A 57,176-nucleotide genomic window follows, 5' to 3' on the forward strand; every position below is an offset into this window, starting at 1 on the left:
CGCGCATCGACGCGGCCCAACCGGCTGGCGTCGACGACTTCATTGGCGAGCAGCAGGTCGTCGCCGAGTCCGGCGGCGGCCATGCCCTCGACCTCCCGCACCGTCGCGCAGGTGAAGGTGCGATGGCCGTGGGCGGCCTGGCGCTTCGCGAGCGATGTGCACTTGTGCGCCTTCACGTGGGGCCGCAGGCGCGCCCCGGGCAGCGCTTTGGCCATCGTCGCGAGGTTGTGCTCGAGCGTCTCGGCGTCGACGAGGAGTGCAGGGGTCGTCAGGTCGGCTACGCGCACGGCGGGTTCCTCCGTCGCGCAGCGTACCCCCACCGAAGGGGGTGCGTCAGCGCAGCGCGGCGACGCAGGTGGCGCAGAGCACGTCGGGCCCGAGCCCATTCCCGGTCACGGCGATGTGGGCCTCACCGCCGCGTTCGATCGACTGGCCGCAGTCCGCGCAGCGGGCTTCGCGGTTCAAGAGGAGGGGCTGCCAGCCCAGCACGTCCGGATGGTCCTCGGAAGGCGTCGCACCAGCGCCGTCAGCCGCGGGCTCGGGAGCCGGCTCCGGGCTCGGATCGCGCGCTTCCCAGCGGGCTCCGCGACGCCGTCCGCGCTGCCGCCGGCGAACCCGCTCGCGCGCCGCTTCGGCCTCGTCGACCACGTCCTCGAAGAGGTCGCCCATGTTCTCGGTGACGCTCTCGACGACGCTGAAGGTCTCTTCGAGCACGTTGCGCACCAGGTTCGAAACGGGGACCCGGAGCTCCTCGGCCGCTCTTCGGAGGTCATCGGCCAGGGCCTCGGAGACCCGGGTGTGGAGGACACGCTCGTGGCGGCGGCGACGGCCGCGCGACGAGCCGCAGGAGGATCGGTGTGTATCACGCATGGATCACAATGTATCACAATGTGATCCAAACACACCCTCAGGAGCCGCCTCTGCCTCCCGAGGCCTCGGGGCCGGCCAGATCGAGGACGACCGCGCCCGTCCGGCTCCCCCCGTCCACGTAGCAATGGGCCGCCGCCGCCTCTTCGAAGGGGAAGCGGCGATCGATCACCCCGCGGATGGCGCCGGACCCGGCCAGCTCGACGAGGGTCTCCAGGTCCGCGGGGCGCGAAGCGGCAAACCGGCTCCGCACCCGCTGGGTGCGCGTCGCGTTGGTCCAGTGACTCCGCAAGAGCGATGGCAACGAGGCATTGGCCAGGAGGTAGCGGCCGCGCGACGTCAGCGCGGAGAGGGCCCGCGCGTAAGAGCTTCCGAACACCAGATCGAAGATCACGTCGTAGCGGGGGCCCGCGGCGGCGAAGTCCTCGCTCGTGTAGTCGAGCGCGTGGTCCGCGCCGATCTTCCGCAGCCGCTCGAGCTTCGGTCCCGCATCCACCGCGGTCACCTCGGCGCCGAAGTGCTTCGCGAGCTGGACCGCGAGCACGCCGATGTTCCCGCCGGCACCGTTCACCAGGACGCGTTCACCGGGTTGCACGTCGGCCATTCGCAGGAAGTGGAGCGCGTTGTCGCCGCCGACGGGGAGCGTCGTCGCCTCGGCGAATTCGAGGTTCGGTGGGATGTGCGCAATCGCGCCGCGGCTCGACACGCAGGCGAACTCGGCGTGCCCTCCGAAGCCGAGCCCCAGCGACGCGCAGACCCGATCGCCGGCGGCGAAGTTCGTGACCTCGCTGCCGACGGCGTCGACCACGCCGGCCGCTTCCTGCCCGAGGATGGGCCAGCGTGGGGTTCGAAGGCCCATCGCCAACCGGAGGGGAATCCCGAACCAGAGCGGAAACGAAAACGCACGCGCTTCCGCGTCCCAGGTGCCGACCGTCGTCGCGCAGACGCGCATCCGCACCTCGTGCGGTTCCGGCGTCGGCGTCGGAACCTCCTCGATCCGCACGACCTCCGGCGGTCCGTAGCGGCGGTAGACGGCTGCCTTCATCCGAACCCCCGATTCGGCGCTAGCCCCTCGCGCGCGGCGCGTGGGCGCGGTGTTTCGCGTCCATCGCTCGCCTTCGCCAGTGCGCGAGGCCCACCACCGCGCAGGCGCCAAACCCCAGACCACCCGAGGGCTCGGGGAGGGGCACGAAGCCCTCGAGCTGGTGGACCGTCACGCGGTGGTCGGTACCTCCGCAGCACATCGCGTAGTTCCACGACATCTGTCCGAGTCCTCGAATGTCTCCGAGCGTGAGCGCTCCGATGTCGATCACGGGCGTCTGCAGCTCCATCCCGTCCGTACTGAGGGAAGCCGTGGCCTCAGCAGTGGACAAGTCGACCACAAGGTCGATCCAGAAGACGTCGCCGTCGAGGATCGCCTGGCTCATTGCGGGGGGGAGATCGACGCCTACTTCTCGAAACGACACGCGCGCGGGAATCACCTGCGAGATCGCGAGCACCGGTACCACCCCGTCTTCCATGAACACGGCGGCCGTCAAGCCGATACCGGGGCTGGGGTCCTGCGTCGTCTGGAAGATCACACCGGCTTGAGACTCGAGTTGCCCGAACTCGAATCCGCTGAAGACTCCGCGTACGCCGAACTGGCCGGGCAACGTGGGCACCACGTCGTCGCCTCGGGTGAGCCCCTCGAGTCCGAAGAGTCCGATCTTCAGATCGAACCAACCCGCTGGATTCAGCGTCAGCGTGGAGTTGGTGCCCGGCACGATGTCCAGCAACTCCAGACCACCCACCCCATACGCGTCGGTCTCGGGAGTGGTGGGAAACGTCGTCTCGCCAATGAAGTTCTCGCGGTAGATCGGCGCATACCCCGTATCGAGCAGCGCCGCGCTCGCGCCCTGCGCCACGAGGAGCAACACCAGGGTCTGTCGAACCGTCCAGCGGGCCATGCGGGCACCTCTCGGGGCCCAGCATACGCGAGCGACCTCGCGCGCGGTGAGGTCGCAGCAACGCCTAGAGGAACGTCAGCCAGTCCTGGTACTTCGCCTGGCTGCCCGCGACCACGTCGAAGAACGCCTTCTGTAGCGTCTCGGTGACGGGGCCGCGCCCGCCGGCGCCGATCGTGCGGCGGTCGATCTCGCGGATCGGGGTCACCTCGGCGGCGGTCCCGGTGAGGAACACCTCGTCGGCCGTGTAGAGCTCATCGCGGGTGATCTGGCGCTCTTCGATCGGAACGCCGTGGTCGCGCGCCAGGTCGAGCACCGTCGCCCGCGTGATCCCGCCGAGGACACTGTGGAGCGTCGGCGTCGCCATCACCCCGTCGCGCACCACGAAGATGTTCTCACCGCTGGCTTCCGAGACGAGACCCTGCGGGTCGAGCATGATCGCCTCGTCGTAGCCGTCGAGCAGGGCCTCGCGCTTCGCGAGGATCGAGTTGACGTAGTCGCCGCAGGTCTTGCCCTTGGTCATCTTCGAGTTCACGTGGTGGCGGCTGAAGGTGGACACCTTCGCGCGAATGCCGCGCTCGACGCCCTCGTCGCCGAGGTACTTCCCCCAGGCCCAGGCGATCACGGCGACGCGGATGTCGTTGTTGCCCGGGTTGAGACCCATCTCCCCGTCTCCCACGAACACGAGCGGTCGCAGGTAGCCCTCGGGCAAATCGTTCTGACGGAGCGTCTCGAGGCAGGCCGCCTCGACGGTCGCAGCGTCGAAGGGAACGTCCATCAGGTTGATGCGGGCCGAGTCGAACAGGCGCCGCACGTGCTCCTCGAGGCGGAACACCGCCGAGCGCCCGTCGGTCGTGCGGTAGCAGCGGATCCCCTCGAACACCCCGAGCCCGTAGTGGAGGGTGTGGGTGAGGATGTGGACGTTGGCGGCGTCCCAGTCGACGAACGCGCCGTCGAGCCAGATCTTCTTGCCGGATACCTTGCTCACGGAAAACCCTTGCTCACGGAATCACCTCGCTCACCCCGGGCTCTTTCGTGTCGTTCCAGGGCGCTCGGCGATCAGCGACGCAGCAGGCGTCCGATCAGTCCCTTGGACTTGTCTCGCCGCATCTGGATCAGCCGGAGCTCCCGGAGCGCCTCCAGGCACTCGGGCTCGATCTGCACGGCCCGGACGAACATCTTCTCGGCGTCGTCGGCGCGGCCGACCGCCTTGTGGAGGCGGCCGAGGAAGAGGTAGGGCTTCTCGCGGTGGCTTGCCAGCTTCACCCCCCGCTTCACGTGCTCCATGGCCTCGGCCACCATTCCCGCGTCACCCGGGTGACACAGATGCAGGGCGTAGCCGTAGTGGGCGTGGTAGTCGCCCTCCTCGGGGTAGAGCTCGAGCGCCTTGCCGAAGTGGACCAGACAGGTCTCGTAGTTCCGGGTCGCGAGGGCGTCCTCGCCCTTGCGGAACTCGATCTCGGCCTGGAAGGCCTTCTCGGCGGTCTGATGCTCGCGGGCCTCGCGGGCTTCGCGCTTCGCGGTGAGCTCCTGCGGCGACGGGCCAACCGACTGCGGCGGCTCGGTATCGGCGCTGCAGAGGGTTTCGTAGGCCTCGCGCACACGGCCAAAGACGTCTTCGGCGAGGCGCTGGAGCGGTTGGCTCCCGTCCTTGAAGCGGTCGGGGTGGGAGTGCGCGGCGAGTCGCTCGTAGGCGGTCGCCACGTCCTCGGGTGATGCGTCGGCGGCCACGCCGAGCACCTCGTGGGGCGCGCCCGCGCGAAGCTGGTCGGCCAGGGCCATCAACTCTGCATGACGCGGATCCTCGCGACGCGCGTCGCGGCGCGGCGGGTCGACCACCCGCTCTTCGACGGCGTCGATGCTCGGCGTCGTGGCCGCCGCCGGAGACCGGCGCTCGGGCACGACCGACGGCTTCGCCTGGAGTTCCAGCATGCCGGCCGCCAGCAGCCCATAGACCGTCCGGCGCAGGCGTTCGTCGCGGCCGGTGAAGCGCGACAGCTTCTGGGTGCCATCGATCTCCTGGAGGATGCCGTCGTGCTCCGGATCGATGTGCAGGTCCTGGAAGCGATAGAAGGGCGACTCGCCGTGTCGCACGAAGCGGCCCTTCTGTCGGTCGAGGTAGCGATCGATGCGGTCGAGGGGGAAGCGCGTACGCACGCCTTCGAGGATCAGGCTGGCGGGGCTGCGGCCGAGGCCCATCGCGTTGGCGCGCTGCAGCTGACTGCCGCGCTCGAAGCGGAAGGTGCCGCCCTTCCAGGAGAAGATCTCGAAGAACTTCTCGTCGGCCTGCTCCCGCAGCGCCTGGGTGACCTCTTCTTCCGAGAGGATCTGCATCGCGACGAGGATCTCGCCGTGGCGCACCGACTGCTTGTCGGCCTCGCGTCGCGCCGCTTCGATCACGCCGGCGTCGGTGCTACGGGTGCGCTCGAGGTAGCGGCCGAGGGTCTCGCGCACGAGGTTCGAGCGAATCGACACGGGGTAGCCATCGCGCAGCTGCACCCACTTCCGCTTCTTCTCGTGGGCCAGGTGCAGCGTGCCGGTGGCGCGTAGTCCATGGAGGTGGTGCAGGAGCGCCGGGAAGGGCACGCGGTCGAAGGTCCCCGAAGAGCGGCGCCGACGCGACGGCGCTTCGGACGGCTCTTCCTGGGCGGTCATCGGCCCCTTCGACGACCGGATCGCCTCTTGCACGACGGTGAGCAGCTTGTCGAGAGGAACCGGCTTCGACAGCAGATCGAAGGCCTTCAGAGCGTTCGCGCGCTGGGCGTAGGCCGGAGTCGGCGACGCGCCCGTGAGCACGATGACGGGCAGCTCACGCAGATGGTCCTGACCCTTCGCGTTGCGGATCGCGTCGAGGACCTCGAAGCCGTCGCGGCGCGGGAGCATCAGGTCGAGGAGCACCAGGTTCGGGGTGTGCTCCCGCAACACCTCCAACGCCTCGTCACCATCGTGACAGGTTCGGACCAGGTATCCCTCGCTCACCAGAGCCTTCGCGACGATCTGGCACAGGTTCCGATCGTCGTCCACGTACAGGACGCTCGCAGCCATCCATTCACCCCACTTCCAGGCCCTTTGCATCGCCCAATTGCCGGGTCGACTTGAGGTGGAGCGTTGCGCCCCGACTGGAAGTCGGAAGTGGGAACCGGTCCGTGAGCGCGGCCCGGCTCAGCGACCGCCGAGGATCCCCTCGAGCACCCGGTCGACGATCTCGCCGGTGCCCTCGCCGAGCTCCTTGTCGACCTTGCGGCGCAGCTCGCCGCGCTGGGCGTCGGTGGCGTAGGCGGCGGCCAGCTGGGTCGCGGAGTTGGTGGCCAGGCGCACCTTCGGTGACCCCATCTCCCCCTGGATCGAAGCAAGCTCGACCGAACGCTGGCGGGGCGTGTAGCCCTTGCGTGCGCCGAAGGCCTTCGCGAGCTCTGTATCGAGGGCTTCGTAGAACGTGAAGGAGCCGCGCAAATCGAGCGCGAGGTTTTCGAGGGCGATCGGGCCGGTCAGCTCGGCGCCGTACTCGCGATGGATCAGCTCGACGGGCTCGGTGATGATCTCGCCCTTGGCGATACGCAGGACGCCCGAGAGACGTTCGAACTCCTCTCCGTAGAAGCGCTGAAGGTCGCGACCCCCCTGCCCCCGTCCGAGCTCTGCGAGGCGGGAGCCCAGCGGTCCGAGTACCGCTTCGAGCAGCGAGCCCCCGACGATCTTGCCCTTCAGGATCTCGAAGTTCAGCCGCCCGTTCAGCGTATTGGTGAAGCTGCCTTCCCCCGACAGTCGGCCGCGCAGCGTCCCCTTCGAGTCGAGCGGCCCGTGCAACCGGTTGGGCTGGTCCGCCAGTGCGGTGAGGAGCTTGTCGCTGTCGGCCTTCTTGGTTTCGAAGCCGAGCTCGAGGTCACGCGCTCCGAACAGGTCCTTCACCGTGAGCGCCAACGGGATCGCCTGCTCGGCGATCGTCGCGACGAGCCCCTGGGTCGCGAGTGCGTCGCCCTGCAGGTCGATGTCGCCGTTCAGGCGAATCGAGGTGAAGTCGGGCACGGCGACGTCGAGGTCGGCGAGCGACAGCGCCCCTTCGACGCGCGTCGGTTCCGTCTGGAGGGTCAACGCCGGGATCGCGAGCTGCCCTTTGAGGGGGGCGACGCCGAGCGGCGGAACCAGGGATTCCCAGCCGTCCATGCGGAACGCCGGCGCCTGCAGGTTCAGCTGGGTCGAGGGGTGGGTGCGCACGCTTCCCGTCGCTTCGAGATTGCGCAGCACGAGCTTCAGGGCGTCGACGGCGAGATGTCCCGCGTCGTCGGACGCGAGGGTGCCCGACACCACCGCCGGCACTTCCGGGGCCTTGGTGAAGTCGACGCCGTAGCGGAGGTCGGCGTCGGTCAGGTCGACGCGGAAGGGCCCGGTCACGCTGCTCGAGAGGTTCGCGACCTCGAAATCCATCGCGACGGGACCCGCGAGCTGCAGCGGACCGTCCTCGATCGCGGCTTCTTCGATGCGCAGCGTGTCGCTCTTCGCGGACGGATCGCCGGTCTCGCCGGCGAGTGCGACGACACCCGAGAGGCGTCCCGCCCACTCGCCCGTCAATCCCGCGTAGGGAGCGAGGGCGTCGAGGGGCAGCGCATCGAGCTGGACGTCGAGGTCGAGGGGGCCCGACAGTGTCGCATTCCCGTCGATCGAGACGTGACCGCCCTGGACGTCGAAGCCACCCTCGACCGCGATCGGGTCGCCGAAGCCGCCGCCTTCGGCGGTGATGTCGAGGTTCTCGAAGCGGGTCACCGCGGGCGGCGAGAGGGTGCGGTCCTCGAGCTCGATCGTTCCATCGCGCAGCGCGATCCGGCCGATGCCCAGCATGATCCCCGCCTCGGGCGCGGGCGTGGAGTCGGGCGTCGCCTCCGCCTCGCTGGGTGCGTCGCTCGCCTCCTTCCCGGCCGGCGTAGGCGCGACCGGCGTCGGCAACACGAGCCCGTCCTCGGTGCGCACCAGGTGGACCGAGAGCGACTCCACCACGAACGAAGCGACCTCGAACTGACCGCGCAGGAGTGGCCAGAGTCCGACCCGCAGATCGATCAGATCGGCGCTCGCGAAATCCGGTTCGCCTTCCGCCTCCCCCAGCAGGCGCGGCGCCTCGACGTGGAGCGCGGGGGGCAGGAGCGCGAAGTCGATCGTCTCGTAGCGGAGCTCGAGACCCACCATCTGGCGGGCGGCGGCCTCGATCCGCGCGCGAACGGCGTCGTCGTTCGCGAAACGGGGCAGGACGATCGCGAGCCCGGCCACCAGCACGATCAGCAGCGCCAACAGCCCGAGTGCGGCGCGTGCGAGCCACTTCACGACTGGATCCGCGCCTGGAGTAGCTCGCGCACCACCTGCGGACTCGCCTTGCCCCCGGTTCGCTTCATGACCTGCCCCATCAGGAAGTTCAAGACCTTGGTCTCGCCGGCTCGGACGCGCTCGACGTCCTCGGCATTCTCGGCGATCACCGCGTCGACGGCCGCTTCCAGGACCCCGGTGTCGGAGACCGCTTCGAGGCCGCGCTCGCGGATCCACACCAGCGGATCGCCGCCCTCGGCCACCAGCTCGGGTACCAGGCCGCGTGCGCTCTTCGCCGTCGTCTTCCCCGACTCGACCGCATCCACCAGGTTCGCCAGGGCCTCAGGCGTGATCGCAGTGTCCTCGATCTCGGCGTCGCGATCGCGCAGCGCCCGGAGCACATCTCGCAGGATCCAATTGGCGACGGGCTTGGCCTGCCCGTGCACCTTCGCCGCCGTCTCGAAGAAGTCGGCGAGCGGACGCGAGACGGTCAGACCGCGCGCGTCGTACTCGGAGAGGTCGTACTCCCGCTGGAAGCGCTCGCAGCGGGCGTCGGCCAATTCGGGGAGCGCCGCGCGCACGGCTTCGATTTCGTCTGCCGAGATCTGTAGCGGCACGAGATCGGGGTCCGGGAAGTAGCGGTAGTCGTCCGCGTTCTCCTTCAGCCGCAGGACCCGCGTGCGTCCGCTGTTCGGGTCGTAGGCCATGGTCGCCTGGACGACGGGCTCGTCGTCGTCGAGCAGATCGGCCTGGCGTTCGATCTCGGCTTCGAGGGCCGCCTCGACGCTGCGGAAGGAGTTCAGGTTCTTCAGCTCGGTGCGGGTGCCGTACTCGCTGGCGCCGTGGGGGCGCAGGGAGAGGTTGGCGTCGCAGCGGAAGTGGCCGAGTTCCATGTCGGCGTCGGACACGTCGATGTAGCGGAGCACCGCGCGCAGGGTGCGCAGGTACGCCACGGCTTCGGCCGGCGAGCGCATGTCGGGTTCGGACACGATCTCGAGGAGCGGCACGCCCGCGCGGTTCAGGTCGACGTGGGTCGCGTCCCCGGCGATCGCCGCGTCGTGGATCGACTTGCCCGCGTCCTCTTCCATGTGGATGCGGGTCAGGTTCACGCGCTTCGTCGCGGCGTTCTTGCCCTCGCCCACCACGACGTCGAGCCAGCCGCCTTCGATCACCGGCTCTTCGAACTGGGAGATCTGGTAGCCCTTCGGCAGGTCGGGATAGAAGTAGTTCTTGCGGGCGAAGACGGAATGGCCACGCACCTCGCCGTGGGTTGCCAGGCCCGCGCGGATCGCCAGCTTCACGGCTTCGCGGTTCAGCACGGGGAGCACGCCGGGCAGCGCGAGACACACCGGGTGCACGCTGTGGTTCGGCTCCTCGCCGTAGCTGACCGGCGCCGGGCTGAAGAGCTTCGAGCGGGTGCGGAGCTGGGCGTGCACCTCGAGCCCGATCACCACTTCGTAGTCGGGATGGGAGGTGGGCGTGGTCACGGAAACTCCGGCGGCGTCGCCGTGTGGTGGTCGGTGCGGCGCTGGAAGGCGTCGGCCGCTCGCAAGAGCGTCGCCTCGTCGAGGGCCGGACCGAGCAGCTGGAGCCCGATCGGAAGCCCTTCGGCGAAGCCACAGGGAAGCGAGACACCGGGCACGCCCGCGAGGTTCGCGGACACGGTGTAGACGTCGGACAGGTACATCGTGAGCGGGTCGTCGGTCTTCGCCCCGATCGGGAAGGCCACCTCCGGGGTCGTCGGCGTCGCCAGGAGGTCGCAGCCCTCGAAGGCGGCTTCGAAGTCGCGGCGCAGGAGCGTCCGCACCTGCTGGGCCTTCTTGTAATAGGCCTCGTAGTAACCCGCCGACAACACGTAGGTGCCGAGCACGATGCGCCGTTTCACCTCGGCACCGAACCCTTCCGAGCGCGAGCGGAAGTAGAGATCGGTGAGGCTCTCCACCTGGTCGGCGCGGTAGCCGTACCGCACGCCGTCGTAGCGGGCGAGGTTGCTCGACGCCTCGGCGGTCGCGATCAGGTAGTAGGTCGCGACCGCATAGGAAGTATGGGGCAGCGAAACGGGGCGCACCTTGGCGCCCGCCGCCTCGAGCTCGCCCACCGCGGTACGAACGGCGTCGAGCACCGCCGGGTCCGCGCCCTCGGTAGCGAAGTACTCGTCGGGCAGGCCGATCACCAGCCCCGACACGTCCCCGTCGAGGCGGCCGGAGAGGTCCGGCGCCGGCTCGGGCAACGACGTCGAGTCGCGGGGATCGTGGCCGCAGAGGCACTCGAGGCCGAACGCCGCATCTTCTGCGCTGCGCGCGAACACGCCGATCTGATCGAGGGAAGAAGCGAAGGCGACCAGGCCCCAACGCGACACCCGCCCATAGGTGGGCTTGATCCCCACCACGCCGCAGAGTGCAGCCGGCTGCCGGATGGATCCGCCGGTGTCGCTGCCGAGAGCGAGCGGGACGATGCCCGCCGCCACCACGGCGGCCGAGCCGCCCGAGGAGCCGCCCGGCGCGCGCTCCAGGTCCCACGGGTTGCGGGTCGCGCCCTGACAGGACTGCTCGGTCGAGGAGCCCATCGCGAACTCGTCGAGATTCGTCGCGCCGATCACGACCGCCCCAGCCGCCTCGAGGCGCTCGACGGCGGTCGCGTCGTAGGGCGAGACGAAGCCCTCGAGGATCCGCGAGCAACAGGTGGTGCGCTCCCCGCGCTTCACCAGGTTGTCCTTCAGCGCGACGGGGATGCCATCGAGAGGGCCGCGCACCGCGCCCTGGGCCCGGCGGGCGTCCGACGCTGCCGCGTCGGCCAGCGCCCCCTCCTTGCGGAGCCACACGAAGGCGCGCAGCTGCGGTTCGAGGGTCTCTGCGCGCTCCAGGCTCGCCTGCACCAGTGCGACCGAGGTGGTGTCCCCCGACTCCAGTGCCGCCCGCAACGCGCGCAGCGAAGTGTACGCGGCCACTAGCCTTCTTCCTCGCCCGCGATGACCTTCGGAACGACGAAGGCGGAGCCGCTCGCCTCGGGAGCGTTGGCGACCGCGAGGGCCGGATCGAGCGGGGACGCCGGCTCGTCGTCGCGCAGCGGTGTGGGCATCGGCAACACGTGGGAGGTCGGCGGCACGCCTTCGGTGTCGAGGCCTTCGAGGGTCTCGACGTACTCGAGGATGGCGAGGAGGTCGCTCTGGGCGCGGGTCAGCTCGGCTTCGTCCATCGACAACCGAGCGAGGGCGACGACTCGCTCGACCTCGTCGCGCGAGATTCGGGCCATGCCCCGACGGTAGCACGGGCTTCTTGCGGGTAGAGGGCGCCGGGGTATGCTGCGCGCCACTCATGTCTGCCGAAACCGTCTTCTCGAGCCTTCCCGAGCCCGTCCAGCAGGGCATTCAATCGCTGGGCTGGTCCGAGCCGATGCCCGTGCAGGCAAAGGTGCTGCCCATCATGACGAAGGGCAGCGACATGATCGTGAAGGCGATGACCGGCAGCGGCAAGACCGGCGCCTTCGGCATCCCGATCGTGGCTTCGATCGACTCTGACACTCTTGGGTGTCAAGCGATCGTGCTGGCGCCCACCCGCGAGCTCGCGAAGCAGGTGGCCACCGAGATCGAGGCGCTCGGCGCACCGAAGGGCATCCGCTGCCTCCCGATCTACGGCGGCGTCGGTTACGCCCAGCAGATCGAAGGCATCGAGGCCGGCCACCACGTGATCGTGGGCACCCCAGGCCGCATCCTCGACCACCTCGGCTCGGGGCGCCTCGTCCTCGACAAGGTGCGCATGCTCGTCCTCGACGAAGCCGACGAGATGCTCTCGCTCGGGTTCTGGCCAGACATGCGCGAGATCGCCACCTACCTGCCGAAGGAACGGCAGTCGTGTCTGTTCTCCGCGACGATCCCCGAGAAGGTGAAGTCGCTCTCTCGCTTCTTCCTCAACGAGCCCGAATACGTCTCGCTCGCCGAGGATCAGAGCTCGCCCCAGGAAATCGAGCACTACTACATGATCACGACGGCGCAGGAGAAAGAGGCGAACCTGCTCCGGATCATCGAGTACGAAGATCCCGAGAGCGCGATCATCTTCTGCAATACGAAGGACGACGTCCGTTTCGTCACGGGCTACCTGCAGCGTCGGGGCATCGACGCCGACCAGATCTCGGGCGATCTCTCCCAGGCCGCGCGCGAAGCGGCGATGGCCCGGATCAAGGCCGGCAACCTGCGGATCCTGGTCGCGACCGACGTCGCGGCCCGCGGCATCGACATCAGCGACCTCACCCACGTCATCGGCTACGCCGCACCCGAGTCGCCCGAGGTGTATGTGCACCGTACGGGTCGCACCGGCCGCGCGGGGAAGAGGGGCACCGCCATCTCGCTCGTGTCGGGGCTGGACATCGGCAACTTCCGGATGATCCAGAACGTCAACAAGATCAAGATCACCGAGCGCAAGGTCCCGACCGACGCGGACATCGCCGAGCGAGTCCGCGAGCGGCTCGCGGTGAAGGCCGAACAGGAGCTGCGCCATTTCGACGATCGGGAGCAGAAGGCGCTGCTCGACCGCTTCCTGCCCGCCGTCAACCAGCTGGTGCGCAGCGACGAGGGTCTGGCCGAGCTGGCGACGATTTGTGCCTTGTTCCTGAAGGAGCACCGGCCCGAATCTCCCGATACGCCGGGCGCGGCCCCCGCGGCCGACCCCGAAGACCCGAGCCATCGCCCGCCCCCGCGCGGCGGCGGCGGCGGCGGTGGGCGAGGCGGTCGTGGTGGAGGCGGCGGGCGCGGTGGGCGTGGCGGCGGACGCGGTCGCTCTCGAGGCGGACGCGGCAAACGCTCCTGACGGTCCGCGTCCCATGCGCGTCACCGTCTACTGCGGTTCCAGCCGCCGGATCCCCGACGCGTACCACGACGCGGCGCGACGCGTCGGGACGGCGCTCGCGAAGCGCGGCTGCACGCTCGTCTACGGCGGAGGCCGGACGGGCCTGATGGGCACCGTGGCCGACGCGGTGCTCGCGGCCGGGGGCAGCGTGGAGGGCGTGATCCTCGATCGCTTCGTCGACATGGACGTGCAGCACGACGGTCTCGACCGCCTGCACCAGGTGTCGGACATGCGGGAGCGAAAGCGCGGCCTCGAGGAAGCGGCCGATGCTTTCCTCGCACTCCCCGGCGGACTCGGGACGCTCGAAGAACTCACCGAGGTGCTCTCGTTCCGAAAGCTCGGCTTCCACGCGCGGCCCCTGGTTCTGCTCGACACCCGGGGTTTCTTCCAACCCCTGGTCGCGCAGATCGAGCGCGGCATCGCCGACGGCTTCGACGACGCGAAGCTGCGCGAGGGTTTCACCGTGCTCGAAGATCCGGAAGCCGCCGTCGCCCACTGCGTCGAGGCGGCCGGGGCCGAGCCCGCGCGGCGCTAGGGCGACGTCCCGTCCCCAGGCTTCGAGAGACGTTCCAGTCCTCAGGCTTCGAGAGACGCTCCAGTCCTCAGGCTTCGAGAGAAGTCCAATCCGCGACGGCCGAGGGCCGCAGACGCCCGGCGGGATCCGCGAGCACAGGCGTGCCCGCGGCCGCGAGGGAACGTTCGACCGCCGCCAGGTCATGGCGTTGCTTGCGCAGCTCCGCCACCACGTCGTCGCCAAGGCCGAAGGCGAGGACGCCATCGTCCTCGGGAAGGGCTCGGCGCTCGGCACCGCTGAAGTCGACCCCGGCCGCGACACCCGCCGCGTCGGCGAGAAGCATGGCGCCGCCCGGGGCCGCCGGTCGAGAGAGACACCACTCGAGAGCCGGCCCGACGGCCTCGAAGCGCTCCAGACAGTCACGCGCAAGCATCGCCGCCGGCGCTGCGAAGCGTCCCTTGGGTCCGGGGCGCGCTGCGAACGCCACCACCAGACCCGAGGCGTTCACCCCGAGCCACGGCTGGCTGGCCGTGACCGCGGCGAGCTCCAGGGCACCGAAGCGGCCCTCGGGTGCCACGCGCCGCAGCGTGCTGTCGGGCACCGCGGTAGCCCCCACCCGCACGCCATCGTCGGTGACCACCACGGCGATCGCCGTTTCCGGCGTGTCCGCGAGACCGGCGATCAGCGCATGGGTCGGGACCCCCGCCGCGCGCGCCATCCCCTCTAGCCACTCGGCCTGGTGCGGGAAATAGCGCCGCACGTCGCGGGCCTGCCGTCGCGCTTCCGCGCCCGAGCGCCAGGCTCTCCAGAGGGTGGCAACGCCACCGCCGCCGCAAGCGGCGACGATCGCATCGCGCAGCGCACGCCCCTGATCGCCACCGCAGTCGCGCGGCGCGCCCTCGCATTCCACGACGCGCACGGCTAGCGCTCGCTGGGAGCGCTGCGGATCTGGAGCACTTCGTTGAGTGAACCCGTGCGATACCCGTCGAGATCGAGGGAGACCCAGCGGAAGCCGAGCGGGCGGATCGCCTCGCTCATGCGCACCGCCATGTCCGGGTCGAGGGCGCGCGACAGCTCGCTCGGCTCGACCTCGATGCGCGCGACGTCGCCGTGGTGCCGCAAGCGCACCTGGCGGAAACCGAGCTGGCGCAGCGCTTCTTCGCCGAGCTCCACCTGGCGCAACCGCTCGGGCGTCACCTCGGTGCCGTAGGGCAAGCGGGAAGACAGGCAGGCAGAGGCCGGGAGTTCCGCGGTGGGCAGACCCGCCGCGCGCGACAGATCGCGAATGTCCTGCTTCGAGAGCTCCGCGTCGAGGAAGGGCGACAACACGCCGCGTTCGTCGGCCGCACGGTGACCGGGACGAAAGTCGCCGGTGTCGTCGGTGTTCACCCCGTAGGCGACCGCTTCGAAGCCGAGGTCGCCGCGCAGGCGGCCGAGCACATCGAAGAGTTCGGTCTTGCAGTGGTAACAGCGGTCCGGGCGGTTCGCGCGGTACTCGGGGCTGGCCATCTCGTCGGTTTCGATCCAGCGATGGGCGAAGCCGAAATCGCGCGACACCTGTTCGGCCATGTCGCGGTGGGTATCGGGGTAGGAGGGCGACAGCGCCGTGACCGCCAGCGCGTCCTCGCCGAGGACCTGGTGGGCAGCGAACGCCAGGTAGCTCGAATCGACCCCACCCGAGTACGCGACCAGCAGGCGGCCGGCAGTCCGCAGACTGTCCTCGAGGAGAGATTGTTTTCTTTGGAGTTCCGGGGAGATGGCCGACACGTGAGGCAGGGTACGAAGGGCCTCAGAGACGGTCAACCGAGCGCCGGAGCCCTCCCCCTGGAAGGCTCGGCCCGGGGGTTCTGGGCGGGCGGCCCGGGATTCCATAGCTTCCGGGGCAAGGGGGAGGAGGGGTGATGACGAAGCTGCGCGTGGGCCTGTTGTTCGGGGGGCGCTCGGTCGAGCACGAGGTGTCGCTGGCATCGGCGGCTTCGATCTTTCGAGCGCTCGACCCGGCCCGCTACGACGTGCGCCTGATCGGCGTCGACCCCGGGGGCCGCTGGCACCTGGCGGCGCCGGCACTCCCGCCCCACGCGGCGCTCCAGGGCGACGAGGTCCTGCTCCCCGCCGCTCCCGGCGGCGGCGCCCTCGTGGCCACGGGCCAGGGCGGAGCCGTGGCCGAGCTCGACGTGGTGTTCCCGATCATCCACGGACGCGGCGGCGAGGACGGCTCGCTCCAGGGACTGCTCGAGATGGCCGAGGTCGCCTACGTCGGCTCGGGCGTGCTCGGCTCGGCCGTGCAGATGGACAAGGAGGTGAGCAAGCGCCTGCTCGCCGCGGCGAACCTGCCGGTGCTGCCCTACCGCTGCGTCCGCGAGACGGATGTCGCGGGAAACGCGGAAGCGGTGGTCACCGAGATCCTCGAAGCGCTCTCCCTGCCCGTCTTCGTGAAGCCCGCGAACCTCGGCAGCAGCGTCGGCATCCACCGCGTGACCGAAGCCGACGCGCTCCTGCCCGCGCTGCAGGACGCACTCCGCTACGACCCCAAGCTGCTGGTGGAGCAGGGCATCGCCGCGCGCGACGTCGAGGTGGCGCTGCTGGGAAACGACCCGATCGAAGCCTCGGTGCCCGGCGAGATCCGCACCGACCGCGCCTTCTACGACTACGAAGCGAAGTACATGGACGAGGCAACCGAGCTCCTGATCCCGGCGCCCGTTTCGGACAGCCTGGCTCAGGGACTGCGCGACACCGCCATCGGAGCGTTCCGCGTCCTGGAAGGCCGCAGCATGGGGCGCGTCGACTTCCTCGTCGATCGCGAGACGGACGCTTACTACGTGAACGAGGTCAACAGTCTGCCGGGCTTCACCGACGGATCCATGTACCCGAAGCTCTTCGAAGCGAGCGGAGTGAGCTACCCGGCTCTCCTCGACCGCCTGATCGAGCTCGCCCTCGAAGATCACCGGCGCAAGTCGCGGCTCGAGACCCAGTTCCGGATTGCTTGAGTTCCCGGAGCGCCTGAGCCGTTCGCACCGCGGCCCGGGCGCGCTCACTCAGGGCAGCACGTAGCCCAGGGCGCGCAGGTGGTTGAGGCGCATCTCGTCGAGCTCGATCGTCTCGGGCGAGGCTTCCCAGGGCGTGGCCGCGTCGCTCCGGTAGCGCTCGAGCTCGGCGCGCAAGGACGCCACGCCCTCCGGGTCAGCGTCGGACAGGTCGTTCTGTTCGCGCGGGTCGCGCGTGCGGTCGTAGAACTCAGCGGGCGCGCCTTCGACGAGCGGCGCGATGAGTCGGCGGCCGGCATGGGTCACCGAAACGAGCGACGCATCGCCGCCGCGCCGCGGCTTTCCCCAGCCGCGCAGCAGGTGGGCGAATACGGGCGGAGCGGCGTCTGCGTCGGGCCCGGCGTCGCCCCCGGCCAAGAGCAGCGGGACCAACGAGCGACCGTCGGCGGCGGGAAGCGGCGGCAACCCCAGCAGGTCGAGCAGCGTGGGCCAGATGTCCGCGTTGGAGACGGTCTGCCGAACGCGGACGCCAGGTTCGAGAAGGAAGGGGGGCAGCACGATCCAGGGCACCCGCGTGACTTCGTCGTAGAGGTTGCGGGCGTGCCCCTCCTCGCCGTGTTCGAGGAACGACTCTCCGTGGTCGGCGGCGATCACGACGAGCGTCCGGCGCAGCAGGTCGCGGTCTTCGAGACGCTGCAAGAGCACGCCGATCAAGCGGTCGGTCCAGTGGATCGCCTGGTCGTAGATGTCCGAGTAGCTGTTCCCGAAGACGGCCGCTGCTTCGTCGTACACGTACTGGTGCACGTCCATGTAGTGCAGGTAGAGGAAGAAGCGCTCGTCGCCGACCTGGTCGAGGAAGTCGAGGGCGGTGATCGTGAGATCCTCGTCACTGCCTGCCAACGGCTGGGGAATCCGCGTCTCGCGGTGCAGACGGCGCCGCTCTGCGCCGGGCACGGGCTTCAGGTAGGTGTCGAAGCCCTGGGCGAACCCGAAGTTCGGCTCGACCCAACCGTTCCGCCAGAGCCCGACCGTCCGGAAGCCCGCGTCGCGAAAGATCTCCGCCGGCAGCACGGCGCTGTCCGGCAACACGTGGTCGAAGCGGAGCACGCCGTTGTTGATCGGGTGGGTTCCCGTCCACAGCGACGCCATCGAGGTCTTCGTCCAGCTCGATTGGGCGACGACGTCCTCGAAAACGATGCCGTAGGAAGCCGCCTCATCGAGGATCGCAGAGGTCGGCCTCGCGTATCCGTAGGTGCCCAGGCGGTCGGCGCGCAGGGTGTCCACCAGCAGGAATACCACGTTGAGATCGTCGCGCTCCGCGAGTGTCCCCAGGGCCTCGACCGGCGCTACGGAACGGCTGGGCACGCGCACCTGGAACTGGCTGGCGACGGCGGCCGCGAGCAGCCCGAGCGCGAGGACGACGTAGAAGCGAGGCGAATCCAGCCAGCGGCGCGACATGGTGCGCGCCCGAGGCTACCCGCGTGCCGCTCGCCGCGCCGCGAACATCGGCCCCTCGCGCCGGAAACACCCGCTCCTCGACTCTGGAACACCGGGGCTCGGAGCGTGGGGGAGCACTCCCTGACGAGTCGGGCTCGCGGCGTCCTATACTCCCCGCGTGCGTTTCGCCGGAGGCGACCCATCGCCATGTCTCGGAACCCGGTCCGCAGCCTGAGCCTGCGGGACCTCCGCCACCGGCTCTCCGCGCGCGGGATCGCGCGGACCGCGCTCTGCGCCGTCCTCGTCTTCGCGGCCTGCGGCAGCGACGTCGAAGCGCGACTCGTCCAGGTGCGGGCGCTGCAGGATGTCGGCCAGTTCCAGGCCTCGGTGCCCGAGCTGCGACAGGTGTTGGCGCTCGACCCGGAGCAGCCCGAAGCCAACTACCGCCTCGGCGTCGCGCTGGTCCAGATCGGCGAGCCGTCGCGCGCGGTGTGGCCGCTCCAGAAAGCCGCTTCGGCATCGGACTACCAGATCCCTGCGGGCGTCCTGCTCGCATCCACCCTGTTCAAGACCGGCAACTACGACGACGCGATCCGCGCCGCCGATCAGGTGCTCGCTGCCGACCCGGAACGTCACGCCGCGATGCGCATTCGCGCCAACGCCCACCTCGCCGCGCGCCGCCTCGAGAACGCGCTCGCCGACACGAGCATCCTCGTAGAGCGCTTCCCGGAGGACTGGACGGTCCGCGGGCTCCACGCGACGGTGCTCGGCGAACTGGGCCGACTCGAAGCCGCGGAGCGCGAACACGCGCGGGTGAAGGAGATCGGGTCGAAGAGCGAAGATCCCTCCTTGCGCAGCCGCGCCTGCCTCGCGCCAGCGCTGTTCGCCGATGAGGTCCTGAAGGACCCGGTGCGCGCCCTCGCCCTCTACAGCGAATGCGCCGAGGGCCGCCCCACCGACATCAGCGTGCTCAACCACCTGGTGAGCTTCTTCGACCGTCAGGGTGACACCGAACCCGGCACGAACCTGTGGCGGCAGGCCGTCGAGGCGGCGCCCGAGAAGCTCGCGTTGCGCCAGGGCCTCGCGCTGCGCCTCCAGGCCGTCGGCGAACCGGCGCAGGCCGAAGACGTGCTGCGCGAAGCCGTCGCGAGCTTCGACTCCGCCGCCGCCTGGAATCTCCTCGCCGGCTTCTACCGTGCGCGCAACGAACCCGGGAAGGCTCTCGACGCAATCGAGAAGGTGATCGCCCGCGGCGGCGACGCCGACGAGCGCGTGCAGTTCATGCGGGTCGACGTGTTGATCGACCTCGGCGAGCTCGAACGGGCACGCGAGGCGACCGACGAGCTGAGCCAGGCCACCTACGCCCAGCTCTTGCGTGGCCGGATCCATCTGATGGAAGGCGAGCCGGCGGAAGCGCTCGCGAATTTCGAACAGGGTATTCGGGCCTGGCCCAACAACGCTGCCGCACGCTATCTGGCGGGCATTGCCGCGCGCGACCTCGGAGACTTCGAGCGCGCCTCCTCCGAGTTCCGCGAGGCCGTGCGTGCGAACAACGCCGAGACCGACGCGGCGCTGGAACTCGCGCGGCTCTTGTACCTCCAGGGCGAGTACGAGCAGGCGATCCAGTTCGCCAACCTGGCGCGTGGCGGACGCAGCGGACCGCGCCTACCCGAGCCCTACGCGATCGCCGCCCGCTCGATGGCAGCGCTCGGGCAGGCCGAACGGGCCCGTGCCACGCTGGCCGCACTCGAACGGCTCGGGCTCCCGGTCGATGCCCTGCGCGAGCGCGCGCTGCTCGCGCGCGAACTCGACGGCCCGGTGGCGAGCCAGCGCGCCCTCGAAGCCGGGGGGCTCGACGTGAGCCTCCCCGAGCACCGCGAGCTCTTGCACGTCTCGGTCGAGAACCAGGTGCTGAGCGGCGCGGCCGAAGCGGCGCTGGAAGACGTCGAGCGCGCGCTGGCGCAGTCGAAGGACGACCCGGAGCTGCTGGGCATGAAGGGCGCCACGCTCCAGGCGGCCGGCCGGGCCGAAGAAGCCGAGGCCAGCTTCGATCGGGCCCTCGCGCTGGCACCGGACAATGCACCGGCCCGCGCCGGACTCGCGAGTCTGCGCGCCGAGCAGGGACAGATCGACGCCGCCATCGAGCTCTACGACGCGGCCTACGCTGCGATCCCCGCCGAAGGTCGCTACGGCTACGCCGCCGCCCAGCTGGTCTTGCGTGCGGGTCCGCAAGAGGCGGCCGTGGAACGTCTGCGCGCGCTGACCGGACGCCACCCCGGTCTGGCCGAAGCCCGCAACGACCTCGCGTGGCTCCTCGCCTCGCGCAGGGAGTCCCTCGACGAGGCGCTCTCGTTGGCCCTCGAGGCGCGGCGACTCGGCGGTGGCAACGCCGTCCTCGACACCCTGGGGTGGGTCCATTTCCAGCGCGGCGAGTATCCCGACGCCGTCGCGGTCCTCGAGAAGGCGTCCGCCGCCGCGCCCAACGACGCCTCGGTGCGTTACCGGCTCGCGCGCGCGGTGGCAGAAACCGGCGACGCGGAACGCGCGCGAGCGCTCTTCGCCGAAGCGCTGCGTAGCGGACCCTTCCCCGAGTCCGAAGACGCCGAGCGCCGACTCGCAGCCGCCGCAAGCGGCAGCTGACGCGAACGCCGACTCACGGCGCTTCGCCGGTGTCCGGGCGCTGCGCTTCCTCGAGCGCGCGACGCACGCGCCTGGTCCACGGCCCGCCCAGGGCCAACGCCTGCTCGAGCGCGGCGCGCTCGCCTTCGCGCTCCCCGCGCTCGGCGTGTGCCCGCGCCACGAGCCACCAGGCGGGCTGACTCCGCGGGGGACGGGTGCGCGCTCGCGCAACCGCGCGTCCGGCCAGGGCGTCGACATGCGCTTCGAAGGCGGGCATCCCGCGCAGGGGAGCGAGTCCCAGATCTTCCGCGACCGTGTGAAACGCGAAGTGTTCGCCGCGCGTGGCGGCCTCGAGGGCATCCAGTGCGTCCTGCGGTTCGCCGCGCTGGGCGGCGGCGCGGGCCGCGAGCCAATGGGCACTGCTCCCGTCCGGGAAGGCGCGTGCGGCATCGACGAGCAGCCGCGTCTCGTTCGTCCACAGCGCGGCGCGTTCGTACGAACGGGCGGCGAAACCGAGCGCCAGCCCCGCCACCAGTATCCACGCGACGCTTCGCGCGGCGGAGGGGAGCACCGCGTCGCGGCACGCGAGGCAGAGGGCGCCGACGACCGACGGCACGATGAAGTAGAGGTAGCGATCGGCGACCGGATGCAGGAACGGAAACCACTGGGAGACCGGGGCGAAGGCCGCGATCGCCGCGAGCCAGGCGACGCCCTCGAGCCGCTTCGCCCGGAGCGTGACGACGCACCGCCACGTGACGCCGAGCGCGATGATCGCGCCGACGAGGCGCCAAGCGACGCTCGGACGCGGCTCCTGGAAAGCGGCCACACCCAGCGAGCTCGCACCGATCCACGCCGTGCGCCCCGTCGCCTCGAGCACCCCGCCCAGGCGCTCCCCGAGACTGTCCGCCACCTCGACCGCACCGAGCGCCTGGTGGGCCTGCCAAGCGGGAACCGCATAGGCGAGCGAGAGCCCGCACCAGAGTGCCCACCAGCGCCAGCCGTTCCCGTCGGCGCGCCGACATGCGAGCCAGGCGGCGATCGTCGGCAGCAGGAAGAGCGCCTGCGCCTTCGCCGCAAGCGCCGCCACGTAAAGGACGGTCGCCCAGCCCGGCCGGCACGCGAAGAGACACCCCGCCCCGGCAGCGAGCCCGAAGGCGAGTAGGGTCTTCGACTGGGAGATCCAGGCGACCGCTTCGACGTTGGCAGGATGCAACGCAAAGAGCAGTGCCGCCGCCAGGGAAACCGAGCGGGTCACGCCCGAGCGGTTCAGGATCGCCGCGACGGCGGTGGCATTGGCTGCGTGCAGCACCACGTTCGCGACGTGCAGCGGGACCACCGCGTCGCCGAAGAACGCGCGCTCGAGGGCGACGAAACCGAGGTGCAGCGGGGCGTAGTTCCCGGTGAAGAACTTCGCGGGCCCGGTCGGGTCGAAGATCGCCAGCCAATGCTCGACGCGGAGCGCGCCGGTGTAGGGGTGCGCCACGAAGTAGGCGAAGTCGTCCGAGACGAAGGGTCCCGATAGCGCCGGCGCATAGACCGCAAGGAGCAGCAGGGTGAAGGACCCGAGGCACCCGAAGAGATCGACGCTGCCGAGCCGTTCTTCCTCCCGACGCGCTTCGGTGTCGCTCACGCGCGGTCGAGGGTACGCAGTGCGACCACGTGGACCGTCGCCCCGCTGCGCCGAAATGCCGAACGCATCGAACGCCACAGCGCCCAGGGCGCGAGCAGAGCGCCGAGCAAGCGCAGCTGCCAGCGGGTGGTCGCGCGGAATGGCGACGGGACGCCTGGAGATCGGCGCTGCAGCAGGGTGTAGAGGCCGTTGCGAGGGAGCGACGCCAGCCGGTTCTGGGCGCTCTGGATCCAACCGAACGGGTTCTGGCGCAGCGAGAAGTGGTGATCGTGGATCGGTTCGAAACCCGTGTCCTCGAGGAGCCCCCGCAGCGCCTTCAGCGGGAACTGATAGAGGTGCCGGGGCAGATCGAGGTGGAACCACTCGGCGCCCGCCCAGCGGGCCTGCTCGCTCTCGAAGTTCGGCACCGCCACGACCAGCCGCCCGCCCGGACGCAGCACGCGCCGGATCTCCTCGAGCGTCCCGCGCGGATCCGTCAGGTGCTCAAGGACGTGCCAGATGAGCACCTGGTCGAAGTAGGCGTCGGGGTAGCCGGCGCTCGCGAGATCCGGGGCGATGCGCACCTCGGCGCGTGGATCCGCGCCGGTCGCCGCCGCCGGCGACTGCTCCATGCCGTGCACTTCGAAACCGCGATCGGCGAGCGCGCCCAGGACCACGCCGCGGCCACATCCCACGTCGAGAACGCGGGCGCCTTCGGGCATGCCCCAGGAGAGGAACGACGCGTGCCGCGCGCCCACCCAACGCACCAACCACTCGAAGCCGTCGCCGAACTTCGCGCCGGGCGAGCCGTAGTAGTCCGCTGGGTAGAAGGCGGCGACGGTCTCGACGTCGAGCATCGGCACGAATCGCGCCAGCCCGCATTCGGTGCAGATGCAGACGGGAGACGTCAGGCCCTCCACCGCGAAACGCGGCGCCGCCGTTTCGGCCCCGCAAGCGGGACAGGGATCGACGGGCTCCGGCGGACCCGACAGGGGCCGCACGGCCGCGCCGTAGAGCGCCTGCACGACAGAGGGCGATGCGGGTTCGGGGAGCGATTCGGACGCGGCGGACGGCGCTTCGGACACGGCGACTCGCAACGTGCGTCGGCCGGCACGGCGGGTCAAGCCGAACGGTTCGCTGGCGAGATCGACGCGCGTGATCGTCTAGGCTTCCGGCGCGCGCCCGGAGGAGCCCGCCATGTCCGCCATCGAGATCACCAAGCTCGACCATGTCGTGTTGCGGGTGCGCGACGTGGATGCGTCCCTGCGCTTCTACTGCGAGGTCCTCGGCTGCCGAGAGGAGCGACGCATCGAGGCCCTGGGCCTGGTCCAGCTGCGCGCCGGGGCTTCGCTCATCGACCTGGTCGACCTCGACGCGCCCCTCGGCCAGGCCGGCGGCGCGCCCCCAGGGGAAGAGGGGCGGAACGTCGACCATGTGGCCCTGCGCCTGGCCCACTTCGACGAGGCCGCGATCCGGGCCCAACTCGCCGCCGCCGGGATCGAGATGGGAGAGGTGGGCCAGCGCTACGGAGCCGATGGCACCAGCCCCTCCGTGTACTTGCGCGACCCCGACCTGAACGTCGTGGAGCTCTGCGGCCCGGCTACCGAGCCGCCCCTTTCCTGACCCCGTCGAGACGGGGGCGCCGGCCCGAGAAAAGTGCCGGATCTCGGGAACCCGACCGCGGAAGCCGGTGTCTCTCTTCATGTGGCGAGGGACAGCGCCACAGGGTCCGATTCACTCTGCAGCAGCACGCGCCGCGCCTTTGGGGTTCCACTCCTCCCTCAAAGGCGCGGTTCGTCATTGGGGGCACGGCTCCCAGTTGGAACCGCAGCGGGGGCGGTCGCGCGCGCAGGCTGCGTGAAACCGCGCCGTCGTGCGAGCTTCGCGGGGCCCACTGCCGGACGGTTGCCGGTCCCTCAGTCCGTCGCGGGCGCGTCGTCCGAGGTGCCCTCGAGGCGATGGGCGAGCACTTCTTCCTTTCCGAGCGGTCCCATCGCTTCGAAGCCGTCGCGCTCGGGGAGCTCGGACAGGGTCTCCTCGGAGATCAGCAGGCCGTTCACCGGCGCGTACTTCTGCAGGTGTCCAGCCACGTCGAGGACCGGGCTGTAGGCCACGCCGCGCTCGCGATCCACCAGGGAACGCCCCGTGTGGATGCCGAGCCGCACGCGGAAGGGAAGCTGGAGCAGGTTCTCGTCGGCGTTGAAGGTGCCGAGCCGATCGAGCACGGCGGTGGCCGCACGCACGGCGTCGAGGGGAGCGTCGAAGAAGCACATCAGCTCGTCGCCGTTGCTGTTGAGCACCTGCCCGGTGTGGTCCTCGACGACCTGCTGTGCGAACCCGCGAAACCGCTCGAAGGAGACGATCACGTGCTCCGGCCGCGTCGCACGCACCTTCAGCCCATGGGAATCGACGACGTCGATGTCGAGGAAGCTGCCGAAGAACCCGTACTCCCGCTCGATCTCCTCGTCGCGGAGGATCTTCTCCTCCATCCGGTCCTTCAATGAGGGCTCTGCCGTTCCAACGCTCCCGACGCTCGCGCTGCGCTCCTCGGGAGCGTCCTCGGGAAGGTCGATGCGCAGGGACACGCGATCGGCGAGCTGGATCACCTGTCCGTTGCGCAGTGCGGTCCGATCTTCCACGCGACGCCCGTCGACGTAGCTCGGGTTGGTCGCGCTCTTGTGGACGAGGTGCCAGCGCCGTTCTTCCCACACGAGCTCGGCGTGGAAGCGTGACACACCTTGTTCGGTCAGCACGACGTCGTTCGTCGGGTGGCGCCCCACCTGATTGCGCTGCGACAGGAGCGGAAGTCGCTGGCCCTCGAGGGCACGGATCCCGCGCAGCACCACCAACGAGGCGGTCGGCGGCAGCGCTTCTCGGATCTCGGTGCTGGCGTCCCCGCCCGGCTCGGCGAGGACGGGACCCTCGAAGGTGGTGTCCTCGGGTCGGGATTTCGGGATCGCCATCAATCCCGATAGCGAGATTCCCGGGCGCGAACGCACCTCGAAGACGGTGCCGCCCATCTGAATCCGGTCGCCGACCTGGATCAGGGTGTGGCCCACGGCGCTGCCGTTCACGAGGGTGGGCGACGCGGCGCCGGGCTGGTGTTCGAGCTCGACGGCCACCTCGCCGACGCGGATCGACGCCTGCGTCGGCGAGACCTGGGGATCGTGCAGTCCGATCTCGCCGGTGCGCGCACGCTCGCCAGCGAGCCGTCCGATCGTGACCTCGTCTCCGTCGATCGTGAAACGGCTCCCCGTATCCGCCCCTTCCACCACGAGGAGTTCGAGGGTGCGGTCCGCCTGCTCTCCCGACGGGGAGTCGGGCGACGCGTCCGGAGACGGGCGTCCGAAACGGGGAATCCAGCGACGCAACGGTTCCTCCTCGCGCCGGCCCCCTCGGCCCGTCGCGGCGCCGAATTCTACCGCCCCGTCGGGGCGCCGGGAACCGAGGCGCCTGCGCTCAGCCGAGTTCGAGGTTGGCGAACTTGAGCATCAGCGTCTTGATCCCGGCTCGCTCGAACTGGATCTTCAGCTTCTGGGAAGGTCCACTGCCCGACACCGAGATCACGACGCCCGCCCCGAAGTGCGGGTGGTGCACCCGCACTCCCGGGCCGATCTCCGACGGATCGTCGGGCGTGTCCTGGGCGTAGGAGTAGTCGTATTCCGGGCCGGATTCCGTACGTCCACCCCCGCGACGACCCAACCCGCCCCCGATGTGCTCGACCACTTCGGTGGGGATCTCCTCCAGGAATCGCGAGGGGACGCCGTAGGTGCGGGAGCCGAAGCGCATCCGCTCGGCGGCGCAGCTGATGGTCAGGCGCTCCATGGCCCGGGTCATCCCCACGTAACAGAGGCGACGCTCCTCCTCGATGCCGGCTTCGTCGCGCAGGGAGCCCGAGTGGGGGAAGACGCCCTCTTCCATACCCACCAGGAAGACGATCGGGTACTCGAGTCCCTTCGCCGAGTGCACGGTCATTAGCGAAACGTAGTCGTCGCGGCGGTCGTAGCGGTCGACGTCGGACACCAGCGCCACCTGATCGAGGAAGAGCTCGAGATCCGAGCGCTCGTCGTCGGGCGCTTCGGCGTTCGCGCGCTGGAAGTCCTCGGCCGCGGCGATGAGCTCGCGCAGGTTCTCGATCCGGCTCTCGGCCTCCGGCCCGCCCTCGCGTTCGAGAGCGGCGAGGTAGCCGGAGCGCTCGAGCACCAGCGCGACGGCCTGAGACGGGGACGCGGGCAGCACCTCGCGGTGCAGCTCGTCGAGCAGCCGGAAGAAGCGTCCGATCTTCGGAGCGGCGCGGGAGCCCGCCTCGCTCTGGGCGTAGAGGCGCAGGCCTTCGAGTGCCGTCACCCCGCGCTCTACGGCGAGTGCGTCCGCGCGATCGACGGTCGTCTTGCCGATGCCGCGCGCCGGCTTGTTCACGATGCGGCGCAGCGCCGCGCCGTCGGCCGGGTTCAGCACCAGACGCAGATACGCCAGCGCGTCCTTCACTTCGGCGCGGTCGTAGAAGCGCACGCCGCCGACCACGACGTAGGGCACGTCGTACTTGAGCAGCTCTTCCTCGAAGATCCGCGACTGGGCGTTGGTGCGGTAGAAGATCGCGCAGTCCCCGTAGGCACGACCGTCGGTGCGCGCGTGGGTGAGGATCTCGCGCACCACCATCTGCGATTCCTCGCGATCGTCGTCCGCTTCGTAGAGCCGAATCGAATCGCCACCCTCGCGCTCGGTGAACAGCTCCTTCCGCCGTCGCGCCACGTTGTTCGCGACGACAGCGCTGGCGCCCTGCAGGATGGGCTGGGTCGAGCGGTAGTTGCGCTCGAGCTTCACGACCTTCGCGCCGGGATAGTCGGTCTCGAAGTCGAGGATGTTCTGGATGTCCGCGCCGCGCCACGCGTAGATCGACTGGTCCGGGTCGCCGACCACGCAGAGGTTGCCGTGCTCCGACGCCAGCTGCTGCACCAGTTGATACTGCACGCGGTTGGTGTCCTGGTACTCGTCGACCAGGACGTACTGCCAGCGTCGCCGGTAGTGGGCGAGCACCTGGGGAAAACGATCGAAGAGATCGACGGTCTTCAGCAACAGATCGTTGAAGTCCAGGGCCTCGGCCTCGGCCAGGAGCCGCTGATAGGTCGCGTAGAGGTCGGCAGCGAGTTCCCCGTCGGCGTCCACCGCCTGACGGGACGCCGCGGCCGGGTCGTCGCCCGCGTTCTTCCACTGATCGATGCGCCAGCGCAGGCGCCGTGGGTCGGCCACCTTCGGGTCGAGACCGTGGCGCTGCAGCGCCTGCTTGATCACGCCGAGGCTGTCGGCCTCGTCGTAGATGACGAAACCGCGGGACATGCCGAGGTGTCCGATCTCGCGGCGCAGGATCCGCACGCACAGCGAGTGGAAGGTCGACATCCACACCGCGTCGGCGTCGGCGCCGAGCAGCTTCTCGACGCGCTCGCGCATCTCGCCGGCGGCCTTGTTGGTGAAGGTCACCGCCAGGATGCCTTCGGGCGCGATGCCGCACACGCCGATCAGATAGGCGATGCGCTGGGTGAGGACCCGCGTCTTTCCACTCCCCGCCCCGGCCAGAACCAGGAGCGGACCTTCAGTGGTGACAACGGCATCACGCTGCTCGGGGTTGAGACCCTCGAGAATCGTATCGGCGAGCAATGGGGAGCGTCTCCGTCGGAGGAAACGTCGGGAGCCAGGGGGAAGTCCGAAGGTACCGGCTCTCGTCGTCGGGCGCAGCGTGGGCCCCTACCGACGCGGCGCGCCCGGCCGAGCCCGTTTCGCGCGGCGCCGTGCCCGCTTCCAGCTTTCGCCTACTCGACGGTGACGCTCTTCGCCAGATTGCGCGGCTGGTCGACGTCGGTGCCCTTTGCGACCGCGATGTGGTACGCGAGCAGCTGCAGCGGGATCGTCGCCACGACGGCGGTGAGGTGGTCGCCCAGGTCGGGGATGCGGATCACCTCGTTCGCCTTCTCGGCGATCTCGGTATCGCCCTCGCTCGCGATCGCGATCACCTGGCCGTCCCGGGTGCGCACCTGCTCGAGGTTCGACACCACCTTGTCGTAGACCGGGCTCTGGTTGGCGATTACGACGACGGGCATGTGCTCGTCGATCAAGGCGATCGGACCGTGCTTCATCTCGCCGGCGGCGTAGCCCTCGGCGTGGATGTAGGAGATCTCCTTGAGCTTGAGCGCGCCCTCGAGGGCGATCGGATACATGATCCCGCGGCCCAGGAACAGGAAGTTCGTGGCGTGGAAGTAGCGCTGGGCGATGCCGCGGATCTCGTCGTCGAGGCGCAGCACCTGCTCGATCATCCGGGGCAGGCGCAAGAGTGAGCGGATGTGCTCGGACGCCGCCGCCTCGTCCACCTTGCCCCGCGCGATGCCGAGCTTCAGCGCGAGCAGGTAGTGCGCGATCAGCTGGGTGGTGAACGCCTTCGTCGACGCCACGCCGATCTCGGGACCGGCCTGGGTGTAGAGGACGTCGTCGCTTTCGCGGGCGATGGTCGCGTCGCGCACGTTGCAGATCGCGAGCACCCGCGACCCGACGCTCTTCGCCTGACGCAGGGCGGCCAGGGTGTCGGCCGTCTCGCCCGACTGGGAGACCGGAACGGTCATCACGCGGTCATCGAGGATCGGCTGCCGATACCGGAACTCGCTGGCCAGGTCGACTTCGACCGGAATCCCGGCGAGCTGCTCGTAGAGGTACTTGCCGACCATGCACGAGTAGTAGGCGGTGCCGCAGGCCACCAGGCAGAGCCGATCGACGCGCTCGGCCTGCTCGGGCGATAGATCGATGGCACCGAGGTCGACGTCGCCGCTGGCGTCCGAGACCCGCGTGCCGATCGTGTCCATGATCGCGCGCGGCTGTTCGAAGATCTCCTTCTGCATGAAGCGGTCGTAACCGCCCTTCTCTGCGGACACGGGGTCCCACTGGATCGGCACCGGGTCGCGCTCGACGGGACGCCCCTCCTCCGACACGACCTGCACGCCCTCCTCGGACAGGACGGCGAACTCGCCGTCCTCGAGGAAGAGCATCTGCCGCGTGTAGGGCAGGATCGCCGGGATGTCGCTCGCCAGGAACGACTCCTTGTCGCCGAGCCCGAGGATGATCGGGCTGCCGCCGCTCTTCGCCGCCACGAGGTGATCCGGGGCGCGATCACTCACCGCGCCGAGTGCGTAGGAGCCCTGCAGCTTGCGACTCGCCGCCTGCACCGCCGCGAGCAGGTCGTCGCCGTCGCCGAGCTCGATGTCGATCAGGTGCGCGATCAGCTCGGTGTCGGTGTCCGACTCCATCGTGCGCCCCGCACTCTCGAGCTCCTGTCGGAGTTCGCGATAGTTCTCGATGATCCCGTTGTGCACGATCGCGACGCCGCCCGAGCGGTGCGGGTGGGCGTTGCGCTCGGAGGGCTTGCCGTGGGTGGCCCAGCGCGTGTGGCCGATGCCGAGGCGTCCGCCAATCGGCTTGTCGCGCAGCACCCCCTCGAGGTTGGCGAGCTTGCCGAGGGCGCGGCGCACTTCGATCGCGCTCTCGTCGATGATCGCGACCCCGGCCGAGTCGTAGCCGCGGTACTCGAGGCGCCGCAGGCCATCGATCAGGACGTCCATGGCGCGCTGATTGCGCCCGATGTAGCCGACGATTCCGCACATATCCGTTTCTCCCCGCCCGCGGTCCGCTGGTCGGACTCCTGGGCTTCGCTGCTACTTGCGACGCCGCCGCGCCACCCAGCCCTCGACGTTGCGCTGCTTCGCCCGGGCCACGCCGAGCGCCTCTTCGGGAACCCGGGTCGTGATCGTCGATCCGGCGGCGACGAAGGCATCGGCTTCGACGACGACCGGTGCGACCAGGTTCGCGTTGCACCCGATGAAGGCGCGCTCGCCGACCTCGGTGCGGTGTTTCGCGACGCCGTCGTAGTTCACCACGACCGAGCCACAGCCGAAGCTGGCACCGGCGCCGACGCTCGCGTCGCCGATGTAGCTCAGGTGGTCGGCCTTCACGCCGTCGCCCAGCACGCTGTTCTTCACCTCGACGAAGTTCCCGATGCGGACGCCGTCGCCCAGCTCGCAGTCGGGGCGGATGTGGGCATTCGGCCCGAGTACCACGGCGTCGCCGAGCCGGCTCGACTCCACGACGCACCCGGGCTTCAGATGGGCGTCGCTCCCGATCACCGTCGGGCCTTGGATCACGCAGCCGGGCTCGATCAAGCTGTCCTCGCCGATTTCCACGTCGACATCGATGTAGGTCGAAGTGGGATCCACGATCGTGACACCGCCCGCCAGCAGACGGTTCATCACCCGCTTGCGCATCGAGGCGGCGGCCTGGGCCAGCTCGGCCCGGGTGTTCACGCCCACGGCCTCCTCGGCGTCTTCGAGCTCCAGGGCTTCGACCCGCAGGCCGTCGCCCACCGCGAGCTCGATGATCGTCGTGACGTAGATCTCGCCCTGGGCGTTCCGATCGTCGACGCGGTCCAGGAGCTTCCAGAGCAGCCCCGCGTCGACGAGGTAGACGCCGGTGTTGCGTTCGGGGATCGCCAGCTCGTCCGGCGTGGCGTCGGTGGCCTCGACCACCTTCGCGACGCGGCCCTGGGCGTCGCGGACGACGATGCCTGGCACGTCGACGGCGGCCGTCAGCATCACCAGGTCGGCCTGGGTCTCGGCCTTGTGGGCGCGCATGCGCGCCAGCGTCTCGCCGCGCAGCAGCGGCGTATCGCCGTAGAGGATCAGCACATCGCCCTCGAACCCGGCGAGTGCCTCGCGGCATTGAAGGACCGCGTGGCCCGTGCCGCGCTGCTCGGCCTGGAGGACGAAGTCGGCCTGGCCCGAGAAGCGCTCCTCGACCCGCTCGGCCCCGTGCCCGATGACGACCAGACTGCGGCTGGCACCCGAGGCTGCGGCGGCGGCCAGCGAGAACCCGAGCATGGGACGCCCACAGACCTCGTGAAGGACCTTGGGGGTCTTCGAGCGGAGACGGGTGCCCTTCCCCGCGGCGAGAATGACGGCTGCGCAGTCGCGATCGGCCATGGCGTCTCCCTGTTTCGGCGAGTCGGGAGCGAAGCTGACGGGGGAAGCGCCCGAAGCCGAGGGAGTCGGACGCTACCAGTGCCGATGCGGCCCGGGTAGCGGCCTGACGCACGCTGATCCCCGCGGGGCATCTAGCGTCGGCCCGCTCGCCGGGAGCCCTTCCGCGCTAGATTGGCGGCCGTCGAAGGGAGCCTCCGATCCACGTCACCGGCAACACCCATGGCCTGAAGGCCAGCCAAGCCCGCGCTCTCGAGCGTCTCGGTCGACGACGACTCCCCCCCGAACGTTTGGTCACCCAGGAATTCGCGCGCCAGCTCACCGAACTGAGCGCCGAGACCGGACGTCAGGTGGGCGTGCTCGTCGACCGCCGCGGCAACGTCACCCACGTGATGATGGGCGACGCCCGCGGCGTCGAGATGCCCGATTGGGGACGTTTGCGCGCAGGTCGCGGACGCCTGCGCGGCTTGCGCTGCATCCACACGCACCTCTCGGGCGAAGGGATCTCGCGCGACGACGAGACCGACCTCGCCGTGCTGCGCCTCGACGCGATGGTCTCGATCGAGGCCCGCGACGATGGTCTGCCCGGACTCGCGCACGTCGCGGCGCTGCGTCCGAGTCAGGACGCCGCCTCGGCGATCGAACGCCTCGATCCCACCCCCCCGGCCCAGCTCGACCTCGATTTCCGCGACTGGATCCGCGCCCGCGAAGAAGAGCTCGCCCGCCAGGACCAGACCAAGGAAGTCGGTGACGGCGAGCGCGCGATCCTGGTGTCGGTCACCGCGGGACGGAAGCCCCTCGACCTCGAGACCCAGCTCGAGGAGCTGCGCGAGTTGGCGCGCTCCGCCGGCGTCGATGTCGTCGACACCGTCACCCAGCACCGCCCGCGCATCGACCGCAAGTTCCTGATGGGACCGGGGCGCCTGCAGGATCTCGTCATCCGCGCGTTCCAGACCGACGTCGATCTCGTGATCTTCGACCAGAACCTGACGGCGACCCAGGCGCGCAACCTCGCCGAGCGCCTGGAGCTGCGGGTGATCGATCGCACCCAGCTGATCCTCGACATCTTCGCCCAGCGGGCGCGCACCCGGGACGGCAAGCTGCAGGTCGAACTCGCCCAGCTGAAGTACCTGATGCCGCGGCTGGCCCAGCGCGCCGACGTGTCGCTCTCGCGACTGGCCGGTGGCATCGGCGGGCGTGGCCCGGGTGAGACGAAGCTCGAGGTCGACCGACGGCGGGTTCGCGATCGCGTCGCCCGCCTCGAGAAGGAGCTGTCGAAGCTTCGCAACCAGCGCGAGTCGCGGCGCAAGCGACGCACCCGGCGCGAGGTGCCCACCCTCTCGATCGTCGGATACACGAACGCGGGCAAGAGCACCCTGCTGCGCGCGCTCACGAAGACGGAAGTGCACGTCGAGGATCTGATGTTCGCGACCCTCGACCCCACCTCGCGACGGCTGCGCTTTCCGCAGGAGCGGGAGGTGATCATCACCGACACGGTGGGATTCATCCGCGACCTGCCCGAAGACCTGGTCGCGGCGTTTCGCGCGACGCTGGAAGAGCTCGAAGACGCCGACCTGCTGCTCCACGTCGTCGACGCGGCGACGCCCGAGTTCGAGCGACGCATCGAGGCGGTGCGCGAGGTGCTGAGCGACATCGGGCTCGGCGACACCCCCGAGCTCCTGGTGTTCAACCAGATCGATCGCCTGCCCCGGGGCGTCGGTGCGAGCCTGGCCGCGCGCAACGGTGGCGTCGGGGTCTCGGCGCTGAGCCGCGAGGGTTTCGCCGAGCTGATCCAACGCGCGGAAGAAGTACTGTGGGAAGAACAGCGGGCCGAGGCCGCGCTGTCCGGCGGCGACCAGTTCGCCGAGGGGGGAGCACGATGACGACGGCGACGCCGGGAATCCGAGCCAAGATCAGCGGTACGGGCATGCACGTCCCCGAGCGGGTCGTCAGCAACGATGATCTCGCCGAGCTCATGGAGACGAGCGACGAGTGGATCCGCCAGCGCTCGGGCATCGCAACCCGCCACTGGGTCGAGCCTGGCCAGAAGCCGTCGGAGCTGGCCGCCCACGCCGTGGAACAGGCGCTCGAGAGAGCGGGCTGCGAGGCCTCGGAGATCGATCTGATCGTGCTCGCCACGCTCTCGGGCGAGGCCGACTTTCCGGGCACGTCGTTCTTCCTGCACGAGCGGCTCGAGCTGTCGGACACGCCCTGCTTCGATCTGCGGGCCCAGTGCAGCGGGTTCGTGTACGCGCTGTCGGTGGCGAACGCCTTCGTGCGCAGCGGGCAGTACCGCCGCGTGTTGGTGATCGGCTGCGAGATCCACTCGACGGGCATCGACGTCAGCACCGAGGGACGCGACGTCGCGGTGCTCTTCGGGGATGGCGCGGGCGCGATCGTGGTCGAGGCGAACGAAGACCCGGCCGATCCGGGCGAGATCCTCGAGGTGCGGCTGCACGCCGAGGGTCGCTTCGCCGACAAGCTGTGGATCGAGGCGCCCGGTTCGGGCTTCCAGCCCGTCCGTATCACTCAGGAGCTGATCGACGAGAAGCGCCACTTCCCGCGCATGCAGGGTCGCTTCGTGTTCAAGCACGCGACGCGCCGCATGCCCGAGGTGCTGATGGAGACGCTCTCGGCTGCCAGCGTGAAGCTCGAGGACGTCGACCACTTCCTGTTCCACCAGGCAAACCTGCGGATCAACGAGTACGTCGCGGGCCAGCTGCAGATCCCGCCCGAGCGCTGCCCGGCCAACATCGATCGCTATGGCAACTGTTCGGCCGCCTCGATCCCGATGCTCCTCGACGAAGGCGTGCGAGCCGGGCGCATCCAGCCCGGCCAACTGGTAGCGATGACCAGCTTCGGCTCCGGGTTTTCCTGGACGAGCGCCCTGGTTCGCTGGAGCTGAGCGAGGCCCGACCGCGTCGCTCGACGCGCTATGCCGCGCCGCGTCGGGCGGGCGACCCCGCCTCCACACTGACCTGAAAACCAAGCATTTCCAGGTGTTTAGAGATCCGTATGCGCGTGCGTTGACGCATCGACGCAGCGCGTTATACTGCACTGCGTCGTCGCGGGGGTGGACCTTCTTTACTCCTCGGCCTGCCCCCATCGGCGACCCCCTTCCGACGGGCTCCCAGCCCGCGCAACGAGGTACCTCCAATGTTCGAATCCACGACCGCGACGCTCCAGGATGGCGTCGAGTACGTCCGCGAGGCTGTTGGCTCCCTCGAGGACGAGTTCCAGCGGGTCCAGAAGGACCTGGAAGGCCGCCGCAAGAAGCTCGAGAAGCGGGTGGCCAGCGAGCGCAAGGCGTTCGAGAAGCGCGTCCAGACCCGCCGCCGCGAGATCGAGAAGCGGACCAAGAAGTTCCGCACCGAGATCGAGAAGAGCGGCCCGGTGAAGCGCCTCGAGGCGCTCCGCAAGGACGCCACGAAGCAGTTCGAGCAGGGCGTGTCCGACGTCCTGAGCACGCTGCGCATCGCGTCGAAGACCGACGTGCAGCGGATCGACCGGAAGATCTCCCAGCTCAACCGCAAGCTGCGCGAGATGGAAGGGGCGAAGCCCCGGACGAACGCCAAGGCGCGCAAGACCGCCTAGGCTCGGGCGCGGATCCGCACCGCGCCCATCCCACCCCCCGGTCGACTCTCGGTGAGCCCGGAGGCACCCCGCCTCCGGGCTTGCCTGTTTCTGGGGCCCGGCTCTGCGCGGCAGGTCCCGGCCGGGCGCATTACTCTGGGAAGCCTGAAGGAGACCCCACCCCCATGGCCGAATTCCAAGGACTCGACTTCCTCCACCTCGACGCGCTGCTCTCCGACGAAGAGCGCCTCGCCCGCGACACCGTGCGCGAATGGGTCAGCAACGAGTTCCTGCCAACGATCCAGGAACACGTCCGCCAGGACGGGTCCTTCCCGATGGAGCTGGTTCCCCAGATCGCCGAACTCGGCCTGTTCGGCGCGAACCTCTCAGGGTACGGCTGCGCGGGCATGAACAACGTGGCCTACGGCCTGGTGATGCAGGAGCTCGAGCGCGGCGACTCGGGGCTGCGCTCCTTCGCCTCGGTGCAGGGCTCGCTCGTGATGTACCCGATCCACGCCTACGGCTCCGACGAGCAGAAGGAGCGCTGGCTCCCCGAGCTCGCCGCCGGGCGCGCGGTCGGCTGCTTCGGTCTCACCGAGCCCGACGCCGGCAGCCACGTGGGCGCGATGCGCACCCGCGCCGAGCGACGCGGAAACGGCTGGGTGCTCAACGGTACGAAGCGCTGGATCACCAACGGCAGCCTCTCGAAGGTCGCCGTGATCTGGGCCCAGACCGAAGACGGCGTGCGCGGCTTCCTCGTCGAGTGCGACCGGCCCGGGTTCGAGGCGCGCGACATCAAGGGGAAGTTCTCCCTGCGCGGGTCGGTGACCTCCGAGCTCTTCCTCACCGATGTCGAGATTCCCGACGAGAATCGCCTGCCGAAGGTCGAGGGACTGCGCGGGCCGCTCTCGTGCCTCACCCAGGCTCGCTACGGCATCGCCTGGGGCGCCACTGGCGCGGCGATGGCCTGCTACGACGAGGCCCTCCAGTACAGCCTCGAGCGCGAGGTGCAGGGCGGCGTCCTGGCCTCGAAGCAGATCACCCAGGAAAAGCTCGTCTACATGCTCACCGAGATCACCAAAGCGCAGCTGCTCACGCTGCGGGTCGGACGGATCAAGGACGAGGGCAACCTCGAGCACGCGATGGTGTCGCTGATCAAGCGCAACAACGTCGACACGGCACTGACGATCGCGCGCATGGCACGCGACCTGCTCGGCGCCAACGGTATCGTCGACGACTACCAGGCTATGCGGCACATGGTGAACCTCGAGACGGTGCGCACCTACGAAGGCACCCACGACGTCCACACCCTGATCCTGGGCGAGACGATCACCGGGCACCGGGCGCTCTAGCCCCGCCTGGGGGTTGCCGGCGCAGGAGCATCGCGCGATGCGGTCGCAGGGCGCGGCCCGAGGCGCTCAGCCCTTTCGTCGTGCGCGAAGCGCCCGAGGCCTCAGCCTGGGTTCGACGCGAGTCTCCGCGAAGCCTCGGCGACGTTGCCGTCGCAGTCCGCGAGCAGCTCGCTGGCCGACTCGCGGTCGAGGCCCCCCAGCGCCATCACGATGCGAATCCCGCGGTCGCGCAGCTTCTCAGAAGCGGGCGTCAGGTGGGTCATCAGGTTCCCGGCGACGTACCCGAGCCGCACCATCACGGTCGTGGAGAGCAGGTGGAGCACCATCTTCTGGGCCAGACCGCCCTTCATGCGCGTCGAACCGGCGATCACCTCGGGACCGACGACCGGCACGATCGCGATCTCCGCTCCCTCCGCGAGGGGCGAGCCCGGGTTGCAGGTGATCGCCACCGTGCGCGCTCCGACCTCGTGGGCCGCGTCGAGACTGCCGAGGGTGAACTTCGTGTGCCCGCTCGCCGAGATCGCGACGACCACGTCGCCCGCGGTGAGGCCCCGCTCCTGGAGCGAGAAGATCGCGCGTTCGGGCTGGTCTTCCGCGCCTTCGACCGCGCGCACGAGGGCTCCCTCGCCGCCGGCCATGATCGCCTGCACCCGGTGATGCGGCAGACCGAAGGTCGGCGGAACCTCCGCGGCATCGAGGGTACCGAGCCGGCCACTCGTCCCGGCCCCCACGTTGAACCAGCGTCCGCCCCCGGCCAGCGCCACGGCCAACACCTCGGCCGCGTCACCGATCTGGGGCAAGACGGCACCCACGGCTTCCCAGGCGCGGCGGTCTTCGCCGTGGATGGTCTCGACGATGCGCTCGACGCTCCACGCGTCGATGTCGCGGGTCGCTTCGAGGACGGCTTCGGTGGGAGGCGTTTCGGGCATCTCCCGACGTTTCGGCTCGCCCGCCGTTCCGGAAAAGCCCTTCCGTAGCCAGGTGGCGAGCCGCGGCTGCTCTAGGATTCGACCGTGCCGTTCAGCGTGACGCAAAAGACGTTGGAGAGACTCGACTGGCCGGAGATTCTGGCCCGGTTGGGCGAGCTCACGCGTACGCCCCGCGGCCGCCAGTGGCTCCTGGAGCCCGGACCGGAGGCAGGGCCGGAGCTCTTCGCTTCGAGTGATGCCGAGGCCCAGGCGCGTCAGGAGCTCACGGCCGAGGCGCGGGCCATTCTCGAGAGCGGCGTCGCGCCGCCGCTCGGCGGGACACAGCCGCTGGAAGAGCCGCTGGGTCGCGCAGCGCGCGGAGGCGCGCTGACCGGCGACGAGCTGCGCGACGTCGCGCACACCGTCGACACCCTGCACCGCGCGCGGCGCTTCCTGGCGGCCCGAGCGGACGAGGCGCCCGAACTCGCCGATCTGGCTTCGCTGCTGCCCGAGCTCACCGCGCTCGCCTCCCAGATCCACGACTGCATCGACGAGGGCGGCGCCGTGCGCGACGACGCGTCGGCCGCGCTCGCGAACGGGCGACGCGAAGCGCACGAGCTCGCGTCTCGGATCCAGGACCGACTCGCGCGCATCCTGCGCGACGAGACCGTCCGCGGAGCCCTCTCGGACGCCTACTTCACCGTCCGCAACGACCGCTACGTGCTGCCCGTGCGTGCCGACGCCCGGGGCACCGTGCGCGGCATCGTGCACGACGCGTCGGGATCCGGGACGACTCTGTACATCGAGCCCGAGGGACTGGTCGAGCTCAACAACCAGCACAAGCGCGCCGAGCTCGAGGTCGAACGCGAGATCGCCCGCATCCTGCGCGAGCTGTCCGCGGCCGCGGCCCGATCCTCCCCGGAAGTCCTCGGGGGCCTCGACACGCTGGCGCTCCTCGATCTCGCCTTCGCCCGCGCCGCCCTCGCCATCGAACTGAACGCGGTGCGGCCGGAGCTGCAGGATGGCGGCGTGCTCTCGCTGCCCCAACTGCGTCATCCCTGTCTCGACCCCGACAGCGCCGTCCCGAACGATGTGCGGCTCGGCGACGGATTGCAGGTCCTGGTGGTCTCGGGGCCGAACGCCGGCGGCAAGACCGTGGCGATGAAGGCCGCGGCGCTCGCCGTGCTCTTCACCCGCGCCGGGCTCCAGGTTCCCGCCGAGACCCCCGCCCGCTTTGATCTCTTCGACGCCGTCCTGGCCGACATCGGTGACGAACAATCGATCGGACAGAACCTCTCCACCTTCTCGGCGCACATGGCCAACCTCGCCCGCATCGTCGACGAAGCGACCGACCGCAGTCTGGTCGTCCTCGACGAGATCGGAGTCGGCACCGATCCCGGCGAAGGCGCGGCGATCGCCCAGGCGATCCTCGAGACCCTGGCCGACACCGGCGCCACGGTGATCACGACCACCCACTACGGCCTGCTCAAGGAAATGGCGGACGTCGACCCGCGCTTCACCAATGCCAGCGTCGAGTTCGACCCCGAGACCCTGGCTCCCACCTACCGACTGCGCGTCGGCGTGCCGGGGACGTCGTCCGCCACCGCCGTCGCGGCGCGCATGGGGCTGCGCAGCGACGTGCTCGACCGCGCCCACACCTTTCTCGAACGCGAGGACCGCAAGCTCGACCGCATGCTGCACGAGCTCGCCACCAGCCGCGCGGCGCTGGACAGCGAACAGCGGGAGGCATCGCGACTCCGCGAAGAAACCGAAGCGGCGCGCACCGAATACCGCGAGAAACTCGAGCGCCTCCAGGAGCGCCGCGACCAGCTCTACCGCAGCATGCGCGACGACCTCGACGCGGCCTTCCGGGACGCCCATGGCCAGATCGCCGCGGTCATTCGCGATCTGCAGCGCGGAGGCGCGAACCGCGGTCAGCAAGCCACCCGCGCGCGCGAACGGCTCGTCGCGTTGGCCGAGCGCCAGGACGTGAAGGAGCGCGAGGCCGGGGTGCAGCCCACGCCGGACGAACGACCGACACCGATCGACTGGAGCCAGGTGCGTCCCGGAGACCGCGTGCGGGTACTCGGCGGCGGAGAAGGCACGGTGCACGCACTCCCCGACCGCCGCGGTCGCGCCCGCATCGAGGTCGGCGCCGCGCGCCTCACGGTCCCGGCGGATCGCGTCGTCGCGGTCGCGGATTCCACCCAGCCGCGGAAACCGCGCACCGCGCCGAAGCCCCGCCCGACTCCCGTGCCGGCGCCCGCCGAGGGCGGCACCGAGCGCTGCGACCTGCGTGGTCAGCGTGTCGCCGAAGCGATCGATGCACTGACCGAAGCGCTCGATCGCGCGACATCCAGTGGGCGCGACCGGCTGCTGGTGGTGCACGGACTCGGCACCGGCGCGCTGCGGCGTGCCGTACGCGAACACCTGGTGCAATCGCCCTACGTGAGCGGTGTCGCCGCGGCCGGCGCCGACGAAGGCGGAGACGGAGCCAGCGTCGCGCTATTGCGCTGACGGCGCGTGGTAGGCTTCCGCGCCATGGAGCTCCCCAGGCGATCGTTCATGGCGCTGGCCCTGTGCCTGGCGACGAGCGCGTGCGCGACCCCCAGCCCCGAGCCGCCCGTCGATCCCCCCGCCGAAGCCGTCCCGCCCGCAGCCTTCTTCGCCGGGGACTACGAAGTCGTCGGGCGCGACATCGAGGGCAAGCCCTACGCGGGCTGGGCGCGACTCCTCGCCGAGGGCGAAGAACTCTCGATCCACCGCTGTGTCGACGGCATCGAATCGGTCGTTGCGTTCGAACGCTCCACGGCCACCGCCGACGACATCCCTGTGTGGCGCACCCGTTTCTCGCGCGGCGAGGTTCCCTACGAAGCGATGTGTCAGTTCCACGTCGATCTCGACAACTACGCCCGCTTCACCTGCTACACGGTGCCCGTGGGCGAACGTGTCGAGACCCCGGGGCTCGAAGCCCTCTTCCACGCCCAGTGGCCCGTCCCTGAACTCGCCTGTGACTGACCGGGGGCGTTCATGATCCTGCGACTCCTGGTCAGCGGGGCGATCGCCCTCGCGCTGCTCTTCTTCGTGATCTGGTTTGGCTACGGGGTGATCCGCGGTGGGATCGGTCCGCTCTACGAAGAAGGCGACCCGGGACTGCCGCTCCGGCTCGAGGGGGAGACGCCGCTCCAGAGCGACGCCGAGGCCCTGCGCGCCTTCCTCGGCACGAATCCGGCCGCGCGCCTCGAGCGCGCCCTGGCCGAGCAGGACGTGCGCTTCCTCGGCGTGCAGCGCGAAGGCCTCGAGGTTCCGGGACTCCCGCCGGGCGAGTCGATCGCGCCCTCCCGGGTGCTGGTGGTCCCGGGCACCGGCACTGTGTACCGATCGGGCGATCACGCGAACCTCGACCGACGCGCGCTCCGCTATGCGAGCGCCTACAACGCGCTGCTGCTGAAGCGACTCACGGAGCTCCGCGGCTCCTGAGCGCGCGAGCTCGTCCGCGCGCCACAGCGACGGCGCGGGGTATCGATGGGCTAGCCGGCCGTCTCTTCGCGCAACAGACTGTCGGCCGCCTGTTCGCCCGAGCGCACGGCGCCTTCGGGGGTCGGTGCCACGCTGTAGTCCCCGGCGAACGCGAGTCTTCGACCGGTCGCGCGCCGGTCGCGTTGCACCCGCCGGAAGCGGGCCAGCTCGCGGTACGCGCCCACATCGAAGCGCGGCGCACCGAAGCGATAGCGGAAGACTCGGGTGAACTCGACGCTGCGCGCGAGCCCCGGCCAGAGCCGCTCGACCTCGACGAGGAGTTCCTTCTCGAGGGTCTCGTCGGGAGTCTCCAGGTGGTTCGCCGCGAAGCGGCCGCTGGCCACCAGCGTCGCAACGCCCCCGTCGCTGGGAGCGCGCCCGCCGCGCTCCCCAGGCTCGACCAGCACCGCGCCGAGCGGCGAACCCGACTCGGTCGACACCCAGAGGTGTCTCGTGCGGTTGACCAGCGGCCGTACCAGGGCAGCGGACACCGTCAGCGCCGGTGCGTAGCGCACGCCGCGCAGATAGCGAAGCTCGGGCGTGGTCAACACGGGTGCGGAGAGTCGCGCCGCCAAGGGCGCCGGCGTGGCCAGCACCAGCGCGTCGCCGACCAGGCTGCGCCCCTCCACGGTCACGGCGCGGAAGCCGCCGTCCTGCCCCGGTTCGATCGAGCGCACCGGGCAGCCCAGGACGACTTCGAGATCCTCGGCCGCGCGTTCGAAAAGGTCACTCAGGGGCCCTCGCAGGCGACCGGGCATGGCGAACCCGTCGCAGGCGAGCTGCTGCAGGAACTGGAGCCGGCTCACCTCGTGCGGGTCTCCCAGCGTGGTCCCGCAGCCGACGGGCCCCATCCAGCGTTCGAGCACGCTGCTCCCGAAGTACAGCCGCGCGAAGTCGGCGAGGCTGCGGTCGTCGTACTGCTCCGCCGCTTCGGCGGCCCCCAAGTCCAGCGCCGCGCCGTAGCGGGACAGCAGGCGCGGCAGGCGAATCAGCCGCAGCGCATGCCAGCGCTGGACACCGGGAATCTTCGCAACGTCCCGCCAGCTGCGCAGCGCGATCTCGCGCGCGCCCCCCTCGTCGCAGAATGCGGTGGCGACGGGCTTCACCGGCAGCAGCTCGTCGCGGAGACCGAGCGCATCGATCCAGGCGAGCAACCGCTGCTGGCCCGCGGTCACCAGGAAGGGCGACGGCTCGAGGTCATAGCCGTCCACCCGGCCGCCGGCATGACGGCCGCCGAGTCGCTCGGCGCCGTCGATCACGGTCACGCGGCAACCCGCGCGTGCGAGACGCGAGGCGCAGGAGAGCCCGGCGAGACCGGCTCCGACGATGAGCACGTGGCGGGGGGGCGGCACGCGGGGACGGTACCCGGTCCCCGGCGTCCCGCTAGCGCGCGTCCGGCCCCGCTAGAGGTCTGGAGACGGCGCTCCGAGCCGATCGAGCGCCGCCACCACGTCGTGGAGGGTTTCGAAGCGCTCGAAGGGGGCGCCTTCCCGCGCGAGGGCCGTCGCCAGCGAGTCCTTCGCGAATGCGGTGTCGGCTTCGATGGCGCCGCAGCGATCCGAGACGCGGCCGTTTCCCACGTGCACGAGATGGGCCCCGGGCTGTTCCCGGCGGTAGGCCCGCAGCCAGTCGCCCTTGCAGGTGCCGGTCCCGCAGCCGCAGGAGTCACTGGGTGCGCCCGGGGCGATCCGCCAGCACCCCCCTTCGAAACGCAATCCGTTCGCCGTGTAGTCGAAGCGCACGCCGTGGATCACCTGGAGCCGGTCCAGGTTCCAGTCGAAGCCGTCCGACAGGATCCGGAACGGCACGCCCCGGTCCTCACAAGCGGTCAGGAGCGCCGACGCGCCCGGGTCGAGGTCGATCGTCTGCAGGAATGCCTCGGTGGCCGCCTCATCGATGGCGAGGCCATCGAGGATCTCGAGGTTGTACTCCCAGGGCGTGATCTCGCCGCGTTCGTAGCGCTGCCACTCGCTGGCCTGGCGCTGGCCGCCGTAGCGGACGCCGAGTGTCGCTCCGACGTCCTGCACAGAGAAGGTGCCATCGAAATCGCAGAACACCGCGAGCGGCACCGCGCCGTGGTCCGTGTCGACGCCGTCGGGATCCAGGGTGGGCGCATCGGGCATGGGACGCGCGAGTATACCCAGCGATGGATTCCGAACCGCGCGCTTTCGCCTCCCGGCTCCACTCCCGCGAACTCCTGGTTCTGGACGGCGCAACCGGCACCGAGCTCGAGCGGCGCGGGGTCGCGACGCAGCTCCCGCTCTGGTCCGCGGCCGCGATCGAGTCGCACCCCGAGGTGCTGGCGGAGATCCACGCGGACTACGCGGCGCGCGGGGTCGACGCGCTCACCGCCAACACCTTCCGGACCCAGCGGCGCACCCTCGCCCGCAGCGGACGTGCGGACGTCGCGGGAGCGTGGACGACCGCGGCCGTCGCGATCGCCCGGCGGGCGGCGGGCCACCGGCTGGCCGTACTCGGTTCCTGCCCCACCCTCGAGGATTGCTATCGCCCGGACCGGGTTCCGGAAGCCGATGCACTCGCCACAGAGCACGCGGAACACACGGGCCACCTCGCGCGCGCCGGGGTCGACGGCATCCTGGTCGAGACCATGAACACCCAGCGCGAGGCCGTCGCCGCCACCCGCGCTGCCATCGCGCATGGGCTGCCGGTCATCACGACCTTCGTGTGCTGGGAAGGGCCGACGCTCCTGTCGGGGGAGCCCCTCGCGGACGCGTTGCGGGCAGCTGCCGATGTCGGCGCGGACGTCGTCGGCGTGAACTGTCTGCCCGCCTCGAACGCGTTGCGTTGTCTCGACACCCTCGCTGCCAGCGACCTGCCGTTCGCGGTCTACGCCAATCTCGGAGAACCCGAAGACGAGCAAGGCTTCCGTCGCAGCGAAGCGCTTTCGCCCGACGCGTTCGCGCAACATGCGCATCGCTGGTGCGAAGCCGGCGCGCGCATCGTCGGCGGCTGCTGCGGAACCGAGCCGGCGCACCTCGAGGCGGTCGTTTCGCGCTTGCGGTGACCGAGGGTGTCGCTCGGCGGAGAGCGGTGACGCGAATTGTGTCACCCGCTCGCGGTGGGCTGCCGGTGTGCTGCCGGCCCCGCTTCTTGCGCATTGCCGTGAATCGGGACGAGAAACGAACGCTTAGGGCGTCAGTCGCCGACCGGGGCCTCGCTGGCACACGGATTGCTCTAGCAGGGGTCACCACATACGGAGTCCCCACTCCAAAACGATGTGCCCGGGCCGGCAGCCCCTCCCGTCGCGAAATGCGACGTGCCGGCCCGGGCTACTCGTTTCTGCGACTCCCGACGTCAGGCTCGACGGAAGCGAAGGCGTGCAGAAACGAGTCGGGCGCAGCGCTCCTCCGTCCCTGCTTCGGTCCGCAGTGAGGACGAAACTCCGCTCTCAGGCCGAGCGGATGTCGGAGTGCGCAGCCCGTGCCAGGGCCGGCAGGTCACGCGCGAATCCGGCCGACCCCGCGCCAGGCGGAATCGGCCGGAAGGGGGAATCGCGCTAGGCGAGGCTCTTGCGTCGCGCGCGGCTCGCGATCACGAGACCCGTGGCGAAGATCAGCGCCGCCGAGGGCTCGGGAACCGGGCGCTCCAGGTTCCAGTTGAAGTCACCGCGGTGCCAGTGCTGATCGTTGTAGAACCCGAGCCAGCTCGACAGACCGTACTCGTCGTTCTTGTCGTTGAGCCCGGTACCGAGCTGCGCCCAGTAGTCGTGCTTTCCGCCGATTCGGGTGATGTTGTAGCTGTCGAACGTCCCGTGGGTGGCCGTCAGGGTCCCCGCGACCGTCTTCGCGAACATCCAGTCGTCCTGGCGCTCGTGCCAGCCCGCGCCCTTCAGCGCGGTATGGCCGGCGTCGAGGTACTGCTGGGCCGTCTTGACGTCGCTGAAGGTCACGCTCAGCGCGTAGGTCTTCGAGGGATCGGACTTCGAGTACAGAGCGCCCTCGAGGGTCCAGTGGTCGTCGTTCTTGGTGAACGTGCCGTGGGGATCGAAGTGCAGGTCGGTGGCCACGCCCGGCACCCAGACGGCGTGCTTGTCGGGGTGATGAGCGGAAGCCTTGTAGAGAGTGCTGGCCGAGGCTGCCGCGGGCAGAGCGAGCGCGAGGGCCAAGACGAAGATGCGCAACATGAGGTGTCTCCGGTGGATGGGGTTGCGCTGAGTGAGTGCCCTGGGCTCGCAAAGGGGTGGCGAACCTGCACTTTTGGCCGCAAGTCGGCCGCAGGCATTGCCGCTGCCAGCGAATCTTCGCGCGGGAGCGGAGACGCTCCCTTCCGATCGGCCCGGCTCAGCGCCTGCGCGGGTCGGTGACCCGGAGCGCCACGATCGCGAAGGCCACCAGCTGAAAGCCCGTCGCGATCCACAAGACGGGCGCCTGCCCCACCGCGACCGCCAGGAGACCGCCGGCGAGCGCCCCGAGCGCCGCCACGAGCTCCGAGGCCGAGTTCGCCACGGCGATCCGCAGTGGGAGCTGCTCGCGGCTCCCGAACTCGAGGACGAGGTTCTGCGCGGACATCTGGAAGCCGCCGAGCCCCAGGCCGATCCCGCCGAAGACGAGCAGCAGGATCCCGAAGGAGGCCGTGTGAAGCAGGGCCACGACCGAGAGGATCCACAGCGCGAGCGCCGCGAGGAAGGTGGCGCGATACCCACGCCGGTCGGCGACGACGCCCCAACCGAAGTTGCCGACGCTCTGCGTGAGAACGAAGGCCGCGGTCAGCTGCCCGAGTTGGCTGCCGCCGATCTCCTGGGTGCCGGACGCGTACAAGACATACAGGGGCATCCCCATCCGTCCCATCACGGCGAGCGCTCTTGCCAGGAAGTAGACCGTGAACTCCCGGTCCGAGCGCAACAGGCTCGGGAGCTCGCGGAGACGCTCGAACACCCCTGCGCGTTCCCGCACGGCGGGCGACGCGGGCTCGCGCACGAAGAGCAGCGTGGCGAGCCCGACCGAGGTGAACACGAAGGCCAATAGGAAGGTGGCGGCGTAGCCGTTCCCGAGCGCGTTGCGCTCGATCAGTACCTCGCCGGCCGCGAGCGAGACGAGGAACGCGGTGGTCCCGCCGAGCGCGTTGCGCAGCCCCATCAAGCGGCCGCGTACCTCGACCGGGATCACCTTCGCGTACAGGAAGTTGAAGACGACGCCCTGGATCCCGAGGAACACACCGAACAGACCCAGGAACACCCAAGCGCTGTAGAGCGGACCGGGCTGGGGCAGGAAGAGTCCGCCGAGCGCGAGCCCGAGGATCATCACACGCATCGACACGCCGATGAGGAAGCCGACGGGGAGCACGCGGCGCCGGTGCTCGATCAGGGTCGCCCCGACGATCGGAGACAGGAACATCCCCAGGTACTGGAGCGCGCGCGCCACGCCGACCGCCCATTCGGTCCCCGCCAGCGCAAACACGTAGGCCGGCACCAGCGTCGGCGCGTTGAGCAGACGCATGCCGGTCTGGCCGAGCATCCCGTGCGCGAGATGCGCCACATAGTTGCGCCGTAGGGTCGCGCGGACCTCGGCCTGGAAGGCCGCTTCGGCGCTGGCCGACGGCGGGTTCACGCGGGGTCCGCGAGCGCTTCGGCTTCGGGGGTTGGGCTCGGGGGGTCCGACCAGAGGCGCCGCGCGATGCCAGCCAGGTAGACCGACCCCGACGCACACAAGGTGGTGCCGGAGGGCAGAGCAGCCCGGGTTCGACGGAGCGCCTCCTCCGCGTCGTCGATCGCGAGCACGGGCAGGGTGGAACGTCGCGCCTGCACCGCGGCAACCAGCTCGTTCGGATCGAGCGCGCGGATCGGCTCGGCGCGCGTGAACGTGATCGACCGCGCGAGCGGGAGCCACGCCTCGAGGATCGCGTCGCGGTCCTTCCCCGCCGAGAGCGACACGACGAAGTCCACGGCATCGCCGCGCTCGGCGAGAACCCGGGCCAGAGCACGCGCCGACGCCTCGGTGTGGGCCGAGTCCACCACGATCCAGGGATCGGCGGCGAGCGTTTCGATGCGGCCGGGCAATCCGACGCCGGCCAGGCCTTCGCGGGCCGCTGCCGCGATCGCTTCGGGCGCATGGCTGTCGGCGAGCAGACGTCGCGCCGCCGCCACCGCGAGCGCGGCGTTCGCGGGCTGGTGGTCACCGGCGATGGGCAGCGCGAGGGTCACCTCGAATGCGCCCTCTCCCGTCGTCAGGGTCGCGCCCGTCGCGCTGGTCTCGAAGGCCAACGCGATGTGCTCACCTACGCGAAACAGCGGCGCCCCGACTGCACGAGCGCGCTCCTCGGTCACCGCCGCCGCTTCGGGCACCAGCGGGCCCATCAGCGCCGGGACGCCCGGCTTCCAGATCCCCGCCTTCTCGCCCGCGATCGCGGCCAGCGTCGTGCCCAGGCGGTCGGTGTGCTCGAGCTCGATCTGGGTCACTGCGGTGACCGCCGGCGTCACGGCGTTGGTCGAGTCGAGGCGCCCGCCGAGTCCGACCTCGAGGATCGCGTGGTCGACGTCGGCCTCCTGGAAGAGCAGCAGCGCGACCGCGGTGGTGGCGTCGAAGAAGGAGGGCACGCTGTCGCCCCCCGCCTCGCGCAGGGCGTCCACCTCGGGGCGCACCCGCTCGACCGCCGCCGCCAGCGAGGCCTCCGCGACCGGGACCCCATCGATGCGGAACCGCTCGATCCAACTCTCGAGATGCGGAGACGTGAAGGTTCCCACGCGGCATCCCGCAGCGAGAAGGATCGCCTCCGCAAAGAGCGCGGTGGAGCCCTTCCCCTTCGACCCGGCAACGTGGAAGATCGAGAGCCCGGCGTCGGGGCGATCCAGTCGCGCCAGCAGGGCCTCGATGGGCGCGAGGGAGAGTCGGGCCGGTCCCGGCACCCGCTCCTTCTCGAGGTTGATCAAGCCTTCGAGGTAGGACGCGGCCTCGGCGAGGCTGGCGATCGGGGCGGTAGCACGACGCGTCATGGGGGTGGCCTTCCGGGCCGCAGGACGCTCGGGGTCGCGCGCAGACGCCCCCTGTCGAGACGTGGACGCGCTTCCTGCGCCCGAAACGAAACGAGGCGGCCGAAGCCGCCTCGTCGAATCAGTCGAGAAAGGTCTCGGCGCTATTGGACCATGTAGCGCTTCCACTGGCGGTACTCCTTGACCGCCTCGCTCGTGGAACCCGCTGCCGGGAAGAAGAACTTCACCGCATGGCCGCACTCGCGGCAGATCTTGTAGCAGAACTTGAAGCCGTCGATCTCCCGGTTGCCGCCAACCAGCTCCCGGTTCTCGTCGCGGCAGCACGCGGAGGCGTTCACCGGCGAGACGATCTTCTTCGGGTAGTCGTTCCGCGGCTTCTCGTCGTCCGTGTACTTGATGATGTTGCGGACGATGCGGTTCGCCTTGGCGTCCGTGTTCTGCTTGCGAATGTTGCTGCCGATTCTTCTCAACGGTTCTTCCTCATGCTTGCACCCCCTCCGTCGCCTGGATTCCCAGGTCGTGGAGGAGTGGGGTCAAATCGCGATAGGTCGCCTCGCAGGGCGGGCCGTCGGCGTAGTGAAGCCACGGAGACGGTCCGTTGCGAAACAGGGTGGAGCTGCGTGTGCCGTAGGGGCCCGCGTGAACGCAGGTGGCGTCGAGGCCGTCACCGGTGTGAGCGCGGCAGAGGTCCGCCAACCGCTCGGGGCCGGCGTCGCCCTCGGCCGCGACCGCGTCGACTTCGCGCCGCAGGCGATCGAGCTTCTGGGAGGGTTCGTCGGGGTGGACGTTCCCCACGACGTGGGCGCCGGGCGCGAGCGGGCGATGCTCGGGCCGATCGGCGTAGGTGATCCAGTGGGCGCTCTCGCCGTCGGCGAGGAAGAGATTGAAGGGGTTGTAGGTCGCCTCGGGCAGGTCGGCGAAGCGCTTCGCGGCCTCGGCCGCGGTGGGCTGGGCCAGGGCATCCATCACCAGCAGGCCTCGCGAGCGGCGGTTCGGATCGGGCTCGGTAACCCGGCGATTCGTGATCGCGGTGAACAAGCCGTGCGCATTCACACCCAGCCACGTCCCACCCGCCCGCAGATCCCGCGGGGCCACCACGCTCGCTGCGTCGGCGGTGTGATCGGTGGGCGTGAGAGTGCGCAGGGCCGGTCCCTCCGTGGGGCGCTCGTGGAATTCGTCCCGGTTGGCTGCGACGACCAGCGGAGCTCCCGCGAGGCATCGGTGGAAGGCGATCAGTGTGCACATCCAGCGATCCGAGGCGTTCGGGACGACAACCGGCCGAGGTTTCCGGGGGCCGCGAGCGCGAGGCGCCGGCTCGGGCGAGTCGGGGAAAGTAGCGGAAATGTGGAGGTTTCGCCACTACACCGACACGAACGAGAACACGTTCCCTTAGTGGCGGGCGAGGCTCGAAAGGCTCAGGACGCCACGAGGCGAAGGTTGGCCTCTTCGGGTCCTTCCTCTTCCACGTCTTCGGTGTCCCAGCCCTGGGCGACGCGCGCCCGGGCAGCGCGCCGCTGCGCCGCGGCGCGGTCGAGGCCCAGGCCGTAGCGCCCGAAGACCGCCTCGAGCTGGTCGTAGTTCTGCTCGATCGTCGATCGGACCGACTCGAACCCCTGCTGGACCGCCGTCGCACGCCGCCACACCGCCATCGGGTTCGTCGAGAAGTAGTCGGCGTCGTTCTCGCGCGGCTCGAGCAGCACGATGTCGCCCTGGAAGCGGTCGTCGGCGAGATAGCGCTGGACGCCGAGCTTGAGGCGCGAGTGCAGCAGGGTGCGGAAGACCTGATTGATGATCGCCTTGAGCCCGCGATCGGCGAGGTAGCGCCCTTCGGCGAACGACTGGGAGTCCTCCTCCTCGTCGTCGATGCGGTTCAGGAAGGGGCGGAACGGGTTGTAACAGATGATCAGGTCGGCGCCCTTCTCGATCGCGACGTCGATGTTCGCCGTGTGGCGGACACCACCGTCGACGTAGTCGACGCCGTTCAGGCGCGCCGGCTTGTAGAAGATCGGCAGAGCGCTCGATGCCTGGACGGCCTGCGAGATGGTGAGCTCGCTGTTCTCGTCGGCCCCGAAGATCACGCGCTCGGCCGTGTCGAGGTCGCAGGCGGTGACGTACAGCTGCTTTCCGGTCTTCCGCACGAAGGCGCGGAAGTCGTTCGGGATCTTGATCTTCTCGAGGCTGCGACGCAGCCAGCGCTCGAGGCTGGCGTTGTCGAAGAGCCCACCGGGAATGTGGTTCGTGAGCGAGGGCACCTCGCGCTTCGGCGCGATGTGCTGGAAGAGGTGGAGGGCGATGGCCTCGGCGCTCGTGTAGTTCGGCTTGCGCGCGAAGTCCCGGAGCGGGCCCTTGAGCGCGCTGGGGAGGCCCGGCAACCCGCGCGCGAACTCCACGCTGATGCTGGGCAGATAGGCCGCGAGGTCGTAGCTGTACTTCGCGGGACGCGTCAGCCACTCGGAGACGTTGGGCTGGTAGAAATCGATGGGACGCAGCTGGTCGAGCCGCGAGCTCGTTCCGTCGAGCACGCGCACCATCTCGTCGGGCGACACGCCGGCCGCGAGCGAGGAACCGAGGATCGCCCCTGCGGAGATTCCGACGTAGACATCGAGATCGGTGATCTTCCGCTCGACGAGGAAGTCGTTGAGGGCCTTCAGCCCGCCGACCTTGAACGCACCGCCTGTGACGGCGCCCCCCGCGAGTACGAGGGCGACCTTGGGTTGGCGGGGGAGGCGCTTCCCCTCGCTCTTTCGGATCAGAGTCAGTCCCAATGCGAACCCCTGGCGGGAGCGTTCAGAACGAAGAATGCGGGTTCGGGGGGGAGCGTCACCTGGCGGGCAGTTTCGGCCCCATCCCTATGACGCCTTTCGCGAAGTCGCCAGTCTGACGCAGCGCGCGCAGAAAGGGAAGACCGGGAATCCGGGACAGGATCGTCGATATCGCGTAAATCGTTCAGAAATCGAAGCGTTTCCGCTCTTCCTGCGTCGGAGCGAAGCGTCCGGAAGCCGCCGCCAGCATGTCGCGTCGCGTCACATTGAGCGTGGGGATTTGAACACATGCCGATCTTTGTGGTAGGAAGGGAGTTCGCGGGAAGGGCTGTCGCTCGCCTCGGGGGTGAACCGATGACCAAGCAAGCGCTTGCGGTCGCGCTGATCGCAGCTCTCCTCTTCCTGCCCGGCACCACCGGTTGCGCCTCCTTTGGAAGCTCGGGCGGCGCCGATCCGACCGTCCAGACAGACCCGACGGCCCAAACGGATCCGACCGATCCCGCCGCGCCCGGCAACGCAGACCCCGTAGACCTCCCCGACCATCCGCCCGTGGTCGAAGCGCCGAAGAGCGGCGGCAAACCCGGTGTCAGCATGGCCACCCGCGCCCAGAGCGCGATCGAAGGCCTGGTCCTCGGCGCGGTGATCGGTGCCCAGGCCGGACCCATTGGCGCGGCCGTGGGAGCGGGAACCCTGATGCTCTACGGCGCAGTGACCGGCCGCGTTCCGCTCTCCGGCGGCCCGGCCCCGAGCAACCGGCCGCGCGACTACGAAGAACGCCGCGAAGAAGAGCTGGAGGAGGAACTCGACCGCGAGATCGAGCGTGGCGACGACCTCGAGAGCCAGATCGAAGCCGAGCTGAAGCGCCAGGAAGTCCTCCTCGATCAGATCGAAGAGGAAGAGGCCGCGCGTCAGGCCGACGCCGAGCGCCGCTCGGCCGAGCTCTCCCAGGACACGCTGGGCAGCCGCACCGACACGCGCCAGGCCCCCGAGGCCCCGGAAGACCGCGCCCTGCCCCTCGCCATCTTCGAGAAGGAAACGCGCACCATCGAAAAGGGCGAATGGGGCAACAGCCGCGAGCTCGAAGTGATCGTGCGCAGCCTCGACGCCGACGAAGACGGCCAGCCCGAGCAGATCCGCTACTTCGACGAGAAGACCGGCGAGTTCGTGCGCAAGGAGCTGGACCGGGACTACGACGGCAAGATCGACGCCTGGCACGACTACGAGAACGGCAACCTGGTGCGCCGGGCCCTCGACGAAGACAGCGACGGGACCGCCGACGCGTGGGAGGACTACCGCGCCGGCCGGATGGCGGCCCGCGAAGTCGACCGTGATCACGACGGTACCCGCGATGCGTTCTACACCTTCGTCGGGGACTCGCTCGTGGAAGAGCAGCACGACGCGAACAACGACGGCGTGCCCGACCTGATCATCAAGTACGAGGACCGCCTGCGCGTGACCCTCGACGAAGATCGGGACCGCGACGGCCGGATCGACCACTGGACGAAGTACACGATCCGGGACGGCGAGGAGATCGTCGAAACGGTACGCCGAGATACCTCGGGCGACGGCAAGGCCGACGTCTTCGAGAGCTACGACGGCAGCACCGGCAAGGCCGTGCTCGCGAAGCGCGAAGAGGATCGCAACGGCGACGGCGAGATCGACGTGACCTCGATCTACAAGAAGGGGAAGCTGGTCAAGCGCGAGATCAGCAACCCGGACCTCGTTCCGCTCTAGCCGGCCGCGGGTGGCCCCCGCAGCCGCTCACGCCTCACCTGATCACTCCGCGGTGTCGGCCTCGATCTCGAGCTGCTTGCGTTGGATCTCGCGGAAGCGCTTGATCCGGTCGCGCTCGATGTAGAGCATCAGCTCCTTGTTGCGCTCGCGGATGCGTTCGAGCTCGAGGGCGAGGCTCCGTCCGCCCTGGCCGGACGGCTCGAAGTCGAGTTCCACATCGATGTGGGTACTCGTCCCATCCGAAGCCAGCGCGGTGACGCGCACGGCGTTGCGCCCCTCGCGGACGGGCACGAAGCCCGAAAAGCGACCGTCGGGCAACAGACTGACGTCGTAGGAGACCTCGCGGGTGGTGAGGTTCGTGAAGACGACGTCCTCGATGTCGGCGAAGCTCGCCGCCTGCAGGAACGACACGATGTCTCCCGGCTTCTGGACGGGCAGGAACGTGCCTCCGGTGATCCGCGCGATCTCGGTGGCCGCGAAGGGGTTGGTGAGCGCCTTCGGTCCGAGGGCGTAGGTGTTCACAGTGACGCCGGCGCGCTCGGCGAGCCGCGCGGCCGCCACCGCCGCTTGCACGTCGCCCGGATCCGACTCGGAGCCCAGGCCGATCGGGAAGGTCGGCACACCGTCGGTGAGGAAGAGCACGAGCTTCTGGGTGCCGACCCGCGGCGCGCTGCGCGCGCCCTGGAGCCCGGCGAGTTCGGTGATCGCGAGTCGCAGACCCGCGGCGAAGTTCGTGCCACCGTACGGACCGCGGGCGAGGATCTCGGGCAAGCGCGCGCGCACGGCACCGAAGTCGTTCGTGAGCGGCACCTCGAGCCAGGCGTCTTCCTGGTCGTAGCGCTTGCGAAAGCCGGTGTCCGGATTCATCTCGCCCGAGAAGCTGATCACGCCGACGCGAATGCGTCCCGATCCCCGTTGCCCGGCGAGAGTGGCCAACAGCGCGTCGGCAGCGCGCACCTCGGCCGCGAGGATCGCGTCGCCCGGATCCGTGGACACCGTGCGCGCTGGATAGGTGCCCGGCGGCGCACCGCTGGTCGTGGGGTTGATGCCGACCACGCCGTCGCCGTCGACGTCCGTCCCACTGGCGGATCGCGTCGAGCCGGAGATGTCGAGCACGACCATGATGTCGAAGTCGACGGGACGACCGGCGGAAGCGACGGCCACGCCGCGGAGCGGTGCCTGGTGCACCTCGTTGCGGACGACCTCGCCCGGCTCGGGCGACTGCACGAAGATGCGCAAGGGAGCCGGCAGCGCGGGGGCGACGGGCGCTGCGGCCTGCGCATGAGCCGGCCCGGACGCGAGGAGCCCCGCGAGCAACCAGGCGCCGACGAGGGCGACGCCGCGCGCAGCGGCGCTCATGAGGTCGGCGTCGCCTCGGCGGCCGGCGTCTCTGCCGAATCCGCGTTCGAAGTGTCGGCGTCGGCGGGAGCGTCGTCCCCGGACTCGGCCGCCGCTGCCGTTTCGGTGGACGGTCGCGTCGGTTCGGGACGTACCGAGAAGCGATCGATCTTCGCGAGGCGCGCCGCGATCGTGTCGAGCGCGTCGACGATCACCGCGCCGACGCTCGCCAGACTCTCCTCGGCGCAGTGCATCGGCAGATCGTCTGCGGTGCCCGCGTAGACACCGGGCGCCTCCGCGCCACCGAAGGCGGTATCGGCGAGGCCCACGACGGCGCGCAGGCCGCGTTCGCGGAAGGCGGCGTGGCTCGACGTGAAACTCTCGTAGCCGGCGTGCGGCACGAAGCTCTCGGTTTCTCCGAGGCGACGGGCCGCGCGCCAGAACTCCTCGCGGTAGTTGCGATGCGAGCCGAGGTCGCGCGCGATCGCGAGCTCGGCGTCGCAGACGCGGTTGACACTGACCAGCAAGCGCACGTCGTCGAGACGTCCGCCCTGCTGCCAGGTTTCGGCGAGGGTGCGGCTGCCCCACCAGCGCGAGTTCGCCACGTCGCCTTCGCCCTGGCCGAGGCGCCCTTCCCCGTCGAGGAACACGATCTCGACCGTGTAGGGGAACTCGCGACGGGCGAGCACGCGCGCCACCTCGAGCAGGACCGCCGTACCCGACGCACCGTCGTTGGTCCCGACGAAATCGAAGCCCTCGTGACGACCGCTGTCGTAGGGGGCGACGAGCACGAAGCGGTCTGCAGACGTGCCAGGCAGCCGCGCCAGGACGTGGGTGAGCGCGACGGGGGGGAGCCCGTCGGGCGTGGCAACCGTGTCGACCGTCTCGACGGGAACGCCGTAGCGCTCCAGGTAGTCGCGGATGCGGCGCCGGGCCGCCTCGGCTGCGTCCGAGCCCGGCGTTCGGGGCCCCAGAGCCGCCAGCATCTCCAGCTCGGCCCAGGCGGCGGACGCCTGGAAGTCCGCGGGCATCTCCTCGACGGGAGCCGCGGGCTCGGCAGCGTCGTCGACGGGAGACGATCCGCCCACACAGGCGCCGCAGGCCGGCAGGGCCAGGGCGAGGGTCCAGACGAGCGCGCGGGGACGGCGGAGACGGCGGGGCAAGCCTCGAAATCCTTCGAAGAATCGGGGGCCTAGTCTAGCGCCACGGCCTGCCGGCGGGACCGGGATCGGGCTTGCCCGGGCGATGCCCCGACGATCGGCGCCAGGCCACGGACCGTCCTCCCCACCCGCTCCCCGACGCGAACTGGGGGTTCCCCGAAGGGGATACGAAAAAAGTTGCGTGCTTGTGTGACACGAAAGGGTCTTTTGGGCCACTTCCTCAACAGTGGGCCCCTTCTTCGGGTGGGGCTTTTCAAGAGTGGAAGGGCAGGATCTCGTCCTCTGCGGGATCCTGCCTTTCTTCCTTCTGGAGCCCGGGATCGTTCTGCGACCCCATTTTCCCCGTCGGCCACCTCGCTGACTCGACGCCCACGCCTCTCACCCCTCGGTCCCGACTCGAGGGAAGCATGTCCAGAGTCGTCTCCGCGGCGCTCAGCGGCATCGACGGGTTCGGCGTGGAAGTCGAGGTGCGGATCAGCTCGCAGCTTCCGCGCGTCGAGATCTTCGGCTTGCCCAGCGCGGCCGTGCGCGAGAGTGCCGCTCGGGTGCGGGCGGCGCTCGTCGCCGCCGGTGAGAAGTTCCCCGACCGGCGCGTGACGATCCATCTGGCCCCCGCCGATCGGCGCAAGAGCGGGGCGAGCCTCGACCTCGCGATCGCCGTCGGTCTGCTCGCGGCGGCCGGACAACTCGAAGCGCCGGCGCTCGAAGGCGTGGGGTTCCTCGGCGAGCTCGCCCTCGATGGACGCCTGCGTCCCGCGCGCGGTGCCCTGGCGCTCGCCCTCGGTGCACGTGCTGCGGGCTGCCACACGCTGATCGCACCGGGCGCGAGCGCCCGCGAAGCGGCATTGGCGTCCGGGCTGCGGGTGCTCGGGGCCGAAGACCTCGCGACGACGCTGGCGCATCTGCGTGGGGGCGAGCCGCTGTGCGAGATCGGCCCGGCGCCCTTCGATGCAGCAGCGACCCACGTCCCCGACCTGGCCGACGTGCGCGGCCAGACCGTGGCGAAGCGCGCGCTCGAGATCGCGGCCGCTGGAGGACACGGGGTGCTCCTCGTCGGAGCACCAGGTTCGGGGAAGACGATGCTCGCGCGTCGTCTGCCCGGCTTCCTTCCCCCGCTCTCGTGGGACGAAGCCGTCGAGGTGACCCGCATCCACGGCAGCGTCGCTCCGCTGAACGGACCCATCGCAGGACAGCGACCCTTCCGCGCTCCCCATCACACCGCGAGTCCGGCCGGTCTGATCGGAGGCGGCAGGCCGCTTCGGCCCGGCGAGGTATCGCTCGCCCATCACGGCGTGCTCTTCCTCGACGAGTTGCCCGAGTTCGATCGGCGCAGCCTCGAGTCCTTGCGACAGATCCTCGAAGAACGACGCGTCGTGCTGGTGCGCGCCGGGCAGCAGTCGGTGCTGCCCGCCGACTTCCAGCTCGTCGCTGCGGCGAACCCGTGTCCCTGCGGTTGGCTCGGAAGCGGCGTCCGCGACTGCCGCTGCGACGAGGGGCGCGTCGCGCGCTACGGGGCGCGGGTGTCGGGTCCGTTGCTCGACCGCATCGATCTGCACGTGGGGGTGCGACCTGTCCGCTGGTCGGAGTTGGGCGCGCTGCCGAGCGACGGGGACACCTCGCGCGAGGTCCGGACACGGGTCGAGCGCGCTCGGCAACGGCAAGCACACCGCGGCGCGACGAACGCGCGTCTCGACGACGCCGGGCTCGATGCGGCGTTCGACGCAACCCCCGAAGCCCACGCGCTGCTCGGACGCGCGGTCGACGGCCTGGGCCTCTCGGCCCGGGCGGCCCGACGGGTCCTGCGGGTCGCCCGCACCGTGGCAGACCTGGCCGGCGAAGTGCGCGTGGGGCCGCCCGCGATCGCGGAAGCCCTCGGCTACCGGGCCGCTCCCGACGGGATCGGGACGCCGTGAAGCCGCCAGGAGTGCCGTATCGCGTCCCGTTCGGGCGGCCGAACGACGAAATCCGTCACTCGGGCGGCGGACGGCGCCGGCAGCGAGCACGCCGATCGCCGGCGGCGCGGCGGCAACTTCCCGCAAATACAGGGAAATTTGGAGAATCCGAACTTTTCGAGGCGGCCGGCGTCGGACTGGCACGGACTCTGCTTTTCCATAGGGCAAGTCCGCCGAAGGAGAGCTGCCATGCGCGCTTTCGACCGAGCGATCCCGGTTTCGCACCCCTCTCATGCGCCTGATGGGCGCCCGACGACCCTGCTGGCCTTGATCCAGGCCATCGGCGACGTCACTCCCGACGACCGCGAGGTCGTGGCCACCGTCGTGAAGATGCTGCGCGACGGCGAGGTCCGGCTCTGCGGGATCCTGCGGGACACCCCCCTCGACGAAATCCGCTGACCTCGCTCCTCTCGCCCCGCTCCCATCCCGCCTGAGTTCGCGCGCCTTGACCCGCTCGCGGCGGCCAGGGAACATCCGCACCGTGCGGCGGGCACCGCGGGGAATCCGCCGCCGGGGGGTATGGCATGGGGGAACGGGACGAAACGGTCCCGCGCGCGGGATCCGCGCGCGGTGGTCGCAAGCCGCCGCGCGGCGGCACCCAGAAGCGAAACGTGAGCCAATCGAAGAAGCGCGGACGCAAACCGGCGAAGAGCAGCAAGCGGGCGGCTGGAGACGAAGAGGGCGGGAGCCGTCGCTCCGCCGCCGAAATGGCGCGCCAGGCGCGCGACATCTCGGTCTCCGAGTTCTTCGCCAAGAACCGCCACCTGCTCGGCTTCGACAACCCGTCGAAGGCGTTGCTCACGACGGTCAAGGAAGGC

General features: G+C 70.1%; 47 protein-coding genes. 17 read left to right on the forward strand and 30 right to left on the reverse strand.

Features of this window, described 5'->3' with window-relative positions; genetic code table 11:
• The 10 genes from AAF430_23590 to gatC all read right to left on the reverse strand — a co-directional run.
• A partial coding sequence (locus AAF430_23590) for an alanine racemase (GenBank protein MEM7413234.1) occupies positions 1 to 287 on the reverse strand: 287 nt, incomplete at its 3' end.
• A 46-nt stretch (positions 288 to 333) separates the two neighbouring features.
• Positions 334 to 870 carry a hypothetical protein gene (locus AAF430_23595; protein MEM7413235.1) on the reverse strand — a complete coding sequence of 179 codons (537 nt, stop codon included), beginning with the start codon at positions 868 to 870 and terminating at the stop codon, positions 334 to 336.
• A gap of 37 nt (positions 871 to 907) precedes the next feature.
• On the reverse strand, positions 908 to 1,912 hold the full coding sequence (locus AAF430_23600) for an NAD(P)-dependent alcohol dehydrogenase (protein MEM7413236.1): 1,005 nt from the start codon (positions 1,910 to 1,912) through the stop codon (positions 908 to 910).
• Positions 1,913 to 1,931: 19 nt separating this feature from the next.
• Positions 1,932 to 2,813 (reverse strand): hypothetical protein, encoded by an 882-nt coding sequence (locus tag AAF430_23605; GenBank protein ID MEM7413237.1) that lies wholly within the window; start codon positions 2,811 to 2,813, stop codon positions 1,932 to 1,934.
• 64 nt (positions 2,814 to 2,877) lie between these two features.
• Positions 2,878 to 3,798, reverse strand: coding sequence for a branched-chain amino acid transaminase (locus AAF430_23610; GenBank protein ID MEM7413238.1), 921 nt, complete (start codon positions 3,796 to 3,798; stop codon positions 2,878 to 2,880).
• 71 nt (positions 3,799 to 3,869) lie between these two features.
• Positions 3,870 to 5,855 (reverse strand): response regulator, encoded by a 1,986-nt coding sequence (locus AAF430_23615; GenBank protein ID MEM7413239.1) that lies wholly within the window; start codon positions 5,853 to 5,855, stop codon positions 3,870 to 3,872.
• Between the two features lie 117 nt (positions 5,856 to 5,972).
• Positions 5,973 to 8,120 (reverse strand): AsmA family protein, encoded by a 2,148-nt coding sequence (locus AAF430_23620; GenBank protein MEM7413240.1) that lies wholly within the window; start codon positions 8,118 to 8,120, stop codon positions 5,973 to 5,975.
• Positions 8,117 to 9,586 carry an Asp-tRNA(Asn)/Glu-tRNA(Gln) amidotransferase subunit GatB gene (gene gatB, locus AAF430_23625; protein ID MEM7413241.1) on the reverse strand — a complete coding sequence of 490 codons (1,470 nt, stop codon included), beginning with the start codon at positions 9,584 to 9,586 and terminating at the stop codon, positions 8,117 to 8,119. The genes AAF430_23620 and gatB overlap by 4 nt, the downstream gene beginning before the upstream one ends.
• Complete coding sequence (gatA, locus tag AAF430_23630) at positions 9,583 to 11,046, reverse strand: Asp-tRNA(Asn)/Glu-tRNA(Gln) amidotransferase subunit GatA (GenBank protein ID MEM7413242.1); 1,464 nt, start codon at positions 11,044 to 11,046, stop codon at positions 9,583 to 9,585. The genes gatB and gatA overlap by 4 nt, the downstream gene beginning before the upstream one ends.
• Positions 11,046 to 11,351, reverse strand: coding sequence for an Asp-tRNA(Asn)/Glu-tRNA(Gln) amidotransferase subunit GatC (gene gatC, locus AAF430_23635; GenBank protein MEM7413243.1), 306 nt, complete (start codon positions 11,349 to 11,351; stop codon positions 11,046 to 11,048). The genes gatA and gatC overlap by 1 nt, the downstream gene beginning before the upstream one ends.
• Positions 11,352 to 11,413: 62 nt before the next feature.
• Here gatC and AAF430_23640 point away from each other — a divergent pair, with 62 nt between their 5' ends.
• Both AAF430_23640 and AAF430_23645 read left to right on the forward strand, forming a co-directional pair.
• Positions 11,414 to 12,901, forward strand: coding sequence for a DEAD/DEAH box helicase (locus AAF430_23640; protein ID MEM7413244.1), 1,488 nt, complete (start codon positions 11,414 to 11,416; stop codon positions 12,899 to 12,901).
• Positions 12,902 to 12,914: 13 nt separating this feature from the next.
• Positions 12,915 to 13,475: a TIGR00730 family Rossman fold protein gene (locus AAF430_23645; protein MEM7413245.1), complete on the forward strand. Its 561-nt coding sequence runs from the start codon at positions 12,915 to 12,917 to the stop codon at positions 13,473 to 13,475.
• A gap of 67 nt (positions 13,476 to 13,542) precedes the next feature.
• On the opposite strand, the gene AAF430_23650 is transcribed toward AAF430_23645, so the two are convergent.
• Together AAF430_23650 and larE are read right to left on the reverse strand one after the other, a co-directional pair.
• Entirely contained in the window at positions 13,543 to 14,373 is an 831-nt protein-coding gene (locus AAF430_23650; GenBank protein MEM7413246.1) for a hypothetical protein, read from the reverse strand.
• Between the two features lie 2 nt (positions 14,374 to 14,375).
• Positions 14,376 to 15,221 carry an ATP-dependent sacrificial sulfur transferase LarE gene (larE, locus tag AAF430_23655; protein MEM7413247.1) on the reverse strand — a complete coding sequence of 282 codons (846 nt, stop codon included), beginning with the start codon at positions 15,219 to 15,221 and terminating at the stop codon, positions 14,376 to 14,378.
• Positions 15,222 to 15,355: 134 nt separating this feature from the next.
• On the opposite strand from larE, the gene AAF430_23660 reads away from it, so the two are divergent.
• Entirely contained in the window at positions 15,356 to 16,441 is a 1,086-nt protein-coding gene (locus tag AAF430_23660; GenBank protein ID MEM7413248.1) for a D-alanine--D-alanine ligase family protein, read from the forward strand.
• 48 nt (positions 16,442 to 16,489) lie between these two features.
• Here the strand turns inward: AAF430_23660 and AAF430_23665 are convergent, their stop codons facing one another.
• Positions 16,490 to 17,896, reverse strand: a complete 1,407-nt coding sequence (locus AAF430_23665) for a sulfatase (GenBank protein MEM7413249.1) — start codon at positions 17,894 to 17,896, stop codon at positions 16,490 to 16,492.
• Positions 17,897 to 18,082: 186 nt separating this feature from the next.
• Here AAF430_23665 and AAF430_23670 point away from each other — a divergent pair, with 186 nt between their 5' ends.
• Positions 18,083 to 20,515 carry a tetratricopeptide repeat protein gene (locus AAF430_23670; protein ID MEM7413250.1) on the forward strand — a complete coding sequence of 811 codons (2,433 nt, stop codon included), beginning with the start codon at positions 18,083 to 18,085 and terminating at the stop codon, positions 20,513 to 20,515.
• A 13-nt stretch (positions 20,516 to 20,528) separates the two neighbouring features.
• Here the strand turns inward: AAF430_23670 and AAF430_23675 are convergent, their stop codons facing one another.
• Complete coding sequence (locus tag AAF430_23675) at positions 20,529 to 22,124, reverse strand: hypothetical protein (protein MEM7413251.1); 1,596 nt, start codon at positions 22,122 to 22,124, stop codon at positions 20,529 to 20,531.
• Positions 22,121 to 23,188 carry a class I SAM-dependent methyltransferase gene (locus AAF430_23680; protein MEM7413252.1) on the reverse strand — a complete coding sequence of 356 codons (1,068 nt, stop codon included), beginning with the start codon at positions 23,186 to 23,188 and terminating at the stop codon, positions 22,121 to 22,123. Before AAF430_23680 ends, AAF430_23675 begins: the two co-directional genes overlap by 4 nt.
• Before the next feature lie 112 nt (positions 23,189 to 23,300).
• On the opposite strand from AAF430_23680, the gene AAF430_23685 reads away from it, so the two are divergent.
• On the forward strand, positions 23,301 to 23,726 hold the full coding sequence (locus AAF430_23685; GenBank protein MEM7413253.1) for a VOC family protein: 426 nt from the start codon (positions 23,301 to 23,303) through the stop codon (positions 23,724 to 23,726).
• A 293-nt stretch (positions 23,727 to 24,019) separates the two neighbouring features.
• Here the strand turns inward: AAF430_23685 and AAF430_23690 are convergent, their stop codons facing one another.
• From AAF430_23690 to glmU, 4 genes are all read right to left on the reverse strand, one after another.
• On the reverse strand, positions 24,020 to 25,474 hold the full coding sequence (locus AAF430_23690) for an adenylate/guanylate cyclase domain-containing protein (GenBank protein MEM7413254.1): 1,455 nt from the start codon (positions 25,472 to 25,474) through the stop codon (positions 24,020 to 24,022).
• Between the two features lie 88 nt (positions 25,475 to 25,562).
• Entirely contained in the window at positions 25,563 to 27,758 is a 2,196-nt protein-coding gene (locus AAF430_23695) for a UvrD-helicase domain-containing protein (protein ID MEM7413255.1), read from the reverse strand.
• Positions 27,759 to 27,910: 152 nt separating this feature from the next.
• Positions 27,911 to 29,746: a glutamine--fructose-6-phosphate transaminase (isomerizing) gene (glmS, locus tag AAF430_23700; protein ID MEM7413256.1), complete on the reverse strand. Its 1,836-nt coding sequence runs from the start codon at positions 29,744 to 29,746 to the stop codon at positions 27,911 to 27,913.
• A gap of 51 nt (positions 29,747 to 29,797) precedes the next feature.
• Positions 29,798 to 31,117, reverse strand: coding sequence for a bifunctional UDP-N-acetylglucosamine diphosphorylase/glucosamine-1-phosphate N-acetyltransferase GlmU (glmU, locus tag AAF430_23705; protein MEM7413257.1), 1,320 nt, complete (start codon positions 31,115 to 31,117; stop codon positions 29,798 to 29,800).
• Positions 31,118 to 31,404: 287 nt separating this feature from the next.
• On the opposite strand from glmU, the gene hflX reads away from it, so the two are divergent.
• From hflX to AAF430_23725, 4 genes are all read left to right on the forward strand, one after another.
• Complete coding sequence (gene hflX, locus AAF430_23710; GenBank protein ID MEM7413258.1) at positions 31,405 to 32,997, forward strand: GTPase HflX; 1,593 nt, start codon at positions 31,405 to 31,407, stop codon at positions 32,995 to 32,997.
• The gene (locus AAF430_23715) at positions 32,994 to 34,019 is read left to right on the forward strand and encodes a beta-ketoacyl-ACP synthase III (GenBank protein MEM7413259.1); all 1,026 of its coding nucleotides are present in this window, start codon (positions 32,994 to 32,996) and stop codon (positions 34,017 to 34,019) included. The genes hflX and AAF430_23715 overlap by 4 nt, the downstream gene beginning before the upstream one ends.
• A gap of 251 nt (positions 34,020 to 34,270) precedes the next feature.
• Positions 34,271 to 34,708: a hypothetical protein gene (locus tag AAF430_23720; GenBank protein MEM7413260.1), complete on the forward strand. Its 438-nt coding sequence runs from the start codon at positions 34,271 to 34,273 to the stop codon at positions 34,706 to 34,708.
• Positions 34,709 to 34,872: 164 nt separating this feature from the next.
• The gene (locus AAF430_23725) at positions 34,873 to 36,039 is read left to right on the forward strand and encodes an acyl-CoA dehydrogenase family protein (GenBank protein MEM7413261.1); all 1,167 of its coding nucleotides are present in this window, start codon (positions 34,873 to 34,875) and stop codon (positions 36,037 to 36,039) included.
• Positions 36,040 to 36,140: 101 nt separating this feature from the next.
• Here AAF430_23725 and AAF430_23730 read toward each other — a convergent pair whose 3' ends face one another.
• Complete coding sequence (locus AAF430_23730) at positions 36,141 to 36,968, reverse strand: N-acetylmuramic acid 6-phosphate etherase (protein ID MEM7413262.1); 828 nt, start codon at positions 36,966 to 36,968, stop codon at positions 36,141 to 36,143.
• A gap of 147 nt (positions 36,969 to 37,115) precedes the next feature.
• On the opposite strand from AAF430_23730, the gene AAF430_23735 reads away from it, so the two are divergent.
• Genes AAF430_23735 through AAF430_23745 form a run of 3 tightly spaced genes read left to right on the forward strand, consistent with a single transcriptional unit; the run spans position 37,116 to position 40,427 of the window.
• The gene (locus tag AAF430_23735) at positions 37,116 to 39,464 is read left to right on the forward strand and encodes a Smr/MutS family protein (GenBank protein ID MEM7413263.1); all 2,349 of its coding nucleotides are present in this window, start codon (positions 37,116 to 37,118) and stop codon (positions 39,462 to 39,464) included.
• Positions 39,465 to 39,488: 24 nt separating this feature from the next.
• Entirely contained in the window at positions 39,489 to 39,965 is a 477-nt protein-coding gene (locus tag AAF430_23740; protein ID MEM7413264.1) for a hypothetical protein, read from the forward strand.
• Positions 39,966 to 39,977: 12 nt separating this feature from the next.
• Positions 39,978 to 40,427 (forward strand): hypothetical protein, encoded by a 450-nt coding sequence (locus AAF430_23745; GenBank protein ID MEM7413265.1) that lies wholly within the window; start codon positions 39,978 to 39,980, stop codon positions 40,425 to 40,427.
• Positions 40,428 to 40,477: 50 nt separating this feature from the next.
• On the opposite strand, the gene AAF430_23750 is transcribed toward AAF430_23745, so the two are convergent.
• Both AAF430_23750 and AAF430_23755 read right to left on the reverse strand, forming a co-directional pair.
• Complete coding sequence (locus tag AAF430_23750) at positions 40,478 to 41,818, reverse strand: FAD-dependent oxidoreductase (protein MEM7413266.1); 1,341 nt, start codon at positions 41,816 to 41,818, stop codon at positions 40,478 to 40,480.
• A gap of 51 nt (positions 41,819 to 41,869) precedes the next feature.
• On the reverse strand, positions 41,870 to 42,589 hold the full coding sequence (locus AAF430_23755; GenBank protein ID MEM7413267.1) for a haloacid dehalogenase-like hydrolase: 720 nt from the start codon (positions 42,587 to 42,589) through the stop codon (positions 41,870 to 41,872).
• Between the two features lie 23 nt (positions 42,590 to 42,612).
• On the opposite strand from AAF430_23755, the gene AAF430_23760 reads away from it, so the two are divergent.
• Positions 42,613 to 43,491, forward strand: coding sequence for a homocysteine S-methyltransferase family protein (locus AAF430_23760; GenBank protein ID MEM7413268.1), 879 nt, complete (start codon positions 42,613 to 42,615; stop codon positions 43,489 to 43,491).
• A gap of 492 nt (positions 43,492 to 43,983) precedes the next feature.
• On the opposite strand, the gene AAF430_23765 is transcribed toward AAF430_23760, so the two are convergent.
• The 6 genes from AAF430_23765 to AAF430_23790 form a co-directional block, all read right to left on the reverse strand.
• The gene (locus tag AAF430_23765; protein ID MEM7413269.1) at positions 43,984 to 44,610 is read right to left on the reverse strand and encodes a PEP-CTERM sorting domain-containing protein; all 627 of its coding nucleotides are present in this window, start codon (positions 44,608 to 44,610) and stop codon (positions 43,984 to 43,986) included.
• A gap of 157 nt (positions 44,611 to 44,767) precedes the next feature.
• Positions 44,768 to 46,033: an MFS transporter gene (locus AAF430_23770; protein MEM7413270.1), complete on the reverse strand. Its 1,266-nt coding sequence runs from the start codon at positions 46,031 to 46,033 to the stop codon at positions 44,768 to 44,770.
• On the reverse strand, positions 46,030 to 47,415 hold the full coding sequence (locus AAF430_23775) for a Mur ligase family protein (GenBank protein MEM7413271.1): 1,386 nt from the start codon (positions 47,413 to 47,415) through the stop codon (positions 46,030 to 46,032). Before AAF430_23775 ends, AAF430_23770 begins: the two co-directional genes overlap by 4 nt.
• A 140-nt stretch (positions 47,416 to 47,555) precedes the next feature.
• Positions 47,556 to 47,882 carry a hypothetical protein gene (locus tag AAF430_23780; protein MEM7413272.1) on the reverse strand — a complete coding sequence of 109 codons (327 nt, stop codon included), beginning with the start codon at positions 47,880 to 47,882 and terminating at the stop codon, positions 47,556 to 47,558.
• Between the two features lie 10 nt (positions 47,883 to 47,892).
• Positions 47,893 to 48,657 carry an NRDE family protein gene (locus tag AAF430_23785; GenBank protein MEM7413273.1) on the reverse strand — a complete coding sequence of 255 codons (765 nt, stop codon included), beginning with the start codon at positions 48,655 to 48,657 and terminating at the stop codon, positions 47,893 to 47,895.
• A gap of 170 nt (positions 48,658 to 48,827) precedes the next feature.
• A complete protein-coding gene (locus AAF430_23790) occupies positions 48,828 to 50,177 on the reverse strand; it encodes a patatin-like phospholipase family protein (protein ID MEM7413274.1) in 1,350 nt (449 codons plus the stop codon).
• A 351-nt stretch (positions 50,178 to 50,528) separates the two neighbouring features.
• Between AAF430_23790 and AAF430_23795 the strand changes: the two genes are divergently transcribed.
• The gene (locus tag AAF430_23795) at positions 50,529 to 51,908 is read left to right on the forward strand and encodes a hypothetical protein (GenBank protein MEM7413275.1); all 1,380 of its coding nucleotides are present in this window, start codon (positions 50,529 to 50,531) and stop codon (positions 51,906 to 51,908) included.
• 42 nt (positions 51,909 to 51,950) lie between these two features.
• Here AAF430_23795 and AAF430_23800 read toward each other — a convergent pair whose 3' ends face one another.
• Together AAF430_23800 and AAF430_23805 are read right to left on the reverse strand one after the other, a co-directional pair.
• On the reverse strand, positions 51,951 to 53,267 hold the full coding sequence (locus AAF430_23800) for a vWA domain-containing protein (protein ID MEM7413276.1): 1,317 nt from the start codon (positions 53,265 to 53,267) through the stop codon (positions 51,951 to 51,953).
• Positions 53,264 to 54,409: a M28 family peptidase gene (locus AAF430_23805; GenBank protein ID MEM7413277.1), complete on the reverse strand. Its 1,146-nt coding sequence runs from the start codon at positions 54,407 to 54,409 to the stop codon at positions 53,264 to 53,266. Before AAF430_23805 ends, AAF430_23800 begins: the two co-directional genes overlap by 4 nt.
• Before the next feature lie 404 nt (positions 54,410 to 54,813).
• On the opposite strand from AAF430_23805, the gene AAF430_23810 reads away from it, so the two are divergent.
• From AAF430_23810 to AAF430_23820, 3 genes are all read left to right on the forward strand, one after another.
• Positions 54,814 to 56,319 carry a YifB family Mg chelatase-like AAA ATPase gene (locus tag AAF430_23810; protein MEM7413278.1) on the forward strand — a complete coding sequence of 502 codons (1,506 nt, stop codon included), beginning with the start codon at positions 54,814 to 54,816 and terminating at the stop codon, positions 56,317 to 56,319.
• Between the two features lie 228 nt (positions 56,320 to 56,547).
• Positions 56,548 to 56,757, forward strand: coding sequence for a hypothetical protein (locus AAF430_23815; GenBank protein ID MEM7413279.1), 210 nt, complete (start codon positions 56,548 to 56,550; stop codon positions 56,755 to 56,757).
• 212 nt (positions 56,758 to 56,969) lie between these two features.
• The coding region (locus AAF430_23820; GenBank protein ID MEM7413280.1) for a hypothetical protein at positions 56,970 to 57,176 on the forward strand (207 nt) is incomplete at its 3' end.

This window comes from Myxococcota bacterium, from assembly GCA_039030075.1.
GTDB lineage: Bacteria > Myxococcota_A > UBA9160 > UBA9160 > SMWR01 > JAHEJV01.

What these genes read in the sequence shown, in the direction of transcription:
- AAF430_23595 (MEM7413235.1), bottom strand. Translation starts at nt 870, where the DNA reads ATGCGTGATACACACCGATCCTCCTGCGGCTCGTCGCGCGGCCGTCGC.
- AAF430_23600 (MEM7413236.1), bottom strand. Translation starts at nt 1,912, where the DNA reads ATGAAGGCAGCCGTCTACCGCCGCTACGGACCGCCGGAGGTCGTGCGG.
- AAF430_23605 (MEM7413237.1), bottom strand. Translation starts at nt 2,813, where the DNA reads ATGGCCCGCTGGACGGTTCGACAGACCCTGGTGTTGCTCCTCGTGGCG.
- AAF430_23615 (MEM7413239.1), bottom strand. Translation starts at nt 5,855, where the DNA reads ATGGCTGCGAGCGTCCTGTACGTGGACGACGATCGGAACCTGTGCCAG.
- gatC (MEM7413243.1), bottom strand. Translation starts at nt 11,351, where the DNA reads ATGGCCCGAATCTCGCGCGACGAGGTCGAGCGAGTCGTCGCCCTCGCT.
- AAF430_23640 (MEM7413244.1), top strand. Translation starts at nt 11,414, where the DNA reads ATGTCTGCCGAAACCGTCTTCTCGAGCCTTCCCGAGCCCGTCCAGCAG.
- AAF430_23645 (MEM7413245.1), top strand. Translation starts at nt 12,915, where the DNA reads ATGCGCGTCACCGTCTACTGCGGTTCCAGCCGCCGGATCCCCGACGCG.
- AAF430_23660 (MEM7413248.1), top strand. Translation starts at nt 15,356, where the DNA reads ATGACGAAGCTGCGCGTGGGCCTGTTGTTCGGGGGGCGCTCGGTCGAG.
- AAF430_23665 (MEM7413249.1), bottom strand. Translation starts at nt 17,896, where the DNA reads ATGTCGCGCCGCTGGCTGGATTCGCCTCGCTTCTACGTCGTCCTCGCG.
- AAF430_23670 (MEM7413250.1), top strand. Translation starts at nt 18,083, where the DNA reads ATGTCTCGGAACCCGGTCCGCAGCCTGAGCCTGCGGGACCTCCGCCAC.
- AAF430_23685 (MEM7413253.1), top strand. Translation starts at nt 23,301, where the DNA reads ATGTCCGCCATCGAGATCACCAAGCTCGACCATGTCGTGTTGCGGGTG.
- glmS (MEM7413256.1), bottom strand. Translation starts at nt 29,746, where the DNA reads ATGTGCGGAATCGTCGGCTACATCGGGCGCAATCAGCGCGCCATGGAC.
- glmU (MEM7413257.1), bottom strand. Translation starts at nt 31,117, where the DNA reads ATGGCCGATCGCGACTGCGCAGCCGTCATTCTCGCCGCGGGGAAGGGC.
- AAF430_23715 (MEM7413259.1), top strand. Translation starts at nt 32,994, where the DNA reads ATGACGACGGCGACGCCGGGAATCCGAGCCAAGATCAGCGGTACGGGC.
- AAF430_23720 (MEM7413260.1), top strand. Translation starts at nt 34,271, where the DNA reads ATGTTCGAATCCACGACCGCGACGCTCCAGGATGGCGTCGAGTACGTC.
- AAF430_23725 (MEM7413261.1), top strand. Translation starts at nt 34,873, where the DNA reads ATGGCCGAATTCCAAGGACTCGACTTCCTCCACCTCGACGCGCTGCTC.
- AAF430_23730 (MEM7413262.1), bottom strand. Translation starts at nt 36,968, where the DNA reads ATGCCCGAAACGCCTCCCACCGAAGCCGTCCTCGAAGCGACCCGCGAC.
- AAF430_23740 (MEM7413264.1), top strand. Translation starts at nt 39,489, where the DNA reads ATGGAGCTCCCCAGGCGATCGTTCATGGCGCTGGCCCTGTGCCTGGCG.
- AAF430_23745 (MEM7413265.1), top strand. Translation starts at nt 39,978, where the DNA reads ATGATCCTGCGACTCCTGGTCAGCGGGGCGATCGCCCTCGCGCTGCTC.
- AAF430_23755 (MEM7413267.1), bottom strand. Translation starts at nt 42,589, where the DNA reads ATGCCCGATGCGCCCACCCTGGATCCCGACGGCGTCGACACGGACCAC.
- AAF430_23760 (MEM7413268.1), top strand. Translation starts at nt 42,613, where the DNA reads ATGGATTCCGAACCGCGCGCTTTCGCCTCCCGGCTCCACTCCCGCGAA.
- AAF430_23765 (MEM7413269.1), bottom strand. Translation starts at nt 44,610, where the DNA reads ATGTTGCGCATCTTCGTCTTGGCCCTCGCGCTCGCTCTGCCCGCGGCA.
- AAF430_23775 (MEM7413271.1), bottom strand. Translation starts at nt 47,415, where the DNA reads ATGACGCGTCGTGCTACCGCCCCGATCGCCAGCCTCGCCGAGGCCGCG.
- AAF430_23785 (MEM7413273.1), bottom strand. Translation starts at nt 48,657, where the DNA reads ATGTGCACACTGATCGCCTTCCACCGATGCCTCGCGGGAGCTCCGCTG.
- AAF430_23795 (MEM7413275.1), top strand. Translation starts at nt 50,529, where the DNA reads ATGACCAAGCAAGCGCTTGCGGTCGCGCTGATCGCAGCTCTCCTCTTC.
- AAF430_23800 (MEM7413276.1), bottom strand. Translation starts at nt 53,267, where the DNA reads ATGAGCGCCGCTGCGCGCGGCGTCGCCCTCGTCGGCGCCTGGTTGCTC.
- AAF430_23810 (MEM7413278.1), top strand. Translation starts at nt 54,814, where the DNA reads ATGTCCAGAGTCGTCTCCGCGGCGCTCAGCGGCATCGACGGGTTCGGC.
- AAF430_23815 (MEM7413279.1), top strand. Translation starts at nt 56,548, where the DNA reads ATGCGCGCTTTCGACCGAGCGATCCCGGTTTCGCACCCCTCTCATGCG.